This window comes from Kaistella pullorum, assembly GCF_014837035.1.
Lineage (GTDB): Bacteria > Bacteroidota > Bacteroidia > Flavobacteriales > Weeksellaceae > Kaistella > Kaistella rhinocerotis.
This window is the reverse complement of the sequence record NZ_JACSPS010000003.1, coordinates 345,802-403,472: the sequence shown is the minus strand read 5'-3', so window position 1 is coordinate 403,472 and position 57,671 is coordinate 345,802. Positions and strand designations below refer to the sequence as shown.

57 protein-coding genes, 1 tRNA gene and 1 riboswitch (2 of these 59 only partly in view) are annotated in these 57,671 nt (G+C 42.6%); of the genes, 36 read left to right on the top strand and 22 right to left on the bottom strand.

Going from position 1 to position 57,671, the window contains the following annotated elements; genetic code table 11:
* On the bottom strand, positions 1–641 hold the 5' portion of the coding sequence (tamL, locus tag H9628_RS10390) for a translocation and assembly module lipoprotein TamL (protein ID WP_251834075.1). It extends 1,702 nt beyond the left edge of the window; only the first 641 of its 2,343 coding nucleotides appear in the window; its start codon is at positions 639–641; the stop codon falls past the left edge of the window.
* Positions 634–5,637, bottom strand: coding sequence for a translocation/assembly module TamB domain-containing protein (locus tag H9628_RS10385; protein WP_251834074.1), 5,004 nt, complete (start codon positions 5,635–5,637; stop codon positions 634–636). The genes tamL and H9628_RS10385 overlap by 8 nt, the downstream gene beginning before the upstream one ends.
* Positions 5,638–5,818: 181 nt before the next feature.
* On the opposite strand from H9628_RS10385, the gene aroQ reads away from it, so the two are divergent.
* Positions 5,819–6,235 (top strand): type II 3-dehydroquinate dehydratase, encoded by a 417-nt coding sequence (gene aroQ, locus H9628_RS10380; protein ID WP_251834073.1) that lies wholly within the window; start codon positions 5,819–5,821, stop codon positions 6,233–6,235.
* 32 nt (positions 6,236–6,267) lie between these two features.
* Complete coding sequence (locus H9628_RS10375; RefSeq protein WP_251834072.1) at positions 6,268–7,419, top strand: hypothetical protein; 1,152 nt, start codon at positions 6,268–6,270, stop codon at positions 7,417–7,419.
* Positions 7,420–7,425: 6 nt separating this feature from the next.
* On the opposite strand, the gene recJ is transcribed toward H9628_RS10375, so the two are convergent.
* The gene (gene recJ, locus H9628_RS10370) at positions 7,426–9,138 is read right to left on the bottom strand and encodes a single-stranded-DNA-specific exonuclease RecJ (RefSeq protein ID WP_251834071.1); all 1,713 of its coding nucleotides are present in this window, start codon (positions 9,136–9,138) and stop codon (positions 7,426–7,428) included.
* 85 nt (positions 9,139–9,223) lie between these two features.
* Positions 9,224–10,846, bottom strand: coding sequence for an ABC-F family ATP-binding cassette domain-containing protein (locus H9628_RS10365; protein ID WP_251834070.1), 1,623 nt, complete (start codon positions 10,844–10,846; stop codon positions 9,224–9,226).
* 160 nt (positions 10,847–11,006) lie between these two features.
* Between H9628_RS10365 and smpB the strand changes: the two genes are divergently transcribed.
* The 3 genes from smpB (at position 11,007) to H9628_RS10350 (ending at position 13,808) form a co-directional block, all read left to right on the top strand.
* Positions 11,007–11,465 carry an SsrA-binding protein SmpB gene (smpB, locus tag H9628_RS10360; protein ID WP_251834069.1) on the top strand — a complete coding sequence of 153 codons (459 nt, stop codon included), beginning with the start codon at positions 11,007–11,009 and terminating at the stop codon, positions 11,463–11,465.
* Between the two features lie 78 nt (positions 11,466–11,543).
* Entirely contained in the window at positions 11,544–12,968 is a 1,425-nt protein-coding gene (locus H9628_RS10355) for an OmpA family protein (RefSeq protein WP_251834068.1), read from the top strand.
* 99 nt (positions 12,969–13,067) lie between these two features.
* Positions 13,068–13,808: a YebC/PmpR family DNA-binding transcriptional regulator gene (locus H9628_RS10350; RefSeq protein WP_251834067.1), complete on the top strand. Its 741-nt coding sequence runs from the start codon at positions 13,068–13,070 to the stop codon at positions 13,806–13,808.
* A 26-nt stretch (positions 13,809–13,834) separates the two neighbouring features.
* On the opposite strand, the gene H9628_RS10345 is transcribed toward H9628_RS10350, so the two are convergent.
* Positions 13,835–14,125, bottom strand: coding sequence for a GNAT family N-acetyltransferase (locus H9628_RS10345; protein WP_251834066.1), 291 nt, complete (start codon positions 14,123–14,125; stop codon positions 13,835–13,837).
* Positions 14,126–14,184: 59 nt separating this feature from the next.
* Here H9628_RS10345 and H9628_RS10340 point away from each other — a divergent pair, with 59 nt between their 5' ends.
* The gene (locus H9628_RS10340; protein ID WP_251834065.1) at positions 14,185–14,601 is read left to right on the top strand and encodes an OsmC family protein; all 417 of its coding nucleotides are present in this window, start codon (positions 14,185–14,187) and stop codon (positions 14,599–14,601) included.
* A gap of 81 nt (positions 14,602–14,682) precedes the next feature.
* Here the strand turns inward: H9628_RS10340 and H9628_RS10335 are convergent, their stop codons facing one another.
* Positions 14,683–17,298: an MGH1-like glycoside hydrolase domain-containing protein gene (locus tag H9628_RS10335; RefSeq protein WP_251834064.1), complete on the bottom strand. Its 2,616-nt coding sequence runs from the start codon at positions 17,296–17,298 to the stop codon at positions 14,683–14,685.
* A 111-nt stretch (positions 17,299–17,409) separates the two neighbouring features.
* A riboswitch (SAM riboswitch) is annotated at positions 17,410–17,514 on the top strand.
* A gap of 59 nt (positions 17,515–17,573) precedes the next feature.
* On the opposite strand from H9628_RS10335, the gene H9628_RS10330 reads away from it, so the two are divergent.
* The 3 genes from H9628_RS10330 to metF all read left to right on the top strand — a co-directional run bounded on the left by H9628_RS10330 (position 17,574) and on the right by metF (position 22,405).
* Positions 17,574–18,596: a homocysteine S-methyltransferase family protein gene (locus H9628_RS10330; RefSeq protein ID WP_251834063.1), complete on the top strand. Its 1,023-nt coding sequence runs from the start codon at positions 17,574–17,576 to the stop codon at positions 18,594–18,596.
* Positions 18,597–18,654: 58 nt separating this feature from the next.
* On the top strand, positions 18,655–21,315 hold the full coding sequence (gene metH / locus H9628_RS10325) for a methionine synthase (RefSeq protein ID WP_251834062.1): 2,661 nt from the start codon (positions 18,655–18,657) through the stop codon (positions 21,313–21,315).
* A 133-nt stretch (positions 21,316–21,448) separates the two neighbouring features.
* Positions 21,449–22,405: a methylenetetrahydrofolate reductase [NAD(P)H] gene (gene metF, locus H9628_RS10320; protein ID WP_251834061.1), complete on the top strand. Its 957-nt coding sequence runs from the start codon at positions 21,449–21,451 to the stop codon at positions 22,403–22,405.
* 34 nt (positions 22,406–22,439) lie between these two features.
* Here the strand turns inward: metF and H9628_RS10315 are convergent, their stop codons facing one another.
* The 5 genes from H9628_RS10315 to H9628_RS10295 form a co-directional block, all read right to left on the bottom strand.
* Complete coding sequence (locus H9628_RS10315) at positions 22,440–23,117, bottom strand: hypothetical protein (protein ID WP_251834060.1); 678 nt, start codon at positions 23,115–23,117, stop codon at positions 22,440–22,442.
* A gap of 96 nt (positions 23,118–23,213) precedes the next feature.
* On the bottom strand, positions 23,214–24,008 hold the full coding sequence (locus H9628_RS10310) for an SDR family oxidoreductase (RefSeq protein WP_251834059.1): 795 nt from the start codon (positions 24,006–24,008) through the stop codon (positions 23,214–23,216).
* 12 nt (positions 24,009–24,020) lie between these two features.
* Positions 24,021–25,241: a 3-phosphoshikimate 1-carboxyvinyltransferase gene (locus tag H9628_RS10305; RefSeq protein WP_251834058.1), complete on the bottom strand. Its 1,221-nt coding sequence runs from the start codon at positions 25,239–25,241 to the stop codon at positions 24,021–24,023.
* Positions 25,242–25,310: 69 nt separating this feature from the next.
* Complete coding sequence (locus H9628_RS10300) at positions 25,311–25,637, bottom strand: nucleotide pyrophosphohydrolase (protein WP_251834057.1); 327 nt, start codon at positions 25,635–25,637, stop codon at positions 25,311–25,313.
* 16 nt (positions 25,638–25,653) lie between these two features.
* Positions 25,654–27,033, bottom strand: a complete 1,380-nt coding sequence (locus H9628_RS10295; RefSeq protein ID WP_251834056.1) for a hypothetical protein — start codon at positions 27,031–27,033, stop codon at positions 25,654–25,656.
* Between the two features lie 189 nt (positions 27,034–27,222).
* On the opposite strand from H9628_RS10295, the gene H9628_RS10290 reads away from it, so the two are divergent.
* From H9628_RS10290 to H9628_RS10265, 6 genes are all read left to right on the top strand, one after another.
* Entirely contained in the window at positions 27,223–27,474 is a 252-nt protein-coding gene (locus H9628_RS10290) for a type B 50S ribosomal protein L31 (protein ID WP_251834055.1), read from the top strand.
* 136 nt (positions 27,475–27,610) lie between these two features.
* On the top strand, positions 27,611–28,771 hold the full coding sequence (locus H9628_RS10285) for a GlmU family protein (RefSeq protein ID WP_251834054.1): 1,161 nt from the start codon (positions 27,611–27,613) through the stop codon (positions 28,769–28,771).
* 104 nt (positions 28,772–28,875) lie between these two features.
* Positions 28,876–30,231 (top strand): oxygen-dependent tRNA uridine(34) hydroxylase TrhO, encoded by a 1,356-nt coding sequence (gene trhO, locus H9628_RS10280; protein WP_251834053.1) that lies wholly within the window; start codon positions 28,876–28,878, stop codon positions 30,229–30,231.
* A 1-nt stretch (position 30,232) separates the two neighbouring features.
* A complete protein-coding gene (locus H9628_RS10275) occupies positions 30,233–31,480 on the top strand; it encodes a peptidase U32 family protein (RefSeq protein WP_251834052.1) in 1,248 nt (415 codons plus the stop codon).
* Positions 31,480–31,710, top strand: a complete 231-nt coding sequence (locus H9628_RS10270) for a ferredoxin (RefSeq protein WP_251834051.1) — start codon at positions 31,480–31,482, stop codon at positions 31,708–31,710. Before H9628_RS10275 ends, H9628_RS10270 begins: the two co-directional genes overlap by 1 nt.
* 1 nt (position 31,711) lies before the next feature.
* Positions 31,712–32,299: a 5-formyltetrahydrofolate cyclo-ligase gene (locus tag H9628_RS10265; RefSeq protein WP_251834050.1), complete on the top strand. Its 588-nt coding sequence runs from the start codon at positions 31,712–31,714 to the stop codon at positions 32,297–32,299.
* Here the strand turns inward: H9628_RS10265 and H9628_RS10260 are convergent.
* Both H9628_RS10260 and H9628_RS10255 read right to left on the bottom strand, forming a co-directional pair.
* Positions 32,236–32,820 (bottom strand): hypothetical protein, encoded by a 585-nt coding sequence (locus tag H9628_RS10260; protein WP_251834049.1) that lies wholly within the window; start codon positions 32,818–32,820, stop codon positions 32,236–32,238. The genes H9628_RS10265 and H9628_RS10260 overlap by 64 nt on opposite strands.
* Positions 32,804–33,961: a hypothetical protein gene (locus H9628_RS10255; RefSeq protein ID WP_251834048.1), complete on the bottom strand. Its 1,158-nt coding sequence runs from the start codon at positions 33,959–33,961 to the stop codon at positions 32,804–32,806. Before H9628_RS10255 ends, H9628_RS10260 begins: the two co-directional genes overlap by 17 nt.
* Positions 33,962–34,140: 179 nt before the next feature.
* Here H9628_RS10255 and H9628_RS10250 point away from each other — a divergent pair, with 179 nt between their 5' ends.
* The gene (locus tag H9628_RS10250; RefSeq protein WP_251834047.1) at positions 34,141–34,470 is read left to right on the top strand and encodes a hypothetical protein; all 330 of its coding nucleotides are present in this window, start codon (positions 34,141–34,143) and stop codon (positions 34,468–34,470) included.
* Positions 34,471–34,524: 54 nt separating this feature from the next.
* On the opposite strand, the gene H9628_RS10245 is transcribed toward H9628_RS10250, so the two are convergent.
* The 9 genes from H9628_RS10245 to H9628_RS10205 form a co-directional block, all read right to left on the bottom strand.
* Entirely contained in the window at positions 34,525–35,319 is a 795-nt protein-coding gene (locus tag H9628_RS10245) for a TrmH family RNA methyltransferase (protein ID WP_394368182.1), read from the bottom strand.
* Positions 35,291–36,796, bottom strand: a complete 1,506-nt coding sequence (rmuC, locus tag H9628_RS10240; protein ID WP_251834046.1) for a DNA recombination protein RmuC — start codon at positions 36,794–36,796, stop codon at positions 35,291–35,293. The genes H9628_RS10245 and rmuC overlap by 29 nt, the downstream gene beginning before the upstream one ends.
* 51 nt (positions 36,797–36,847) lie before the next feature.
* Complete coding sequence (locus H9628_RS10235) at positions 36,848–37,609, bottom strand: DUF5995 family protein (RefSeq protein ID WP_251834045.1); 762 nt, start codon at positions 37,607–37,609, stop codon at positions 36,848–36,850.
* Between the two features lie 341 nt (positions 37,610–37,950).
* Positions 37,951–38,032: transfer RNA gene (locus tag H9628_RS10230), tRNA-Leu, on the bottom strand.
* 52 nt (positions 38,033–38,084) lie between these two features.
* On the bottom strand, positions 38,085–38,921 hold the full coding sequence (locus tag H9628_RS10225) for a cyanophycinase (RefSeq protein ID WP_251834044.1): 837 nt from the start codon (positions 38,919–38,921) through the stop codon (positions 38,085–38,087).
* A gap of 52 nt (positions 38,922–38,973) precedes the next feature.
* On the bottom strand, positions 38,974–41,259 hold the full coding sequence (gene cphA, locus H9628_RS10220; protein WP_251834043.1) for a cyanophycin synthetase: 2,286 nt from the start codon (positions 41,257–41,259) through the stop codon (positions 38,974–38,976).
* Between the two features lie 216 nt (positions 41,260–41,475).
* Complete coding sequence (pncB, locus tag H9628_RS10215; RefSeq protein WP_251834042.1) at positions 41,476–42,654, bottom strand: nicotinate phosphoribosyltransferase; 1,179 nt, start codon at positions 42,652–42,654, stop codon at positions 41,476–41,478.
* Between the two features lie 92 nt (positions 42,655–42,746).
* On the bottom strand, positions 42,747–43,223 hold the full coding sequence (locus H9628_RS10210) for a Dps family protein (RefSeq protein ID WP_251834041.1): 477 nt from the start codon (positions 43,221–43,223) through the stop codon (positions 42,747–42,749).
* A gap of 84 nt (positions 43,224–43,307) precedes the next feature.
* The gene (locus H9628_RS10205) at positions 43,308–44,936 is read right to left on the bottom strand and encodes a leucine-rich repeat domain-containing protein (protein ID WP_251834040.1); all 1,629 of its coding nucleotides are present in this window, start codon (positions 44,934–44,936) and stop codon (positions 43,308–43,310) included.
* 74 nt (positions 44,937–45,010) lie between these two features.
* Between H9628_RS10205 and H9628_RS10200 the strand changes: the two genes are divergently transcribed.
* The 20 genes from H9628_RS10200 to rpsN form a co-directional block, all read left to right on the top strand.
* Positions 45,011–46,621 (top strand): ArnT family glycosyltransferase, encoded by a 1,611-nt coding sequence (locus tag H9628_RS10200; protein WP_251834039.1) that lies wholly within the window; start codon positions 45,011–45,013, stop codon positions 46,619–46,621.
* 90 nt (positions 46,622–46,711) lie between these two features.
* Positions 46,712–47,125 (top strand): 30S ribosomal protein S12, encoded by a 414-nt coding sequence (rpsL, locus tag H9628_RS10195; protein WP_031503575.1) that lies wholly within the window; start codon positions 46,712–46,714, stop codon positions 47,123–47,125.
* Positions 47,126–47,151: 26 nt separating this feature from the next.
* Positions 47,152–47,628, top strand: a complete 477-nt coding sequence (rpsG, locus tag H9628_RS10190; protein ID WP_122027051.1) for a 30S ribosomal protein S7 — start codon at positions 47,152–47,154, stop codon at positions 47,626–47,628.
* A 6-nt stretch (positions 47,629–47,634) separates the two neighbouring features.
* Positions 47,635–49,752, top strand: a complete 2,118-nt coding sequence (gene fusA, locus H9628_RS10185; RefSeq protein WP_251834038.1) for an elongation factor G — start codon at positions 47,635–47,637, stop codon at positions 49,750–49,752.
* A gap of 19 nt (positions 49,753–49,771) precedes the next feature.
* The gene (rpsJ, locus tag H9628_RS10180; RefSeq protein ID WP_015806753.1) at positions 49,772–50,077 is read left to right on the top strand and encodes a 30S ribosomal protein S10; all 306 of its coding nucleotides are present in this window, start codon (positions 49,772–49,774) and stop codon (positions 50,075–50,077) included.
* Positions 50,078–50,374: 297 nt separating this feature from the next.
* On the top strand, positions 50,375–51,223 hold the full coding sequence (locus H9628_RS10175) for a GLPGLI family protein (protein WP_251834037.1): 849 nt from the start codon (positions 50,375–50,377) through the stop codon (positions 51,221–51,223).
* 254 nt (positions 51,224–51,477) lie between these two features.
* The gene (rplC, locus tag H9628_RS10170) at positions 51,478–52,104 is read left to right on the top strand and encodes a 50S ribosomal protein L3 (protein WP_251834036.1); all 627 of its coding nucleotides are present in this window, start codon (positions 51,478–51,480) and stop codon (positions 52,102–52,104) included.
* Positions 52,095–52,724, top strand: coding sequence for a 50S ribosomal protein L4 (gene rplD, locus H9628_RS10165; protein WP_251834035.1), 630 nt, complete (start codon positions 52,095–52,097; stop codon positions 52,722–52,724). The genes rplC and rplD overlap by 10 nt, the downstream gene beginning before the upstream one ends.
* Positions 52,725–52,727: 3 nt before the next feature.
* Entirely contained in the window at positions 52,728–53,015 is a 288-nt protein-coding gene (gene rplW / locus H9628_RS10160; protein ID WP_251834034.1) for a 50S ribosomal protein L23, read from the top strand.
* Positions 53,016–53,101: 86 nt separating this feature from the next.
* The gene (gene rplB, locus H9628_RS10155; protein ID WP_251834033.1) at positions 53,102–53,923 is read left to right on the top strand and encodes a 50S ribosomal protein L2; all 822 of its coding nucleotides are present in this window, start codon (positions 53,102–53,104) and stop codon (positions 53,921–53,923) included.
* Positions 53,924–53,925: 2 nt separating this feature from the next.
* Positions 53,926–54,204 carry a 30S ribosomal protein S19 gene (gene rpsS / locus H9628_RS10150; protein ID WP_088358800.1) on the top strand — a complete coding sequence of 93 codons (279 nt, stop codon included), beginning with the start codon at positions 53,926–53,928 and terminating at the stop codon, positions 54,202–54,204.
* A gap of 2 nt (positions 54,205–54,206) precedes the next feature.
* Complete coding sequence (rplV, locus tag H9628_RS10145) at positions 54,207–54,608, top strand: 50S ribosomal protein L22 (RefSeq protein ID WP_251834032.1); 402 nt, start codon at positions 54,207–54,209, stop codon at positions 54,606–54,608.
* 7 nt (positions 54,609–54,615) lie between these two features.
* Positions 54,616–55,371, top strand: a complete 756-nt coding sequence (gene rpsC / locus H9628_RS10140; protein WP_251834031.1) for a 30S ribosomal protein S3 — start codon at positions 54,616–54,618, stop codon at positions 55,369–55,371.
* 93 nt (positions 55,372–55,464) lie between these two features.
* On the top strand, positions 55,465–55,890 hold the full coding sequence (gene rplP, locus H9628_RS10135) for a 50S ribosomal protein L16 (protein WP_015806740.1): 426 nt from the start codon (positions 55,465–55,467) through the stop codon (positions 55,888–55,890).
* A 12-nt stretch (positions 55,891–55,902) separates the two neighbouring features.
* Positions 55,903–56,091, top strand: a complete 189-nt coding sequence (gene rpmC, locus H9628_RS10130; protein ID WP_251834030.1) for a 50S ribosomal protein L29 — start codon at positions 55,903–55,905, stop codon at positions 56,089–56,091.
* Positions 56,092–56,103: 12 nt separating this feature from the next.
* Complete coding sequence (gene rpsQ, locus H9628_RS10125; RefSeq protein WP_088263399.1) at positions 56,104–56,361, top strand: 30S ribosomal protein S17; 258 nt, start codon at positions 56,104–56,106, stop codon at positions 56,359–56,361.
* Complete coding sequence (gene rplN, locus H9628_RS10120; RefSeq protein WP_251834029.1) at positions 56,361–56,729, top strand: 50S ribosomal protein L14; 369 nt, start codon at positions 56,361–56,363, stop codon at positions 56,727–56,729. Before rpsQ ends, rplN begins: the two co-directional genes overlap by 1 nt.
* 17 nt (positions 56,730–56,746) lie before the next feature.
* Positions 56,747–57,073: a 50S ribosomal protein L24 gene (gene rplX / locus H9628_RS10115; protein WP_251834028.1), complete on the top strand. Its 327-nt coding sequence runs from the start codon at positions 56,747–56,749 to the stop codon at positions 57,071–57,073.
* 10 nt (positions 57,074–57,083) lie between these two features.
* Complete coding sequence (gene rplE, locus H9628_RS10110) at positions 57,084–57,635, top strand: 50S ribosomal protein L5 (RefSeq protein ID WP_251834027.1); 552 nt, start codon at positions 57,084–57,086, stop codon at positions 57,633–57,635.
* Positions 57,636–57,637: 2 nt separating this feature from the next.
* On the top strand, positions 57,638–57,671 hold the start of the coding sequence (gene rpsN / locus H9628_RS10105; protein ID WP_122027063.1) for a 30S ribosomal protein S14. 236 nt of this gene lie beyond the right edge of the window; 34 of the gene's 270 nt are visible here — the first part of the coding sequence; it begins with the start codon at positions 57,638–57,640; the stop codon falls past the right edge of the window.

Here is a 57,671-nt window from a genome sequence, read left to right as displayed (position 1 = left end):
TAATAAAACCCACGGTTTTTAAGATGCTCATCAATTCGTTCACGTTCGGCTTTTATAACGTCTAAATCAAATGGGTTACCCGCTTTTAAAAGACTTTCCGATTTGATGGACTGAATTTCGCTGTTGATCACCGTAGAATCTACCGGGAAATTTACATTACTGATCAGGTAACGTGCACCCGGCGTAAGTGTGTATATTACTTTTGCTTTTTTGTTTTTAGAAATCGTGTCTGATGTTGCGCGCGCATTGAAGAAGCCTTTGTTTTCCGAATAGTTTACGATAATGTCTTCATTAAATTTACGGTCAACATCGCCCAGCAGAACGGGTTTTTCGCCAATTCTGTATTTCAGCCAATGTCTTAGACCTTTATCCTTTTTAGGTTCTTTCGTAATATTATAGATGTAAAGCTGCGGCCGCAGACCTAAAAAAGAGGAATTCGGTTTTGGTCTCAACTGATCTTCAAGCGCTTCTGCAAGATTTGATTTTTCTTTTTTGCTAAGCGTATCATTTTTAATGTTTACTTCCGCTCCTGTGTACAAAAGCTGGCCTTCCTGTAAAAACTTTGTGTTACTGCACGAATTCAGGACCAACATCGCAGCCATGGAAGCGCCGAAATAATGTTTCAGTTTTAATTTAGTCATTTTTTTCAAGGCGTTTTTGATTTTTGATCTCACGGTTTCGTTTCATCTGGTCGAAAATATCGCGGAATTTGTCATAATCGAGTGTTATGATGAAGCCTACACCGGTTTCTATCACTTGTCCCTGCAATGCGACCTGGTAATCATTTTTCCGGTATGCGCGCAGCATATATCGGCCATCGCGCGACAGTTTATAATCGAGTGTTACGTCTCCGGCGATATTGGTCATCTGCTCATTTGCACGTGCATCTCCTTCAAGTCCGAAATTGTTTCCAACCGTAACCGTCAGTCGGTCATCAAGCAATGTTTTGCTCAATGCAACATTAAGGTCAGTGCGTTCGTTCCGGTTTCCGGAAGAATAATCTTCTGTGGATTCAAGGTCAAAATTCAGTTCTACACCACCAATAAGGTCCTTCGCCAGATTATTTAGCTGTTCAGAAAGGATGCGGCTGACACTTTGTTTAGCCAAAGTAGTGGCAGAAATACCCGTATCGCTCTGGAAAGGGTTTTCACCGATGAACCTGTTCAGCAGGAGCAGCGCAAAAACCTGCTTGTTGAGTTCTGCCTCTTCACGGCGGAGCTGCTCAAGTTTGGTTTTTGTATTATCAAGTACAGTCGCTGAAACCGAACTGTTCTGTTCATCAGTAGTAATGTCGAATGTAATAATTGGCTTCATCAGTTCACCTTTCATGATGAGCAGGGTGTTAAACGGGATGCGCTGTTTGTACTGGTTCAGTTCGGAACCGGACGCGCCCGTTAGCTGTTGCTGCAAAAGGTCAAGCGGCGCCGCATTGGTTTTGTAGACAGCGGTGATGTCCAGATTTGCACTCGTAGGTTCGCCGGTCCACGTGATCGTGCTGCCTTTTTGTATCTCAAACTTGCGGCGAAGAAGGCTTACAGACATTTCGTATGCGCCCTGATCTACTTCGTAAACGCCTACAAGCGTTGTCTTACCCGAAGGATCAATGCCTCCCGTAAGTTCTGCGTCACCTTGAAGTTTCACGAAATCACCATTTGCCTTATCGATCAGGAGTGAGATTTTCGCTTCTTTAGTGACTGAAATATTTACATTCACGTCCAAACCTTTGATGTCACTTTGGTTGGTAAGTGAATCGGCTTTAATGGTTTCCTGCAGTGCAATCAAATCCTGGTCGATAAATTCTACAATTCCTTCACGGTCCTGAAGCTGTGGAGAAGAAGTTGGTAGCACAAAAGTAAAATCGGTAACGTCGGTTACGCTAAGGTTTCCGTCCACCTGCGGCAGATCAAGGTTTCCGCGCACTGCCAGATCAGCATTTACGGCCAGAACACCATACATGATCTGATCGTTATTTTTTTCAGAATCGACAACTTTGAAATCCGTCGCATTCAGATCCAAATTAAATGCGAAGTCCCTGTAGGTCTGCGTCAATATCGCACCATCGATTATAAAGTCGTTCCCCGAGTCATCTTTGATGGTAAAATTATTAAAGTCGATTCCGCGGCTGGTGAAACTTATTTCGTCATTGATGTTTCTAAACTTACTGCCAAGCTGCGTGATACCCAAGCCGACATCATTGAACTTAATTCCTCCAAGTATTTTTGGTGCTGAAGTAGTTCCGTTTATGCGGAGATTTCCCGAAAGGTAGCCTTCAGCATCTTCCATCGCGTTCATCGAAAGTCCCTGTACCGTTTTCATCTGCATCCGGTTCAGATCAAGATTCATGTCAATATTGCCCGTCGAAGAATTGAAAGTTCCGGTAATCCGCGCATCATTGTCGAAGCCGGACAGGGCGGCGTCTGCCCTGATAATATTGGTTCCCGCACTGTTTGCTTTTAAATCAAGGTTTCCGACAGGATTTCCATACACAAAGAGATCGGTCACATCAATATCCGCGTCAAACGTCATGTTTTTCTGTAGGTTGCGGAGTTGCGCAGTACCGTTGATATTTCCTTTGGCTAATAGCGAATCTTTCCTTACTAGTTCTGTGATAGTCTCTATTTTAAAGTCTGTGATGTTAACATTCAGCGGGCTGTTTGGAGAATTGGTTTGAGACTGTAGCAGGATTTGGCTGCCCTCATTGGAAATGCCGAAATTATTCGCTACAATGCCACCACGGCCAATCTGCAGATAATTGTTTGGCGTAACCTGCCAGTTTGTATAGTTCAAAGTCAAACCGTCGGGATTGAGGTGAATACGCGTCAGCTCACCCATTTTTTCAACATTTCCCGCAATAAGAAACTTGTTCTGATCTTTTTCGTCCTTCGTGGAGGCAGTGTAGGTAATCACATTATCGCGGACATCACCTGTGAGACCTACTTTTTTTAAGGCGATACTTTCATTGTTAAATTCGGCAAGGTGAACATCATACACCAGCGCGTCGCCCTGATTGTTCACATTTAAAATTCCGTCCCGAATTACATTTTCACCATAAGTGACTTGCGGAATTTGGCCGTTCAGCTGAATTTGCCTTGTATCTGCATCATAATTTCCCGTAATGGTAATAGGCTCAAAAGCAGTGAGTTCGGGCACGAACCGTCGCAGCAGATTATCGTCTTTTACTTTTGCGTTAAAATTAAAATATTGGTTCGGATCTATTCGGGCTGTGTTAGATCCGGGCTTTTGAAACTCATAATACTGATTGATCGTTTGCTGCAGCGAGCCGAAAATCTGCGTCAGTTTGTATTTACCCGTGAGTTCCACATCCGCCACCTGGGAAAGCAGTTCAATCCGGTTGCTGTCTGCTGTAGATACCGCTGTGAGCATCACTTCTTCAATTGGGAATACATCCTTTGTATCTGAAATCGCGAAATTCTTCAGATGAAGAAATCCATTCGGCGCATCCGGATTCAAGCTTGTAAAATCAGCATCCAGGTTTCCTGCCAGGATCATTTGATCACTGTAGAACCCTAATTTATTAAGATCAAGTTTCTGGATGGAACCATTCACCTTCACGGTTGGATTTTTTTCATTGTAAACACCGGAAGCGAGCAGTTTCAGATTGGCGTTCGGATCTTTTGAATCCAGATTTAGCCTGTATGCCCCGCGGTTTATTTTTCCAGCTAACGCCATATTACAGTAGGTGTAACCGTTATAATACACAGATCCGATGTTACCTTTAATGTCGGCTATCGCAGATTTTGGTTCAAAACCCTGTCCTTTCACCGAAATTTGTCCTGTAATTCCCTGTAAATCTTTATTCTGGATTATTCTACCGATCTGCAGATTCTGCAGGTTAGCCAAAACATCGTACCGCTCCTGATTTTTACGCCGCATGTCCACTGAGCCGCGCACCGCGGCATTTCCAAGTGTAGACGTTAGCCGCAGATTTGTATTGAGAAGCTGCGTGGTTCCTTTTGCGGTACCGGCGATCTTAAATTGCGATGGCAGCGAAATATTTGAAGGAATCGTGTTTTTCGGAACAAGATTGAAAACGGTTTTAGCAGATGACGAAAAATCACGGATATTAAGGTCGTAAGCCAAATTTTCCGGTGACATCGCATTCCTGATGGTTCCTGAAGCATTAATGCGCAACTGGTCCAGTCCCGAAAGTTGCAGCGTTTGAATGTTCAGATCATTGATGGTTCCGCGCAGCCTTGTATTTAAATTTAATGTAGCATTCGGATATTTATTGAAAGGCGCGGTATTTCTAAGCTGAGGAGCGAAAAGTAAGACATCGGCGAAACCTATTTTAGAGTTCTCAATATCCGCGGCTATCTTCACCGAGCCCGGATTTGCAGAAAGTTGCTGTATAGAATTATAGTTCAGCACAATTTCATCCCGAAGCGTCGTGCGGGGAGTCTGCAGATAGAGATCTTTCAGATACGCCTGTTCGTTATTATAGACAAAATCTGTATTGAATTTTTGAATGTGGAGCCCGCGGCTTTCTTTAATCTCAGCTGAATTTACGGTGCCGGCGAACGTTTCGTCCAACATTTTAAAGTTTCTGAGTTCAAGATTCAGTTTGGAGAAATTGAGATGATTAAAATCCATTCCGCTTCGCGTACGTGCTGCAGCGGTATTGTCGTACGCCAGTTTCACATCATCAAACTGCAGTTTCCCGAGCTGCAACGCAAGTGGCTTTTGGGATTCTGAAGTTTTAGTTTGATTGTTTGTGGAAGAACTGTTCGCGGGCGAAAATAGTTTCGCGTCAATGTTGGCACCACGAAGTAGGATATTATCAATTCCGAAACGGTTATTTTCAAGGTCCAGTTGGTTAATTTTGGTATCAAGCTCCTTGAAGATAATTTTCGCGAAGGTCCTGGAGTTGTCATCGCCGTAATCAATATTGAAATTGGTGAATTTAATTCGGTTCAGACCGATTTTCATCGGCTTTTGCTGATTCAGAGAATCTACTTTTTCCTCTACTTTCCCCGCCACTTCTTCGAGCAAATCCTGCTTAAGTTTAAGCCGTAAACCATCCATCACAATATTATTGGCGGCGTAAGAATTATTCTGCAGGTCAAAAGTGCGAATTCTGGTATCGAATGATTTGAAATAGAGCGCAATGTCGTTTCGTGCCTGATTGTCTATGAAAGTGACCCGGATATCGCGAAGTTTGATCTTATCTAGCGAGATGATGAATGGTTTCGATTCACTTTCTTCTGAATCTTTCGTGGCGAAAGCATCGATGATATAGTCGAAATTAAAGCGACCGTCTTTTTCGCGCACCACATTTGCCGTTACACCTTCGAGATCTATTGAGGTAAGGTCTGCAGTGCTTTTCAGAAGTTTCGGAATATTAAGACCCACATCCAGCTTCCGTGCGAAAAGCAGCGTATCTACAGTCTGGCCCTGCAGATAAAGATTTTCCATCACCAAACTGTTCGGAAAACCCACGTGTACGCGATCCAGAGTGACTTTTGTATGGATTTTTTCTTCGAGGTAATTTACCAGTTTTCCTTTAGCAAAATTTTGAACACCCGGCAACTGTAAACTCAGAATGAGCAGAATGACGAGCATCAGCAGTGATCCGAGGAAAATGCCGGTATATTTAAGCGTTTTTTTTAAAACTTTCATGGATATTGGTATTGGACGCCTTACAAAAATACATTTTCTTAAAAAATAAGCAGTTACGGATCTGTTAAATGGCAGTTTTCAGCCAAATCCGGGTCTTTATACCAAATTTTTATATTAGTTTTTTATTCATAAAATAAAATTTTCCCATTCTAAACCTATTATATTTGTAAAAAAAGTACGGATGAATATTTTAATCGTAAACGGTCCAAACCTTAATCTTTTAGGCACCCGAGAGCCTGAAATATATGGCAGCGAACCGATGGACAGCTATCTGCAAAATCTTCGCCAAGAGTACGGCGACACTCAAATTTATTTCTTTCAGAGCAACATTGAGGGTGAGATTATAAACAGGATTCAGCTCGACGATTTTGATGCACTGATCATCAATCCGGGTGCGTACACCCACTATTCCTATGCTATTGCAGACTGTTTAAAGAACATTTCGAAACCCGTGATCGAGGTGCACATCAGCAATATCTACAAACGGGAAGAATTCCGGCAAAAGTCTGTCACAGCCGCGCATTCTCTCGGAGTTATCAGCGGTTTCGGACTTTCGGGCTACCGTTTGGCACTGATAAGTCTTAGAGCAATTCATTAAAAAAGCATTTACAAATTGAAAGCTACAAAAATATGAGGGCTCAAAAAGTCGAATCTGCCGCGCAAATCTCCGAATTCCTTTCTTTTCCGGCGAAGCTTTACAAAGATGATCCCCACTATATCCAACCGTTAAATAACGATGTTGAAGCGGTTTTTGATTCTAAAAAGAACAAATTTTTCCGCTTCGGTGAGTGCGAACGCTTTCTTTTTCTTAATGATAACAATGAAACTGTGGGCCGTGTAGCGGTTTTCGTCAACCGAAAATACCGCAATGAGCAGCCGACCGGTGGTTTTGGTTTTTTTGATTGTATCAATGATCAGCAAACTGCCGATTTTATATTTGATTTTTGCCGGAATTGGCACCAGCAACGTGGCATGGAAGCGATGGATGGCCCGATAAACTTTGGCGAACGCGATAAATTCTGGGGTTTACTTATCGAGGGATTCAGTGAACCGCTTTATGGGATGAACTATAACGCGCCTTATTATCAGCAGCTTTTTGAGAATTTTGGCTTTCAGATTTACTTCAATCAACTCTGTTTTGGGCGCAAAGTGCACGATCCTGTTGCGCAGAATTTCCTGGAAATGCACGCGCGCGTGAAACGAAACCCTGCAATCTCCGCCCAGCGGATGAAAGTCCGCAACCTCGAAAAGTATGCGGCGGATTTCACTGAAGTTTACAACCGCGCCTGGGCGCAACATGGAGGAGGAAAGGAGATTTCAAAAACGCAGACGCTGAAACTTTTCAATACTTTAAAGCCCGTTATCAACGAGCATATCTCGTGGTTTGTGTACGAAAATGAAAAGCCAATCGCAATGTGGATGAATATTCCGGACCTGAATCAATGGTTTAAATACACCGGTTCAGAATTCGGTATTTGGCAAAAAATCAAGTTTCTTGTCGTTAAAAAATTTAAAAAGAACACGAAAATGGTCGGGCTCGTTTTTGGTATTGTACCCGAGTGGCAGCGCAAAGGAATTGACGGTTTCATGATTTGGGAAGGAACAAAACATTTTCGCCGCACCACAGATTTTGAAGATTATGAGATGCAGTGGATAGGCGACTTCAATCCCAAAATGATCAAGATTGCCGAAAATCTCGAAACTATGGTTACGCGAAAACTCGCGACTTACCGCTATCTTTTTGACCGGACGAAACCTTTCGAACGTCACCGGAGGCTTTAAAGCAGATTATTCCGCAAATTTCACGTCACGAATGTTGAGATAATAAGTAACGTTTCCTTTCCAGTGATTTTCTTCTGCCGTGAAGGCAATATCAAATGTTTTGGTGCGGAAGTCATCTGCAAATTTGCCCAGCTTGAAACCTACACATTCGATGTTTCGGCCTGTTGACTCCTGTCTAATATAGAATTTCAGGTGACAGTTGTCTTTGCCCATTGTTTTCACGTATCCCGCGACGCGCTGGTTTTTCAGTGCTAAAATGGGTTTCATGTTATTCGGGCCGAAAGGGGCAAGTTTACGGTGAAAATTAAAGAAGTCTTTGTTCAGATCGTCCACGTGAACGTCAGAATCGATGGTCAGGCAAGGCTCTTTTTGATGTTCCTGAATTTTTTGTGAGACTACTTCTTCAAACTTCTGCCGGAAGAGATCAAATTTATCCTTTTCCATCGAAAGTCCTGCTGCCGCGGGATGTCCACCGAATTTAAGGAAGAACTCCGAACAGTTTTCGAGCGCATCATGCACGTCAAAATCGGCCACTGAACGCGCGGAGGCTACCATTTCGCCATTGTTGCCGTCTGTGAAAACCAACGTCGGTTTATAATAAGTTTCGGTAAGGCGTGAAGCCACAATTCCGATCACACCTTTATTCCATCCGGCGCCATAAACGACGGTGGTGTAATTTTTTTCCTGCTGTGTCTCTTCAATCTGGAGCAAAGCTTCAGTGGTACTGCTCATATCCATCTCGCGGCGAGAGTCATTCAGCGTGACGATGTCGTTTACTATTTGGTGTGCCTGTTTAAGGTTATCGGAAACCATCAGTTCCACGGCTGCCTTTCCATGCGAAATTCGGCCGGCGGCATTTATTTTCGGTGCAATTTCAAATACGATGTTCGAGATTTCGAACGTAGCCAGTTTTTCTTCGGGGATGAGCAACCTTAGACCTAAATTCCTGGCTTTCCTTAAGATTTTTAAACCTTGCTTGGCCAAAACGCGGTTCTCGCCGGTCATTGAAACGATGTCTGCAGCGATAGATATGGCTAGTAGATCGGTGAGTTCGAAGAGTTCAGCTTCCGGGAGTTTATAAATGGTATTAAGTCCCTGGCACAGTTTGAAACCCACGCCACAACCGGAAAGTTCTTTAAAAGGGTAGCGGCAGTCTTTGCGTTTGGGATCAAGAACTGCCACGGCATCCGGAATTTCTTCGCCGGGCAAGTGATGGTCACAAATGATGAAATCTACATCCTGCGTTTTGGCATATTCTATTTTATCAATCGCCTTGATGCCACAATCCAGTGCGATTATCAGCGAGAACCCATTGTTTTTGGCATAATCTATTCCTTCCAGTGAGATTCCGTAGCCTTCGATATTACGGTCCGGAATATAAAAATCGAGATATTTTTTGTCGACAATCTTACTTAAATACAAATACATGAGCGCCACAGCAGTGGTTCCGTCTACATCATAATCTCCGTAAACCATTATCTTTTCGCCATTTTCAATAGCGGTTGCCACACGGTCTACAGCGAGTTGCATATCCTTCATCAAAAAAGGATTGTGGATGTCGTTTAAATTGGGCTTGAAGAATTCTCTGGCTTTCTGGTAATTGTCTATACCACGGATTACGAGGATTTTGGATTCGAAGCTTCCAAATCCCAGTGATGAGCTGATTGCATCTACAATTTCTTCATCTGGCTCCTGCTTGTAAATCCATTTTTGACTCATAGTTACAAAAATACAAAAAGTTTGGTAGAGAAATTTTTATGTTTAAACATAAAAAAACCGCTCGGGTAATGAGCGGTCTTCATTTTTAAGAATAATACTGTTCCTGTAATTCTTTTACTTTCTTGTCTGCCAGATATTCATCGTAAGACATTTCGCGGTCAATGATTCCTTTTGGTGTAAGTTCCACGATCCTGTTACAAACGGTCTGCAGCATTTCGTGGTCATGTGACGCGAGAAGGATGTTACCTTTAAAGTTTGTCAAAGAGTTGTTTAGTGTAGTAATACTTTCAAGATCCAGGTGGTTCGTCGGTTCATCAAGCACAAGTACATTGGCCTTCTGAAGCATCATGCGGGAAAACATGCAACGCATCTTTTCGCCTCCGGACAGCACTTTGCAGGATTTCAGTGCTTCATCACCGGAGAAAAGCATCTTTCCGAGGAAGCCGCGCATGTATTCTTCGTGTCTTTCCTCGTCGTTTTTGGTGTACTGTCTCAGCCAATCAACAAGATTTATGTCTTCCTGGAAAAAGGTAGTGTTATCGAGCGGCATGTAAGATTGCGTGGTAGTGATGCCCCACGTGAAGTTGCCTTTATCTGCAGCAGATTTGCCCATCAGTACTTCAAAGAATTCGCTGATTGCCAAACTGTTTTTAGACAATATGGCCACCTTGTCATTTTTCTTAAGATTAAGGTCAATGTTTGAGAACAATAACTCGCCGTCCTTTGTTTTCTCTAAACCTTTAACCTCCAGAATTTGATCTCCCGCTTCACGTTCGGTATCAAAAATAATAGCCGGATAACGTCTGGACGTTGGTTTGATGTCTTCAATATTAAGTTTGTCGATCATTTTCTTACGTGCGGTAGCCTGCTTAGCTTTTGCAACGTTGGATGAAAACCGCGCGATAAAGTCCTGAAGTTCCTTCTTCTTTTCTTCCGCTTTCTTATTTGCCTGCTGACGCTGGCGTGTAGCGAGTTGCGATGCCTGGTACCAGAAAGAATAGTTACCGGTATAAAGGTTCAGTTTAGAATAATCGAGGTCAGCGATATGTGTACAAACCGTGTCGAGGAAGTGTCTGTCGTGCGATACCACGATGACGGTATTCTCATAATCTGCCAGGAAGTCTTCAAGCCATGAGATTGTTTCGATATCCAAGTCGTTGGTAGGTTCGTCGAGAATCAGTACATCCGGTGTACCGAAAAGAGCCTGTGCGAGCAAAACTTTTACTTTATTTTGGTTTTCAAGCTCACCCATCAACTGGTAGTGCATCTCGTCTTTGATCCCAACGTTTGAAAGCATGGTCATCGCATCGGATTCCGAGTTCCAACCGCCCATCTCATCATATATTACACCGAGTTCTCCTGCTTTGATGCCATCTGCATCGGAGAAATCTTCCTTGGCGTAAAGAGCATCCATCTCCTCCTTTATATCAAATAGTTTTTGGTTTCCACGAAGCACAGTTTCAAGAACGGTGAATTTATCATACGCGAAGTGGTCCTGCTCCAGGACAGACATTCTTTTTCCGGGCTCAAGGCTTACGCTTCCGGTGGTAGGATCCTGTTCGCCGGTAAGGATTTTGAGAAATGTAGATTTTCCGGCACCATTTGCACCAATTATACCGTAGCAGTTACCTTTTGTAAACATGATGTTTACGTCGTCAAAAAGTACCCGTTTGCCAAATTGCAATGATAGGTTAGATACTGTTAGCATATACTTTTGTAAATTTGGTGCAAAATTACGAAAACTTATCGGCTTAAGCAGGCTGTTTTAGAAAGGTCTGCTAGAATTGGTTTTCAGATGAAATGTTAAGAAAAATTCAGTTAAAATATTATAACATTAACATTTTGTCAAATCATGTTTAAATATTGAGATGAAAATAGAAAAATCAGTTACCATATTAAACCGGCGTGCCAGATTTGAGTATGAGATTTTGGAAGAAATCGAAGCAGGGATGGTACTTACGGGCACCGAAATAAAATCCCTGAGGTCATCGAAAGCAAGCATCACAGAGTCATTTTGTCAGTTTATTGAAGGTGAACTCTATATCATTAATATGATGATTGATGAGTACAAATTAGGCACATTTTATAACCACAAAACAAAAAGGGAACGGAAGTTGCTGTTGCACAAAACAGAATTGAAAAAATTCGAAAAGAAGTTAAAAGATGTTGGTAACACCATTATTCCTTTAAAACTCTACATAAATAACAGCGGAAAAGCTAAGGTTCTGATAGCGCTCGCACGGGGTAAAAAACTCTTCGACAAACGGGAGACTATAAAAGACAGAGAAAACAAACGTAATCTGGACAGGATATTAAAGAAAAGTTAAAATTTCGCTGTAATAACTTGGACTATACGGAAAATTTATATTTAATTTGCAATATCAATTATTTAATCATTTAATTCTATGAAAAATCTAAAATTAGGAATTTCAGCATTGGCACTTACTGTGGCCACTACTGTATTCGCTCAGACGACCAGTAACCCGTGGCTTATCGGTGTTGGTGCTCACGGAGTAAATCATGCTGCAGCGGGTGGAAACGCGGGTGATGTATTTGCTACAGCATTTGGTGGCGGAGACGGGGGAGAATTGTACAATATCAACAATTTTACTATCGTTCCACCATTGTCTAAACTTACTGTGGCAAGAAACATTAACAGACTTCTTGTTGTAGATTGGCAGACTTCTGTTGGTAATGTTGATAACAAGAAAATTGGCATGGGGAAAGAATTTTTCCTAATGACAGGTCTTGGTCTTCAATTTAAATTTAACGGTCTTTGGGATGAAGAATCTTGGTTTGACCCTTACTTAAGAGTTGGTGCTAATTACTTGAGACATGACTATACAGGTGTAAACTTCCCGCTTACTGATACAAACGGTCAGGTAGTCAACGGATTCTCTGATAATGATCCAAGTTCAATGAGAAGAGCTGATCATTTTGCTCTTGCTACAGGTATCGGATCAAACTTCTGGATTACTAAGAACTTCGGTTTAGGTGTTCAGGGAGATTATGTTTCTACACCAGTAGATAATTCTGCTCTTGCAAACTTCTGGCAAGCTTCTGCATCATTGTTATTCCGTTTTGGTAACACAGACAGAGACAAAGATGGTATTTTAGATAAGGATGATTTATGTCCAGATACTCCAGGTTTAGCTGAATTCCAAGGTTGCCCAGATACAGACGGTGATGGAGTTCCAGATAAAGACGATCAGTGCCCAGATGTTGCTGGTCCGGTTGAGAACAACGGATGCCCTTGGCCAGATACTGACGGTGACGGTGTAGTAGACAAAGATGATGCTTGTCCTGAAGTTGCAGGTCCAGCTGAAAACAATGGATGCCCTTGGCCAGATACTGACGGTGACGGAATCCTTGACAAAGATGATGCTTGTCCTACCGTTCCTGGTCTAGCTCAGTACAACGGTTGCCCTAAACCTCAAGAAGCTTGGGCTGATGATGCAACTAAAGCACTTGATAATATTCTTTTCAACTTTGACAAAGCTACGATTAGACCAGAGTCTAAAGAAAAACTTGACAATGCTGCTCAAATCATCAAAGACTCTCAGGGTAGATTCATGATCATCGGTCATACAGACAAAAAAGGTTCAGATTCTTATAACTTGAAACTTTCTCAAAGAAGAGCTGCAGCTGTAGTAGATGCACTTGAAGCAAGAGGAGTAAGCAACACATCACTGAAATCTATCGGTGTAGGTGAGCAAGATGCTACAGTTCCTGAAACTGCTTCTAACGCTGAGAGATTGAAAGATAGAAAAGTGGTTGTTAAGCCTGCTGACGAAGCGACTTGGGAATCAATGAAAAAGAGAGATTACTAAGAAGTAACTTTCATCTATAAAAATGCACCTCCGAATTTTCGGAGGTGTTTTTTTTATGTCTGAATTTATTTACTTTTGCATCCAACTTTAAACAAAACTATGGGACGCGCATTCGAATATAGAAAAGCCTCAAAAATGGCCCGTTGGGACAAAATGGCAAAGACGTTTTCTAAAATAGGTAAGGATATCGCACTTGCGGTGAAAGCCGGTGGTCCCGACCCGGAAGCAAATCCCGCTCTGCGCCGCTGCATTCAGAATGCAAAAGGGGCAAACATGCCCAAAGACAATGTAGAGCGCGCTATAAAGAAGGCAAGTGGAGCAGAGGCAGAAAACTATGAGGAAGTAACTTATGAAGGTTACGGACAGGGCGGCGTGGCTTTTTTTGTAGAATGTACTACAAACAACACCACGCGTACCGTTGCAAACGTTCGTGCGATTTTCAATAAGTTTGACGGTAATCTCGGTAAAAATGGTGAACTGACCTTTATATTCGATCGCAAAGGTATTTTCACAATTGATCGCAGCCTCATCAAAATGGAGTGGGATGAGTTCGAAATGGAAATGATCGACGGCGGAGCCGAAGACATTGAAAGTGATGAAGAAGAAGTAATGATCACCTCAGCCTATGAAGATTTCGGAGCCGTGGCGCATAAGCTTGAAGAACTCGGAATCGAAGCGAAATCTGCCGAACTGCAGCGAATTGCCAACATCACCAAAGAAGTCTCACAAGACCAGTTTAAAGCCAACATGAAGATGCTGGAGCGCTTTGAGGACGATGACGATGTGCAGAACGTCTATCACAATATGGAAATCACAGACGAATTGCTGGAATCACTTTAAATTTTTAGTTTTTACAAAAACTGGCTTTATCGGTGAAGCAGAATATCTTCTACGTCATTCATACGGTTCATCACGCTTCGGGCGTATGAGCAGTGCGGATAAACTTTCCAGTTGTTGTCTCTTGCATACTTCAGCGCCTCCTCGATGAGATATTTCCCCATTCCACGGCCTTCGAACTGGCGGTGAACCAATACGTAAGAAATTACCATTCTGTCCTGCTCAGGAAAAATTGTGTAGGTCAATCTTCCAACCTCTTCCGCGTCGTTGCTAAGCGTGATTACTCCGCCATTGCCTGACTTTTCATTGTGATAATTCATATATTTATTCTTTAGAAACTTAAAGGTAAAGATTTTTTTTAAACTTAAATTCAGCCCAAATGAAAGTCACGCTAAAGCGCATCAACAACGATTATCTGTTTGAAGGATCCAATGCTGCCGGTGCAAAAATTTTACTTGATAACACTTCAGAACCCAATTCCAATGGCGTTTCTCCGATGGAATCTGTGCTGATGGCAGTGGCAGCGTGCAGCGGAATTGATATCGTATCTATACTGAAAAAGCAGCGTCAGACCATTACCTCATTTTCGGCAGAAATTGAAGGTGAACGCATAGTTCTAGATGAAGCTAAACCGTTTAAAAAGATAGAAGTTCGTTTCCATCTCGAAGGCGAAATAGATCTAAATAAAGCCCGCCGCGCTGCGCAGCTTTCTTTTGACAAATACTGCTCCGTATCGAAGACATTCGAGCCTAATGTGGAGGTCACGTATCATATTTCGGTAAATGAGCAAAGCTAAAAAAAGCCAGACATTATTTTTAAAACAGGCAGTTTGAATAATGTTTGGCTCTGATTTATAAACGCTTTATAAAGTTAAAAGCTACGAGGCTTTGGGTTTTAAAAGTTTAGCTACGGTTGCGGTCCAGCCTGTTTGGTGTGACGCCCCGATTCCCTTGCCGTTGTCTCCGTTAAAATATTCGTGAAACATGATGTAATCTTTGAAATTTTCATCATGATTGAGTAAATTATTTCCGCCATTGAAGGGTCGCTCGCCCTTTCCGTCCCGAAGGAAAATCGAACATAGGCGCTTGCTGATGTTATCGGACACAAATTCAAGATTTCTCATTTCGCCACTGTTGGCCGGAAATTCTATCTGCAGACTTTCCTGGTAGTAATAGTGGTAGCGCTGCAAACTCTCAACAATCAGAAAATTAATCGGGAACCAAATCGGCCCACGCCAGTTGCTGTTACCGCCAAACATCCGGCTGTCGCTTTCCGCAGGCGTATATTTCACCACGAAATCTTTGCCGTCTACTGTAAAGTTGTACGGATTTTCTTCGTAAACTTTAGACATCGAACGAATTCCGAAGTCGGACAGAAACTCATTTTCGTCCACCATTCTCGAAAGTACGCGTTTCAGCCGTGTTTTGCGCAGGATGCTCATCAGATGTTTTCCTCCACGGCCTTCTACTTCCCAGTGCGAAACAAGGTTCGCCAGTTCGGGTTTGTTCTTTAGGATCCAATCCATGCGCGTGCGGAAATTGGGCAGCTTCTCGAGCGTTTCGTGGTCTATGATTTCTACTGCGAACATCGGGATAAGACCAACGATGCTCCGCAGTTTTAATGAAACAGAATCGCCGTCATTCAGCTGCAGCACGTCATAGAAAAAGCCGTCTTCCTCATTCCATAAACCACCTTTTTTTCCGCCGATATTTTCCATGGCCTTGGCGATGTACAGATAATGTTCGAAAAATTTGATCGCCATATCCTCGTAAACCGGATTGTAAAGGGCAAGCTCCATCGAAATCCGCATCATATTCAGCGCAAACATCGCCATCCAGCTAGTGCCGTCAGCCTGCTCCAGGTGATCGCCGTTCTTGAACTGCATATTTCGGTCAAAAGCGCCGATATTATCAAGACCTAAAAAGCCGCCGCCGAAGACATTGTTCCCGTTTTTATCCTTGCGGTTCACCCACCACGTAAAGTTGAGCAGCAACTTTTGAAAAACGCTTTCTAGAAACTGAATGTCAGGTTTGCCGTTATATTTTTCGTCTATTTTATACACGCGGAAAGTTGACCACGCGTGAACAGGCGGGTTTACGTCGCTGAAATCCCATTCATACGCCGGTAGCTGCCCGTTTGGGTGCATGTACCATTCTTTGGTGAGCAGTTTCAGCTGATCTTTGGAGAAGGCTGGATCTATGATGGCAAACGGAACGCAGTGAAATGCCAAATCCCACGTAGCAAACCACGGATATTCCCATTTATCAGGCATCGAGATGATGTCTTTGTTCTGCATATGCTCCCAGCCGGTATTTCTTACAAAATGGTCGAAATCACGCGGCGCGGGATATTTTGGGTCGCCCTTGAGCCATTTAGAAACATTGTAATTATAGAATTGCTTGTTCCAAAGCAGTCCGGCAAGTGCCTGACGCTGGATATTCCTTTCTTCGGCCGATTCTATGTCACATTGTACGTAAGCATAATATTCGTCTGCATCTGCTTTTTTTGACTTGAAAACGTCGTCGAAATTAAAGAATGCCTCTTCCATATCATGCGGGCTCAGCCGAAAATCAAACGTCCTGCTCTCACCCGCATCCAGCTCTGCATTGATGACGAAAGCTGCTTTCGTTCCTGTTTTTTCAGGATTTACTGCAACTGCATTTCGATGAATTAAATATTCATTAATTCCGTCTTTGAAATATTGGGCTTCAGACATGTGGTGTTCTGAGAACTTGTGCGGATTGGTTTCATTATCGCAGAAGACGTCTTCAACACCGATATCTTTTGAATAGAAGAATTTAAAATCAACTGATTCATGTTGAATTTCAACTTTCCCGTCAGTATCTGCTTTAAACTGAGGTTTGTAAGTGTCGTTGCCCCAAGCCCAGTTATTTCTGAACCAAACAGTGGGGATCACTGTCAGCGGCGCGCGTCTGTTGCTGCGGTTTACCGCCGTAAGCCGGATGGCGATATCATCATGATTAATTTTGGCGTATTCTATAAACAGGTCAAAATATTCATTATTCTGAAAAATCCCTGTGTCGGTAATCTCAAATTCCGGCTCCCGTTTAGACCTGCTTGCATTCACGGAGACCAGCTGTTCATACGGAAATCTGTTAATCGGATATTTATATACCATTTTCATGTAGCAATGCGAGGGTGTATTATCGAGATAATAGAATATTTCCTTCACATCTTCGCCGTGGTTCCCTTCGTAGTTGCTCAATCCGAAAAACCTTTCTTTCAGTATTTCATCGGCACCGTTCCAAAACGAAAAGGCGAAGCAAAGCAACTGTTTGTCATCGCAGATACCCGCAATCCCATCCTCATTCCAGCGGTAGGCGCGGCTCATCGCATCGCGGTAAGTGGTGTAACCCCAGGCATCACCGTTACTGCTGTAGTCTTCGCGCACCGTACCCCATTGTCTGTTACTTACGTATGGCCCCCATTTTTTCCAGCTGTCATCGGCCATTCGCTTCTGTATTGCGGTCATAAAACTGTTTTTTGAGCTGCGAAATTAGCAATTTTTAAATTTGGCCACCGCTTGTACATTCGGAAAAATCATCTACTTTTGCAGCAGACTTCGTTCATTTACATATTGAAAATGTTATCAAGAAAGGTGGAGAGATTAGACTCTGTGAAGCCTTGGCAACCCTTCGTACGCGAAGAAGGTGCTACATTCTATCCCACAGCCGGGTACAGATAACGCGAATACATTTTACCTTTTCTGGTAGCATTTTCAGTTTTATTATTTTAAAAAAATTGAAAATGCGTTCAAATAATAAGCTTTTTTCCGAACTCAGTAATAGAATCCTTGTCCTTGATGGCGCGATGGGAACTATGCTTCAGCGTTATAATTTTACCGATGAAGATTATCGTGGCGAAAGGTTCAAAGAGTGGCCGCATTCATTAAAAGGAAATAATGACCTTTTGTCCCTTACGCAGCCGCAGGCCATAGAAGCGGTTCACCGCCAATATCTTGAGGCAGGCGCAGATATCATTGAGACCAATACATTTTCAGGTACCACCATAGCCATGGCCGATTATCACATGGAAGACCTAGTCTATGAACTGAATTATGAGTCCGCAAGAATTGCCAGAAAAGTTTGCGACGAATTTTCCCAAAAAACTCCTTCTCAGCCGCGTTTTGTGGCAGGTTCTATTGGACCAACAAATAAAACCGCGAGTTTAAGTCCTGATGTGGATGATCCCGGTTTTCGCGCGGTAACCTTCGATGAACTTCGTGTGGCGTACAAACAACAGGCGGAAGCACTATTAGACGGCGGTGCTGATATCTTACTTGTCGAAACTGTTTTTGATACATTAAACGCAAAGGCCGCGCTGTTCGCAATCGCCGAAATTAAAGAAGAACGTGGCGTCGAAATTCCCGTGATGCTTTCGGGCACAATAACAGATGCTTCGGGCCGCACCCTTAGTGGACAAACTGCTGAAGCTTTTTTAATTTCGGTTTCGCACAGCGATCTTCTCAGTGTGGGCTTTAATTGTGCACTTGGCGCAAAACAACTCACGCCTTACCTTGAATCGCTGGCTGCAAATTCAGATTTCTGTATTTCGGCTTATCCGAACGCCGGCCTGCCGAATGCCTTTGGGCAATATGACGAATCGCCTGAGGATATGGCTGCACAAATCAGGGAATATCTCGAAAAAGGTCTCGTCAACATCATCGGGGGCTGCTGCGGAACCACGCCCGAACATATTGCCGCTATCGCTGATCTGGCGAGAAATTATCAGCCGAGAAAAATTGAATTATCCACTGAACTGTATAAGTAATTTGTTATCAATTTCTTACAATAATGTTTTTAGCAGCTATGCTGCATTTAAATATAAAATGAAACATCTTAAACTTTCTGGGCTCGAGCCATTAAATATAAATTCAGAATCCAATTTTATCAATGTGGGCGAACGAACCAATGTTGCAGGTTCGAAGAAATTTCTTAGGCTGATCAAGGATGGTAATTTTTCCGAAGCGCTTGAAATTGCACGACATCAAGTAGAAAATGGAGCACAGATCCTTGATGTGAATTTTGATGACGGACTTCTCGATGGTAAATACTGTATGGTAAAATTCCTGAATTTGATTGCTGCCGAGCCCGATATTGCCCGAGTCCCGATCATGATAGATTCTTCTAAGTGGGAAATCCTTGAAGCCGGTCTTCAGGTTGTTCAGGGCAAGTCGGTGGTCAATTCGATCAGTCTGAAAGAAGGTGCGGAAGAATTTAAAAGGCAGGCGAGGTCGGTGCGGAGATACGGTGCGGCCGTGGTGGTGATGGCTTTCGATGAGGTTGGTCAGGCAGACAACTTTTCGCGAAGAATTGAGATTGCTAAGCGTTCCTATGATATTTTGGTGAAAGAAGTGGGTTTCCCGGCTGAAGATATCATCTTCGACCTTAATATTTTCCCTGTCGCGACCGGCATGCAGGAGCACCGCCGTAATGCGCTTGATTTCATCGGGGCTTCCAAATGGGTACGTGAAAATCTGCCATACGTCTCGGTTTCTGGCGGTGTTTCAAATGTGTCGTTTTCATTCCGTGGAAACAATGCAGTGCGCGAGGCAATGCACACGGTTTTTCTCTATCACGCCATACAGGCCGGTATGAATATCGGTATTGTGAATCCGGCGATGTTGGACGTATATGACGAAATTCCGAAAAATTTACTTGAATTGGTGGAAGATGTTATTTTAGACAGGCGGCCAGATGCAACCGAAAGACTTTTGGAATATTCGGAAAAGAACAGATCGGGCAAAAAAGAAATCGCCGAAGATCTCTCGTGGCGAAATGCGCCGCTGCAAGACCGGATCACCCACGCATTGGTAAAAGGAATAGACCGATTCATCATAGAAGATGTAGAACAGGCGCGGAGGCAGACCGCTCGGCCACTTGATGTGATTGAGATCAACCTGATGACAGGAATGGGCGTGGTAGGCGACCTCTTCGGCAGCGGAAAAATGTTTCTGCCACAAGTGGTGAAATCTGCACGCGTAATGAAAAAAGCGGTGGCGTACCTGCAGCCATTTATCGAAGCGCAAAAAGACATTTCGAAGCCCGCCAACGGAAAAATTGTGATGGCTACTGTGAAAGGCGATGTGCATGATATCGGTAAAAATATAGTTTCCGTCGTACTTGCGTGTAACAACTATGAAATTATCGATTTGGGCGTAATGGTGCCAGCCCAGAAAATTATTCAAACTGCAGTTGACCTGAAAGCCGATGCAATAGGACTTAGCGGTCTCATCACGCCGAGTTTGGATGAGATGGTACATATCGCTGCTGAACTTCACCGGCAGAACCTCGATATTCCATTACTAATTGGTGGCGCTACCACTTCTAAGGCACACACCGCGGTAAAAATCGACCCAAAATGTGAGAGTGCCGTGATACATGTTAATGATGCCTCGCGCGCAGTTGGCGTAGTGAGTACTTTGCTTAGCGACAAAAGTGGCCAGTACAAAATTGACCTAAAGACCGAGTACGCAGATTTCCGGGAAAAGTTTCTGGAAAGGCAGGTGGAAAAAGCGTATGTATCTCTGGATGAAGCACGTAAAAATAAATTTAAAATTGACTGGAAACTTGAAAGTATTCATCCGCCGCGAAAATTGGGCGTTCAGGTGATTGACGACCAGGTTTTAAGTGAGATTGCCGAATTCATAGATTGGTCACCGTTTTTCCGGAGTTGGGAATTACACGGCAAATATCCGGAAATTTTGGATGATGAGGTCGTTGGTCGGGAAGCTACAGAAGTGTTTCAGGACGCGCAGCAAATGCTCCGGCAGATTATTACTGAAAAGTCGCTAAAAGCCAAAGGTGTCATCGGTATCTTTAAAGCAAACGCGGTGCACGATGACGACATTGCTGTGTACGATAAAAATGGAAGTCAAATTTCAACTTTTCATACACTCCGTCAGCAAGTAAAGCGTTCTGCGGGTAAAGAATATTATGCACTTGCCGATTTCATCGCGCCCGAAACATCTGGTGTACAGGATTATATCGGATGCTTTGCCGTAACGACGGGTTTCGGGACCGAAGAGTTGGTGCAGAAATATAAGAACAGTCACGATGATTATAATGCGATCATGGCGAAGGCATTATCTGACCGGTTGGCTGAAGCATTTGCAGAGTTTCTTCATCAAAAAGTTCGCACTGAAATCTGGGGTTACGCTTCTGACGAATATCTCCGGAATGAGGATCTGATTGCCGAAAAATATCGTGGCATTCGGCCTGCACCCGGTTATCCGGCCTGTCCCGATCATCTCGAAAAACTCACCATCTGGCAGTTGCTTAATGTAAAAGAAAATATTGGTCTTGAACTGACCGAAAGTCTCGCAATGTTTCCTACGGCGGCTGTTTCAGGGTATTATTTGGCAAACCCGCACGCGAAATATTTCGGTGTCGGGAAAATTACCGAAGACCAACTCGCCGATTATGCGAAACGTAAGAATGTAGATATTGATTTTGCCCGGAAATGGCTTCGTCCGAACCTGAATGAGTAGATGCCGGAAATCCTGCGTGAGCGATTGCAGTGGAAATCCCGCAGGCACCGCCGAGGAATTGAAACGGAAAGCGCGGTTCTGAGCGAGGGCGCAGGCCCGAGCGAAGAACACGCCTAAATAATCAAAATAATTAATGAAAATAACCGAACACATAGAAAAAGCGCAGGGCAAAACCTTGTTTTCACTCGAGATTGTACCGCCGCCAAAGGGCACCGGCATTGAAGATCTTTATAAAAACATAGATCCGCTGATGGAATTCAAGCCGCAATTCATCGATGTGACGACTTCCCGTGAAGAATATATTTATCTCGATAAAGGAAACGGACTGATGGAACGGAAAATCACGCGTATGCGGCCGGGCACACTGGGGATTTGCGCTTCCATACAACACAAATACAGTGTAGATACCGTTCCGCACGTGCTTTGTGGCGGTTTTTCGCAGGAAGAAACCGAGTATTTACTTGTTGACTGTATGTATCTTGGCCTTGAGAATGTGATGGCATTGCGCGGCGATGCGATGAAAGGCGAGAACCACTTTGTACCAACTGCGGGCGGCCACCGGAATTCGGTGGATCTTGTGCGGCAGATTGATAATTTAGGAAGAGGGAAGTTTCTGCATGATGAAAGTGCCTGCAGCGAAAGGAGTAAATTCTGCATCGGTGTGGCCGGATATCCCGAAAAACACATTGAAGCGCCATCGATGAAAAATGATCTGAAATGGCTGAAGCAGAAGGTGGATGCGGGTGCAGATTACGTGGTGACGCAGATGTTTTTCGACAATAAAAAGTATTTCGAATTTGTGCGTCAGGCGCGTGAAATGGGAATCAGCGTTCCTATAATTCCCGGCATCAAGCCGATCGCGACGAAATCTCACCTGCAGATGCTGCCGAAAGTTTTCAAAATTGATTTGCCGGAAGATTTGATTTCGCAGGTTGAAAATGCTAAAAACAATGCGGCTGTGCAACAGATCGGTATTGAATGGACGGTGAACCAATGCCGTGAACTTCGCGAGTTCGGCGTGCCGGTGCTGCATTTTTATTCGATGGGAAAAAGCGATAATATCAAAAAAATCGCGGCTGAGCTGTTCTAATAAAAAAGCGAAGATCATTTCTTCGCTTTTATATTTAATTATTTAAAAAGTTGTTCAGTTTTATCAGATCCGCCTCTGAAGTAAGCTTGATTTTATTCGTTTTGATGAAATTTGAAAGTTCGGCTTCACGTTCCGGAAAACTCGGTATCAGGTCTTTTGTATTTTTAGGAATTCTAATCAAACCTGTTTCGGTTTTGATAAAATAGGCCGGCTTCAGTAACTCGAATCTCGCGGGAGTTCCGGGAATCATAGAGTTAGGTGCAGGAACAGCATCGTGGAACTTTGTTATCACCTTTTTGAGCAGACGGTTTTTTCCGCCTGAAAGTTCGAAAAAGTAACCTGCATTCTCATCATGTGTATTGACCAAAACCAGTTTTTCGCCGCTGTTTTCGAAAATGAATTTAGGATAAGATTCTTCGCGCGGAATTTCAAAAACATCTGTATTAACCAATATTTCTACCGTATCCAAAAAACTGTTGTAGCGAATCGGCACAGAGGCTGAGGTGTCGCCTACACGAGCAGGCAGAAATGTTCTGTTGTAATACGGTATGCCCTCAATATCGCTATACTTTATCTTTTGTTTACCGTTGTTTACTTCGTCGATTAGTTTAGTCCACTTGGCTTGTCTGGCGACCTCGCCAACGGTAATTTGTTGTGCCTGAAGGGATACGGACACCGCAAAAAGACTGATTATTGTGTAAATTGTTTTCATCTTTTTTAAAAAATCGGTATTAAAGGTATTGCAAATATACATTATGTGTGAATATGATAAATGTCTTTGCAGATATTATTATTAAAAATGCAAAATTTATGCTTTGTCTAAACTGTTATACTTGCGCATCAGGTTTTCATACATATTTTGCGGAAGCATCCATTTAAGCGGAACACCTATTTTTTGACCGAATTTCCCAAAATAGAAATGTGCTTTCCAACGGTTTGAAGCCAGCAATTTCTCAATATAACGGGCTACTTCCAATGGTTCTGTGCCTTGGTCAACGTGCGAATTCATCAACGCGTAAACTTTATCGAAAGTCGTGCGGTAGGGTTCGCTGACATTTGTTTTGACGCGGTTTTCGGCAATGTTGGTTTTAATGTCACCCAAATGCAGCGTGCAGGCATCGATATTCCAAGGCGAAATTTCGTAGCGGATCGCCTCGGTGACCTTATCGAGGGCAGATTTAGAAGCTGAATAGAATCCGCGGAAAGGCAAGCCCATCTCAGAACCGATGCTTGAAATGTTAATTATTTTACCGCTTCGCTGCCCACGCATTATCGGCAGTACCGCACTCATCATCTGCACAGCGCCAACCAGATTCAGGTTGAACAGTTTCAGGATTTCTTCTTTCGACGAATCTTCTACCGGACCTACCATTCCCATTCCGGCATTGTTGATCAGTACATCAATGCGCCCCGATTTGCTTAAGACTTCCTGAACTGCCTTTTCTACCGCTTCGGCCATGGTGATGTCTGTCGGAATTGTAGTGAAGTAGGGAGATTCTACATTTTTTCGGCTCAAACCAAAAACCTGATGCCCATTTTTGCCAAAGTATTCAGCAAGTACGAAACCGATTCCGGAAGATGTTCCGGTGATTACAATTGTCATCTTATTTAAATATTACTCAGTTAGATACGAGAAATCCTTCCAAAAATCAGGATATGATTTCTCTACCACCTCAGGATTTTCGATTGTTAACGGCTTTAATAGACTGAACGGCGCGAAACTCATGGCCATCCGGTGATCATTGTATGTTTTAATGGAAATCGGCTCGGCGGGACTGAAGAAATGTACAGAGCAGATTTCCGCATCAGTAATCTCAGTTGCACAGCCAATTTTAAATAGTTCATTCTGAAGCGCGACAAGCCTGTCTGTTTCTTTTATTTTTAAGGTTGAAAGACCACAGATCTCAAATGGAATCTGAAGCGCGGCAGCTGTGACACAGATCGTTTGCGCAATGTCTGGCGCGTCGCGCAGATCCAGTTTTATCTTTTTAGGCAATTCAAATGAAGTTTCCGGATAAAGTGAAATCTTCGATTCTGCACCTTCCGAAATGGTGTTAACACCAAAACATTCCCAGTAGATTTCGCGCAGAACGGAGTCGCCCTGTAATGAAAACGGCTTGAAACAGCGTAGATTAAGGCTTTCTCGTGAGATTGCCGCCACAGAATAAAAGTACGATGCAGAGCTCCAATCACTTTCCACCACGAATGGTGCGGACGAGAGATTGGCGGGATCAAACCCCGCAAAAATCTTTATCGTATCGCCTTCCCATTCATTTGGAATCTCAAGTGTTCTGAGGATTTTCAAAGTCATTTCAAGATAAGGTCTGGAAGTGACTTCGCCCTGGAGTTTTATTTGCAAACCGTTGTGAAGTTTTGCACCGATGAGCATCAGTGAGGTGATAAACTGGCTGGATACGTTTGCGGGAATAGAAACGGTGCTTTTGGTAAGCTTTTTTCCGGTTATTTTTAATGGCGGAAAGCCTTCATTTTCCAGATACTGAATTTCCGCTCCCAATGTTCGAAGCGCATCGACAAGAAATTTTATGGGACGCTGCTTCATGCGCTCAGAGCCGGTCAGCGTAACGGTTCTGCCTTCAGCAATTGCGAAATACGAGGTGAGGAAGCGCATCGCCGTGCCGGCATGATGCACATCGATGATTTCAGAATCGCTTTCCAGCGCTTTTTGTAGCAACTGTGTGTCTTCAGAATTCGAAAGGTTCTGGATCCGGAGATTTCCGAAGAGCTTCTGCAAAATGAACAAACGATTCGAAATGCTTTTCGAACCGCTTATTTCAATGGTTTTATTGGCTGCAATTGTGGTTTTGTCTAAAAACATTTAATTATAAATATGAACGCATTCCTAAAGTTCAGCATCTGGTATTTCTCCGAAAAGTCTGCGAATCAGCTACTTTAGTTTGTCGTTGTTCTGATGACGGTCGAAATCTCGTTCGGTTTTTTTCTTCATCTTATTGTCGAAAGCCTGCTGCAGGTCGGTGCCGGTTTGGTTTGCCAGACATAAAGTGACGAACAGCACATCTGCGAGTTCTTCACCTAGATCTTTGGTTCTGTCGCTGTCTTTTTCGCTTTGTTCGCCATATTTACGGGCGATGATCCGGGCCACTTCGCCTACTTCCTCAGTCAGCATGGCCATATTGGTGAGCTCGTTAAAGTAACGGACACCGATAGTTTTAATCCATTCGTCTACCTGTTGCTGAAGATTGGTGATTTCCATTGTTCGGTAAACTTGGTTATTCGTAAGCGCCTATCGTAGGAGGATTCTTTCTGGCAACTCCGGCGATATCTGTCGGAAAACCGGCGAGATTCGCACCTTTACCTTTTGCCGGTGAATCGTCTTTTACCCTTAAATTCATTTTGTGGGTGAAATAATTCTGGAATTTCGGGTCTTCATTTTTAATGTTGGTCCCGTCAACAGTATAACCTGCGTCATTACCGTATTTGAGAAGGTTGTTTTGGAAAACCATCGCGAAAGTCTGTCCCGACGTCTGTTTGAACACGATCGCGTTTTCTTTTTCCGTGTAAATGATTGAATTCCGGATATTCAGCGTCAGCGGCCCGTTCTCGAGCGTCGCTCCGTTTTGGTATTCATTCGTGGCATAGATGCCAAGCGCCGGCATGGCGGAGTTCAGATTCCAGTAATTGGCGATGGTCGCGTGCGTGATGTTGTACGTTCCGCCTTTAAAAATACCTATCGCTGCTTCACCAAAATTGTTCATTACCAGATTCGATGTACTGATGTTCGACTTTACCGCGAAAATACCGTACTCCTCGAAAGTATGGATGATCGTATTGCTGATGTTTGCCTGGGTTTCCGTCATTTCGAGTCCGCGTATTCCGCCAAAAAGCTTCGCATAGTTCATGTTGAGTTTAGCTCCGCTCCCGAACTGGATTCCTTTCCAGTTTTTCGGAATGGTATCGTAGCGCGTGTCATTGCGGTCACCACGGAAGATCACTTCACTGTTGAGCTGGCCATTCACATTGAGTGTTGCGTTTTCAGAAATCTTTAATCCACCGTTCTTAAAGAAATAGACTTTCGTGCCCTGTTCTATGTTTAATGTTTTGCCGTCTCCGAGCGTCAGGTCACCAAAGATGATTTTAGCTTTTTCGTTATTCCAGGTGGTATTTTGCGTCAGAATATTTGGGTTCGTTTCATTTTGAATGAAAAATTCAGCATCCTGAACAACCGAAAAGAGGGTAACATGCTGATTTCCTGCCGGCGACTGTATTTGGATACGGTCTTCCGCGATCGCTTCAGTTGCATTGGCAACGGGCGCAATTTCTACGAAAACATACAAACTGTCTTTTTTTCTTAAAGCCACATTGTTGAATTCAGTGCCTGATTTTCCGTCAAGATTGATCCGATAAGGAGATGTGGCGCCGGTTTCAAGACTGATTTTAGGAATCATAACGTCTTTGTCTTCATCATTATAGATTTTCACGGCATAGGTTTCCGATCTCACCTGATTGTAAACTGTATCAAGAAAGAGCGTATCGGCCGAAAAACGCAGCAGTTGGGAAGGGTTTTCGAAGCTAATATCGTCGCGGTTACAGGCTGTGGCAGTGAGCATCAGCCAAAAAGCACCGGCAAAAAGAAATAGGAATTTATTCATCGAAATTTGTACGTTGTATTGTTTTCAAATTTAACTAAAATTGTGGAACGGAAAAATAGCGAAAAATTCCGTAGGAGTTTTTGCGAATTACGAAAATATTTGTACTTTTGCGGTCTAAAAAATTAGCGGAGGAAAATCCATTACTACTTCTGAAGCAAAACTTTAATTTTTACTTTAAAATTTTTAATTATGAAAAACGGAATCCACCCGGAAAATTATAGACTTGTTGTTTTCAAAGATATGAGTAATGACGAGATGTTCCTTTGCAAATCTACAGCTGATACGAGAGACACCATCGAGTATGAAGGACAGGAATACCCTTTGATCAAGATGGAAATCTCTTCTACATCTCACCCTTTCTACACTGGAAAAGTGAAATTGGTAGATACCGCAGGTAGAGTAGATAAATTCATGAGCAAATACAAAAAATTCTCAAAATAATCTTTGAGGATACAGAGAATACAAAGTCTTTCAGGTTGCTGAAGGACTTTTTTTTATTGTAAATTTGGGATGCGATGGTGAAAATCATTCCACTTTCTTAACACTTAACTTCAATTCAAAATCTAAAATCGTACGTATGCAGCTTGTTTTTTCTGATGCCCAGTTTTGGGGAGATTTTTTACCGCTAACATTCACAAGACCTGTTGCAGAGATGCGTTGCGGGATCCTCACATTTTCCGAGAGGTGGCAAAAACTGTTGGATTCAGCCCAAATTTCTTACATCACGGAAGACTTTCTTCAGGAAAAATTTCAAAAACCCGAAAAAGTAGAAAGCCTGTTTCTTGTTCCAAATTTTCTTCCTACCGAAAAGGTTTTAGGTCAGATAAAGGATTTGAAAACGGGCGAAGCGCTGGTATACGATAATGAACTGCTGGCTGTAAGAATCAATATGGACAATTTTTCGTTGAACCAAATTGAAAAAATGACCGATATCGAGGAAAAACTCACGTTCTTCAAACAGCCCACCGATTTATTCTCTTTCAATGAGGAAGCGATAAATTTTGATTTTGACTTGCTCACAAAAGGCCGAAAATCTGCGGAACTTTCCGAAACGAATGGTTTTTTAGGGAATAAACAGGATTTATTCATCGAAGAAAGCGCGGCTGTGGAGTTTTCAACCTTAAATACAAAAACCGGAAAAATCTATATCGGTAAAGATGCTGAAGTGATGGAAGGCTGCAACCTACGCGGCCCGATTGCACTTTGTGAAGGTTCGAAATTCAATTTAGGTTCTAAAATTTACGGTGCAACTACCGTCGGACCGCATTCTAAAGTAGGCGGTGAGGTGACTAACATTGTGATTTTTGGATATTCAAACAAGGGTCATGACGGTTTCGTGGGCAATTCTGTGATCGGCGAGTGGTGTAATCTGGGCGCTGATACCAATTCATCCAACCTTAAGAACAATTATGCAGAAGTAAAACTTTGGAATTACAGAACTAAAAGATTTGCAAACACCGGGCTACAGTTCGCCGGACTGATAATGGGCGATCATTCAAAATCCGCGATCAACACTCAGTTTAATACCGGAACTGTGGTTGGTGTTGCGGCGAATATTTTCAAAAGCGGCTTCCCGCCAAACCTGATCGACAGTTTTTCTTGGGGCGGAATGAAAGGTGATGAAAAATTCAAATTAGAAAAAGCGTATGAAGTTGCGGAACTGGCGATGGCACGCAGAAAAGTTCCATTTACAGAAGAAGACAGAGAGATTCTGAAACATATTTACATTAATTTCTGATTTGTCTTTTCGCTGAATTTTACATTATCAAATTTTTAAATTCCCACATTTTCAAATTTCTTATCTTTGCACCTTCAATTTTTCTCACTTAAACCGTTTATAGCATGCAACTGTACAACACTTTAAGCGCAGAAGAAAGAGCCCGTCTTATTGATGAAGCCGGTAAGCAACGCCTTACTTTGTCTTTCTATGCGTACGCCAAAATCTCAGATCCCAAAAAGTTTCGCGACGAACTCTTTATAGCCTGGAATGCACTTGATGCGCTCGGCCGTATTTACGTTGCTCACGAAGGAATTAATGCTCAGATGAGTATTCCTGCCGAAAACCTCGAAGCTTTCCGCGAAACTTTGGAAGTGTACGATTTCATGAAAGGCATCCGGCTGAATGAAGCTGTAGAGCACGATGACCACTCGTTTTTAAAACTTACGATAAAGGTTCGTAACAAGATTGTTGCAGACGGTTTGAATGATGAGACTTTCGATGTGACCAACAAAGGAATTCACTTGAAGGCCAAGGAATTCAATACTTTACTCGAAGATCCGAACACAATTGTGGTTGATTTCCGCAATCATTATGAAAGTGAAGTAGGGCATTTCAAAGGCGCGATAACGCCTGATGTAGAGACGTTCCGGGAAAGTTTACCAATCATCAATGATAAACTGCAGGATTTCAAAGAAGATAAAAACCTGCTGATGTACTGTACGGGCGGGATCCGCTGCGAAAAAGCCAGTGCGTATTTCAAACATCAGGGTTTTAAAAATGTCTTTCAGCTTGAAGGCGGCATCATCGAATATGCGAGACAGGTAAAAGAAGAAAATATAGAAAGTAAATTCATCGGTAAAAATTTCGTTTTTGATCACAGGTTGGGCGAAAGGATTACGGATGATATCGTTTCACAGTGCCACCAGTGCGGAAAACCGTGCGATAATCATACAAATTGCTTCAATGACGCGTGTCATTTGCTCTTTATTCAGTGTGACGAATGCAAAGCTGCGATGGAAAACTGCTGTTCTCCAAAATGTCTTGAAACCATTCATTTGCCGCTCGAGGAACAGGCAAAACTTCGAAAAGGTCTGCAGGTAGGTAATAAGATTTTCCGCAAAGGTAAATCTGATGACTTGAAGTTCAAGAAATCTGGTGAACTGCTAGATAAACCTTTAGCAAAGGCGGTTACAAAGAATATCCGGCAAAAAATTTCGGTGAAAAAAATGCTGATTGGCAAAGCTGAACATTATTATCCTAAGTCGAAAGTCGCTCAGTTTCTGCTTGGAGACGGCGAAGTTTCTGTAGGTGATAAAATTTTAATTTCCGGACCCACAACCGGTGAGCAGGAGATGGTTTTAAATGAACTTTTTGCGAACGGAAACGCTTGCGAAACAGCGAAAGCAGGCGATCAAATAACGTTTCCTTTGCCATTCAGAGTTCGTCTTTCCGATAAGTTGTTAAAGATTTTAAATTAAAATGACGGCTTCAGGAAAAATGGAGTTGATGTCACCAGCCGGTGATTTCACTTCGATGCAGGCTGCTTTGGACAACGGTGCAGATTCCGTTTATTTCGGTGTAGAACAGCTGAACATGCGCGCACGGGCGTCGATGAATTTTACAATCGATGACTTACCGGAAATTGCCAGAAGATGTTCGGAGAAAGGAGTTCGAACGTATCTAACTTTAAATACGATCATCTACGATCACGATTTATCTTTAATCAAAACACTTTTAGATAAAGCAAAGGCCGCCAACCTTACGGCTGTAATTGCCATGGATCAAGCTGTAATTTCGTACGCTCGACAGATTGGGATGGAGGTTCACATTTCCACCCAGATCAACGTCACCAACATCGAAACCGTGAAATTTTATGCGCTGTTTGCTGATACGATTGTGATGAGCCGCGAGCTCAGCATTACTCAAATAAAAAAAATCTGCGACCAAATCGTTAAAGATGATGTACGCGGACCTTCCGGAAACCTTGTTGAGGTGGAAATTTTTGGTCACGGTGCCTTATGCATGGCGGTTTCGGGGAAATGTTATTTAAGTTTACATTCTCATAATTCATCGGCGAACAGAGGCGCCTGCAAACAGAACTGCCGAAAAAAGTACACAGTTATCGATCAGGAGACGGGTTTTGAGATAGAACTCGACAACGAATATATGATGTCGCCGAAAGACCTGTGTACCATCAGTTTCCTCGATCAGGTGGTTGAATCAGGAGTAAAAGTTCTGAAAATTGAAGGTCGCGGCCGCGCACCGGAATACGTAGCGACTGTTACCAAAAGTTACCGAGAAGCGATCGACGCCATCTTCGACGGAACCTACTCTCCCGAAAAAGTGGCTGACTGGATGGCTAGGCTTGAAATCGTGTACAACCGTGGTTTCTGGTCTGGTTATTATTTAGGTCAGGAACTCGGCGAATGGTCTGAAACCTCGGGTTCAAGTGCGACGCCGAAGAAAGTGTACATCGGAAAAGGCCGCCACTTTTATCCAAAATCAAATGTGGCTGAATTCTTAATTGAAGCGTACGACCTCGCGGTAGGCGACAGAGTTTTAATCCAGGGACCGACTACGGGTTCGCAGGAAATGCTACTTGAATCAATGATCGTCGATCAAAAACCTGCCGCAGAAAAAGCTTCAAAGACTGATGTCATCACTTTCAAAACAGATTTTCGTGTGCGACCTTCGGACAAACTCTACAAAATTGTAGAGAATAACTGATGGTGATCGTGACCTTGCAGCGCGAAAAGTGCATTGGCTGTAACTACTGCGCAGAATTTGCGCCGGAATTCTTCCGGATGTCCAAAAAAGACGGTAAATCTGTGTTGCTGAAAACACTCGATAAAAAGGGTTTTTATACGTTCAAAACGCCTAATCATGAAGCTTTTGACCCCTGTGAAAAGGCTGCAAAAGCCTGTCCGGTGAAAATAATTTCGGTAAAAGCGATATAAAATGACCAAAGCTTACATCAGAATAAAATACCGACAAAAGCGTGCGATGCTCTCGCAGCAGGACGTAGCGGAATTGTCCCGGAAGATTTTTGAAAATTTCAGTAAGTACTTTGAGCTAACTGAAGGTCAGAATATTCACTGTTTTCTTACAGCATACTCTAAGGAGGAAGTACAGACTGAACTTTTCATTGAATATTTCAGGACCTCTAACTGTAGGATTTTCGTTCCGAAAGTCGTGGGTGAGAAGATGATCGCGGTAGAACTGTTAGCGCAAACCCTGTTAGTTCCGAATAAATGGGGGATTCCTGAACCGGAAACTAACACTGAAATTAAAGGTGTAGAATATGATCTCGTAATCGTTCCTTTAATGTACGCAGACCGGTTTGGCAACCGGGTGGGTTACGGCAAAGGATTTTATGATCATTTTTTTGCCGATATTAATCCGCAAGCCAAGAAAGTGGGAGTCAATTTCTTTCCGCCGGATGAAATTATCGATGATGTATGGCATGAAGATATCCCGCTGGATTATCTTGTGACGCCTACCGCGGTGCTGTCATTTGGCACCGGTGCATCAAAGTTTACAAAGTAAAACTTGAATTCTTTTTTGAATTTTACAGGCGAAGGACGAAGGATATATTCCGCATTTTTAGAGAAAATTCCAAGCTTTCGGTTGCTGTCATCAAAATATTCGACATCAAACTTCGCAAAATCCAGTGTGTCAGAACCCACGATACGCTTATTCACAGCTAAATTGCCCACTTTGGCTGATGCTACATTCAGGCTGTCGAGTTCTGCGAGCAAAGGTGCGAGCTTGGTAGAGTCAGGATTTGCAAAATATCTCTGCATCTGTGCGTAGATCACTGAATCTATCTCTGTATCACGGTTTCCCGAGGTGTAGAGCGTGGAAAGATCAAGCAATTCCTGAATTTTCTGCTTTGTGATAAAAGAAATCGCCTGAGCGCTGTCCATCTTATTTGCCGGATAAGAGACTTTGTTGGTGTTGTTCCGGATTTTTTCCAGGTCAGACGGACCTTTAGTTTCCTTATTACATGAATAAAGTGTCGCGAGCAACAGAATAAGGCTGTAAAATAATCTATTTGTTTTCTTCATTGGTGCCGATTTTAAATTTAATCATCACTATTTTCCCGGATTGATTGGTCTGTGTATCAATCACTTCAAGGTTTTCCAGGGAGGTTGACGGTAATGTTACGAGATTGATGTACCGCTGTTTATCCATTGTTTCGACGCCATAAAACTGATTGTCGAAAACCTGATAAATCAGCGCATTGTCGCTGATCAAATAGTTCAAACTTACCCGTTTCTTTTTCAAGTCTGTTATAGATTTCGAATAATAAAAGAGCATGATCGCGTAGTCGTTGGGCTTCAATTCGATGTTTTCCGCTTCCGGCGCCGTTTCCAGATTACGCTGTATGGTGTCCGTTCGGTAATAAGGAGACGAAACAACCATCGTAAGGTCCTTTGATTTTGTGGTGTACACAAAAGGTTCATTCGGTTTCGCGGAATAGAGGATTGGTGATTCATTTTCTTTCAGGATCTGCACCTGTAGTTCCGCATTGATTTTCGAATTGCGGTCAGCATCGATGAAGCTGTAATAATATTTTTTACTGAACAATTCGTCTTTAAATATAAGAAGACCTACAGCCACCGCAAGCAATACTGAAATGCCAAGCCAAACGTACTTTTTGATCACCGTAAAAGCAGACTTGGAATCCTGCGTGTCGTAAGTTTCGAGCGAAGAGGTATTTTGTTTAATTACTTGATTATCAGTATTTGATTTTTGTAAAATATCGTTTTCATCAGTTTCTGAACTGCTGGTGGGCAGTCTTTTTTCCTCATTTGTCTGCGCGATGCGGGAATCAGAACTTGCTTCAGGAATTAAATCTCCAGTAGAACTATTTTCTACTGCTTCTTCTCTTTCCTGTAACACTTCGTCTGCGAAAAGATGATTCTTTTTAAAGTCGTACCACGAGGCGTATCCTGCATAAACAGAGAGCAAATTGAGCATATCGATACGCGGAAGCTTAGTTACAGGTGAGGTTTTGAAATAGGTATAGAAAGTCTTCTCACTGATGTTTCCTTTCGCGATTTTACGCAGATCCTCCTGAAAATAAATAATGTCAATCCCTTTCCACTTAGAAATTTCTTCAAAGGACGGGCTGTGATTTTCCAAATATCGGCTTTCAACCTCCTTTTTGAGTTGTTCAAAATGTAAAATATCTAAATGGCTCAATGTAGTCGTTTTATTTAATGTCCTGATTTACAGGTGTTGTATTTTGTAAAACAGCTTTACAAAGGTATTACAATTAATTTGCGCATACAAATTTATTATCCGTTCTACCTTTGTCCTGTTCAAATAGAGATACTTGAACGGATTTTTAAAAGAAACAAAAACAATTAAATTTATTTATTATGAAAAAGTCATTCTTCGTAGCTGCTATCGCTGCTGTTGCTCTTGTAGCTTGTAACAAATCTGAAACTGTAGAAACTGCTAACGGTGTTGATTCAGCTGCTGCTGCTGCTGTAGATTCTTCAGCTGTTGTTGCTGATTCTGCTGCTTCTGTAGTTGATTCTGCTGCTGCTGTAACTGTTGACGCTGCTGCTGATGCTGCTTCTGCAACTACTGCTGCTGGTGCTGATGCTGCTAAAGATGCTGCTAAAGCTGCTGGAGATGCTGCAACTGGTGCTGCTGACGCTGCTAAAGATGCTGCTAAAGAAGCTAAAGATGCTGTAAACAAATAATCAGCATTATTTACACAAACAAACCGCTCGTGCTTTCAGCATGAGCGGTTTTTTTTATGGCCTCACCTGAAGTTTTTGTCTGCTGATCTCATAGGCCGTGATTGCTACGGCATTGCTGAGATTCAACGAATCGATACTGCCGGACATCGGTATCAATGTATTCCTCCCGATTTTTTCCCAAAATTCGCTCAAGCCCGAATGTTCTGTACCGAAAACCATTGCGCAGCGTGCTGTCAACTCTTCTGCAAAGAGATCGCCCGCGTCTGCTGACATCATCGTGGTGTAAATATTAAACTTATTCCGCTCTAAAAACTGAACAGCACTTTCGTTTGTTGCAGCAAAAACATTCATCCCAAACAGACAGCCAACGCTGGACCTGATCACATTGGGATTGTAGAAATCTACTTTCGGATCTGTAATCACGAGTCCATCAATTCCGAAAGCTTCACAGCTTCGCAATATCGCACCGAGATTTCCTGGTTTTTCTATTCCTTCCAAAATAATGACGGCTGAATCCGGTTTGGGTTGGAAATCCTCAAGCAAAGCATTCTTTGTCTGATAAATGCCGATGATTCCTTCGGATGTCCCGCGGTAGGCGAGTTTTTCGTAAACTTTTTCGGACACGAAATGTACTTTTCCCTGCGGTATCGCGGCTTTGAAAATACCTTCGCAGATATAGAACTCCTCACTTTCAAAACCAAACTGCTGCGCTCTCGTATTTTCCTGCTGGCCTTCCACAGCAAACAACCCCGATTTTTTGCGGAAACGGTTATCACTCAAAAGCCGTGTAACGTGCTTGATTTTCTCATTTTGCAGACTCTCAATCATTGGTAGGTTGGCTTTCATCATTTTGATAATCGATTTCTTCTACGTTTGCACGTTCAAGTAGCGCTCCGGGCAAATTTTTCTTTGGTTTTATGCCCAGTTGACGCAGTTTTTCGGCGGAACGTACCAGGTTTCCGTTGCCCGAAGCCAGTTTTTTCATCGCATTTTCATAATCTACCTTCGCACCGTCCATTTTTTTGCCGATGCTCAGTAAATCAGATACGAATCCTTCAAATTTATCATAAAGCGCTGCGGCCTGCCGTGCGATCTCTTCTGCATTTTGGCTTTGGTCTGCACGTTTCCAAACATCAGAAATAAGTTTAAGGTAGGCAATCAAGTTCGTCGGACTTAGCAGAATCACGTGTTTATGGTAGGCGTAATTCCAAAGTTGCTGATCATATTGCACAGCGGTAAGGAAGGCCGGCTCCACGGGGATGAACATGATGGTGAAATCTAATGCTTCCTTCAGATTATCATACCGCTTCAGCGCCAGCGTATCAATATGTTTTTTGATGGCGGCTACGTGAAGATTGAGATTTTGCTTCCGTTCTTCTTCGGTTTCCGCAGAACACATCCTTTCGTAAGCGTTCAGCGAGACTTTAGAGTCGATGATAACGATTTGGTTTCCGGGAAGTTTCAGCACAAAATCGGGTCTTTGGTTTTCGCCGGTTTCAGTCTTAATATTGTATTGGGAGAAATATTCACGGTCTTTGCAAAGTCCTGAATCTTCCAGAATTCTTTCGAGAATCATCTCGCCCCAGTTGCCCTGCGTTTTAGTCTGACCTTTCAATGCCGTTGCCAGATTATTGGCTTCCTGGCTTACTTTCGTAGTCTGCTCCATCATCATTTTGATGGTGCTATTTAACGAGTGACGCTCGCGGGCTTCGTTATCATAGACTTCATTGACGCGTTTTTTAAAAGTTTCCAGATTTTCACCTAACGGTTTCAGCAGCGTGTCAAGGTTTTCCTTGTTGGCTTCGGTGAATCTTTTTGATTTCTCTTCAAGAATCTCATTGGCTAAATTTTTAAATTCACTCTTCGCCATTTCCTGAATTTTCACAATCTCGGATTTCTGATTGTCCAAAAGTTGTTGCAAACTTTCATTTTGGGCAGAAAGTTGGGATTTTATCGAAATCAGGTTTTGTTTTTCATCAAGCAAACTGCGGATTTCTGTGCTTTGTTTTTGGTTAAGTTCCTGCTGTTCGGCAATCTTCTGATTCTGAGAATTGTTTTCTGCCGAAATTTTCGCTATCTCATTCTTCAGCTGATTCAGGATTTCCGTCTGTTCGCTGTTGGTTTTCTTTTCTGATTGGTACTGGTTTTCCAACACGCTGATTTTCATTGCCGAATTTTGGAAATCGGAACTGGTTCTGATAAAGTTATTGTTTAGTTCATCGAACATTTTTCGCGGAACATGGGCAGATTTCAGAATAAAATATAAAATAACAGTGCCCAGAATTGCACCCACGACCAGTCCGATAAGCAGAGATGTAGTTTCCATGTTTCAAAAATAGGAAGAAAAAAAGTGATTTGAAGCATCCTTTTCAAAGTCTCAGACTATTGTGGCAGACAGTATTTCGATATTTTTATGAACGTCACTGCTTTCGCAGGATTTTAATTTTTTCAGGATGTTTTCAGGTGTTTTTTCGGAAACGATAATGTTTCTGGCTACCAAAGTCGCTGCGTTGTCGATCATCCTAATTAATGAAGGCCGAATTATCTGAATGGAATTCGAAAGAATAAAAGCGCTTGCCCACGACGTGTCGCGCGCTTTCGAAATCGCAAAATCGAGCATCACATTGTCCTGCCCATTTGAAAGTTCATCGATTATGCTAACCGGATAACAGATTTTGTTCAGCGAATCCTGAACATTTTGGCTAATGGCTGCAATCACGTTATTGATAGTGTTGAAGTCATTTTTCAGCGGCGTGATCCTACGGTAAGGCATTACAGAAGCCGCCGAAACTCCCAGATCCAGATTGATATGCGCATTGATGCCAAGAAGAATGTGCTGCATGATCAGCAGGTCCTTATTTTTAGCTGCTTCGAACGCGGTGAACCACGCGTTGGTGCATTTTCTTCCGTGACGGTAATTTTCAAAAGCCTCCAGGTAGCGGCTGGCAAAAGCAACATCCAGCCGCTCCATCCGCGGCCCGTCTTCGAATTTATTCTTTTTAATGCCGTGCGCTACGGCTGCAGTCATACATTTGTAAGTGGAGGCGAAATAGCCCGCAGGGTTTTTTGTCACTTTGCTCCAGGCAATAATATCGTCGAGTCGCTGCAGGACTTCGTCAATGTTGGTCGGGGTTTTCATCAGTTTGTGTTTGAAGGTAAAATTAAAGTTTTTCCGCACATGAAACAGCTTTAAATTTAATTTAAAGATTCCGCACATTGTCATTATGAATAGTTCTGAAAAATAAGTCAAGTATTTAATACTGAAGAAGATTTAATAAAATATGGCCGGATCTTCATACAGAAGATTCTTTTCTGATCGGGGGTGGAGGGACGTTTAGTAAGTGCTTAGTTCTGTCAGAAAACGGGCGCGAAATATGAAAAACAATTTGTTTGTCAAATGAATTATCAGAAGTGATCTGCAGTTTATTTGCCCTTAACATAACCAAAAAAAACGCTCCCAAATCTGGGAGCGCTGTCTTGTGCCCGGAACAGGACTCGAACCTGCAAGCTTGTGGGCACCCGCACCTGAAACGAGCGTGTCTACCAATTTCACCATCCGGGCTAAAGGAGTGCAAATATAATTTTTTTAGTTCAACACAAGGTGATATTTCTGCTTATTTTTCAGCGTCCGGCGGATTAATGATTTTCAGACGCATCTCCTTTAGGTCAAAGATGTCATGTTCGCTCATCAGATGGATGGTCATATTTTCAAATGACAAAGGTGCGCCATCCACAACCTCAAGAAGGTTGCTGCCACTGATCTTTCTACCGTCGAGCAGAATTGCCATGCCGGAACCTACTGCTTCCATTTTATCGCGGTGAATCAGCAACGCTGTATTTTCTTCGAGGCCCACGCCCAAGATCGTGGGGTTACTCACCACAATCTCAAAAAGCCGTGCTATTCGACCACGTTCGATGAAATGTGTGTCAAATATAATATTGTTGACCAAACCGAGTCCGGTGGCGGTCTGCACTTCACCTTTGTACGCGGCATCATCGCTGTTTCCCTCAATGATCATACTGTTTGATGCAGCGGCAGCGCCTGCGGAAGTTCCTGCATACATGAAATCAGGATCTTTGAGTTTTTCCAGCAGCATTGTGTAGAATTCGGTGCCGCCCAGGATGGAGGTAAGCGCAAGCTGGGTTCCGCCGGTCACAAAAATAGCGTCAGCTTCTTTCAGACGACGCAGGCTGGTGGGCTTTTCCGCGTCTTCTCTGGTGCGGATCATCAGCACGCCGCAATTATCAGCTCCGGCTTTGTGGAATGTCTTCAGATATTCCTTCCCCATTTCTTCCGGAATGGTAGATGCAGATGTAATGATCTCAATCCGCGACCGCTTTTTGTGCTTTGTTTCATCTACAAAACGCTGCAAAATGCTGAGGTCTGAAAAAGGATCCGTATTTCCGTTTTTGTCTTCGGCGCCGCCAATCACCAGAATTTTTCCTTTCATATTGAACTTTATTTTATTCTTTATCTAGTCGATTCTTTAAAATAAATTGTTGCTAAAATTCCTGTACAATCTTGGTCACATTTTGATAGTTGTCGCTTAAGGCTACCACCAGATCGCTGGTTCTTGCAATGGAAAGTGCATGTCTTATTGCGTCTTCCTCATCCGGAATCAGTTCATAGCCAGCGCAGCGCTTTCCTTTTTTCATTCCCTCAATCATTAATGAATTCATTTCTGCGAGTTCGCGGCCACGAAGACTGTGTTCCTGTCTTACGATGATATGGTCGAACATATTAGCAGCTATCCGTGCAAGCTCGATTATATCCTCATTACGCCGGTCACCGACTGCCGCGACAATGCCAATTTTCCTTCGCTGCGAGCTGTGGCAGAAATAATCCTGAAGAGCTGTTAACCCGTGTGGATTGTGTGCGTAATCTACCAACACCTCAAAATCCCGCACTTTGAAAAAGTTCATTCGGCCGGGTGTAAGTTCGGGACAGGGCGAGAAATTCCGTAGCGCGGAACTGATCTGTTTGGCTGTAAAACCGTAAGCGAAAGCACCAGCGGCCGCAGCCAAAATATTAGCTGTCATGCACCGGGAGGTTCCATTGAGTGTCAATGGAAATTCACTGAGCGTTCCCAGCACATTTTCTTCATCATCTTTTTGTATAATAATCCTGTCATCAGAAACGAATGCGGCCAGACCACCATTCGCAAGGTGTTTCAGTATTTCGGAATGATCTGCGTCTAAGGAAAAATAGGCGATGTTGCACGAAAGTGTTTTTGAAATATTGAGACAGTGAATATCTTCTGCATTTATGACCGCCCAGCCCTCGGGTTTTACATTGCGTACGACGGTAGCCTTTACTTCCGCAAGTTCTTCGAGTGTATTGATGTTTTTAAGACCTAAATGATCCGCTGCAATGTTGGTCAGAATGCCTACATCGCAAAAATCAAACGCTAACCCCGAACGCAATAAGCCACCACGGGCCGTTTCGAGCACGGCAAAGTCGACCATGGGGTCGCTTAGAACCAGTGAAGCGCTGGTTGGACCAGAACAGTCGCCGGCCGCAATTTGAAAATCACCGATGTAAATGCCGTCTGTTGTTGTATACCCCACCATGTGTCCACAACTTTTGGCGATATACCTGAGAAGTCGGGTAGTGGTAGTTTTACCGTTGGTTCCTGTGACAGCGAAAACCGGAATACGTCCGTTTGATTCACCGGGAAAAAGCATGTCGACAATTGCCGCGGCTACTTTCCCGGGATTTTCATTGGAAGGGGAAAGATGCATCCGCAGGCCCGGCGCCGCATTCACTTCTATTACCGCACCACCGTTTTCTGTAAGTGGAGTGTGTAGGTCTTTTGCGACCAAATCAATACCGCAGATATCAAGTCCAATGATGGCAGCGATGCGTTCCGCCATAAAAACATTAGCGGGATGCACTTCTGCAGTCACATCTGTCGCTGTACCTCCGGTACTCAGGTTTGCAGTGGATTTTAGAACCAGGGTCTCGCCCGGTAGCAGTACGGTTTCAAGCGATAAATTATTTTTTTTAAGCAGATTCTCTGTATCACAATCGAGGGTGATTTTGGTCAGCAGTGCTTCGTGGCCATCTCCGCGTCCGGGTTCTTTGTTTATTTCTTCGATAAGTTCGGAAATGGTATTCGTTCCGTTACCAACCACGTGCGCAGGTTGCCTCATGGACGCCGCGACGAGTTTACCACCGATGACAAGCAAACGGTGATCGTGACCCACGATGTAATTTTCAACCAAAACTTCACTACTGAATTTCTGTGCATGTTGAAATGCTTCCTCTGCCATTTCAATACTCTCAATTGCTACGGTGACACCTTTTCCCTGGTTTGCATCAAGCGGTTTGATGACAATTGGGAAACCTATTTCTTTAGCGGCGTCCTGCAATTCGGGAAATGATTTGCAAACAATCCCGCGTGGAACGGGAATCTGCGCTTTTTGCAACAAAATTTTAGTCTCAAACTTGTCATCCGCTGTTTCGGTGGCGATACATCCTGTGTCACCAGTAATGGTCGCACGGATGATTTTCTGCTTCTTACCGAATCCAAGTCTGATCTTTGAACGTTCATTCAGCCGTTGCCAGGGAATTCCGCGCCGTTCAGCCTCTTCAATAATGCTTAGTGTACTTGGGCCCAGGCCAGTCTTATGTTTTGCCTGTTCATAAAAATTCGGAGAAGGTACCAGTGGACTTTCAGTCTGCAAACCTTCGGTATCCGGGACCGAAAAATCTTCATCAGAATTTATATTTTCTAAGGCAGCTTCGTACTCGCTTAGATCAGGCGGTTGCCTGTTTTTGCCATTCATAGTTTATTGTTTTTAATGTGTTGCAGCAGGCTTTTTTGTCGATATCCTGAAATTGCCCGCATCAAAACAAATGCCATGAAATCACTCGTAATCAAGTCAAAAGTTTTACTTAAAGTGCTCAACTGCTGATTAAAAGAATTCAAAAACATAAAAAGAAAGCGCAAATACCCGGAGGCATCTGCGCTTATAAGTTTGTAAATGTACATTGAAGAATGATCAGTTTTTTATCCTTAAAAATTCTTTAGCCAATTCAATCATCTTTGGCTCGCCAGTGTACTTTCCGTGCTCGTCTGAAAGCTTGACAGTAGGAATCCAGTCGCCGGTTACAGATTTTGCGGCGGTAAGTTTCATCACGATATTCATCGGCTTCAAACCGACATCATTGGTCAAATTGGTTCCAATCCCAAATGAGATTCCGATTTTTCCGCGGCAGGCTGCTGTGATTTCGGAGACTTTTTCAAGGTTCAACCCATCTGAAAATATGATGAATTTAAATAATGGATCTATCCCATGTTTCCGGTAGTGGGCAATTGTCTTGTTTGCAAATTCAATCGGGTCACCGCTGTCATGTCGAACCCCGTCGAAAAGCTTCGCGAATTTTTTGTCGAACTGTTCGAAGAAGACGTCCGTGGTGTACGTATCAGACAGGGCTACACCTAAATCTCCCCGGTAAACATCCACCCAATGCTCCAGTGAGATTGCGTTCGCCATCTTGAAACCATATTCAGCGGCGTGGAACATAAACCATTCATGTGCATGGGTTCCGATGGGTTTTACGCCATATTTCATCGCAAAGTGAACGTTCGATGAACCGATGAAACCCGATGTTTTATCTCGCGTAAGAACGTCCATTACAAGATTGTGTACCTGATAAGAATGTCTGCGGCGCGTGCCAAATTCAGCAAAACTGACACCTAGACCTTCGAGTTTCCGTGCTTTTTCTAATGTCTTGGCGATCACGGCGTCATCGTTTTCGCGTTCGAGGGCATTCATTACATAATGAAGTTCCGAGATCAAAGCCAGTAGTGGCACTTCCCAAAGAATGGCGCGGTACCATTCTCCTTCAACCGTCACCTCAATGTCATTGCCGTCTTGTGAGATCTGAACTTCGCGCGGATCGTAATGGTAGCCACCAAGGAAATCGAGGTAGGGCAGATCGAGATACGGACATGTGACGCGCAGATATTCTTTTTCTTCTTTCGAAAGTTTCAGTTCGGCCATGGCATCTACCGATTTGCGGAGTTCCTGAGCAAAATTTTCGGGGAAGTAGTGCTTTCCACGGTTGATGAACCGGTATTGCACGCGTTCATTCGGGAAGAGTTTCACGACCGCATTCTGCATCGTGAATTTGTAAAAATCGTTGTCTAGGATTGATTTCAGGGTGCTAAGGCTCATGTCAGGCTTCTTTAGTAACAAATTTAAGACTTTAGACAGTAAAAAATCGCCCTTGTAGCAAAGGCGATTTTATGCTGTGATTTATTGATCTTTTATTTACCAAGGTAAGAGTTGTACATCCAAACCTCTTTTTCCTGCTCTGTGATGTAGTCGCTCATTTGTGAATTGGTACCTTCGTCACCTGCTTTTTCGGTGTAATCGAGGATGTCACGCTGTCGGTCAATAATTATCTTGAATGAGGCGAGAATGTTTTCGACACATTTGGCTGCATCTGAAACTTCGCGACTTTCTTTGATTGTTGACATCGCAAGATAATCACTGTAATTGTGGTTTGGAGTTGCGCCAAGCGTAAGGATTCTTTCTGCAATCTCGTCGATCTTCAACACTAAGTTGTTATAAAGTTCCTCAAATTTTGGATGAAGTGTGAAAAACTGGTTTCCTTTGATGTTCCAATGGGCTCCGCGGGTATTCTGGTAAAACACCGAATATTCTGCGAGCAACACATTTAATTTTTCCGCGATTTGTTGGGCATCATTTTCATTAAGCCCAATGATTTTAGTATTATTCATAATATTTACTATTTATTTCAAAGGTACAAGTTGCCGAAAGTCGTTCAAAAGCTGTGCCTTTTCTGCTAAATGCAAATAACTGCGTTAGTGTTTGATGAATTTAAATGATTTCAGTGCGTCCGCAGTTTTTATGGAGATTACGTAAGTTGCTGACGGCAGCGCCCGTACATCAATCTGTTTCGATTTTGTAGTGAGGAGTAGCTTGCCGCTGAGGTCGAAAATATAGATGTTTTCGATCTGTATCTGGCTGGTTTTGATGTTCAGATAATCGCTGGTAGGATTTGGGTAGATGATGAGGTCCTTCAGCACTTCCTCTGTTGCTAGCTGTTTCATAAGGGTGACCGGCTCGCGGAAGAAAGAAATTTCGAGGATTTCCTTAGGCAGTTTTTCGAAATAGTAGGCCTCGCAAGTGTACTTCGTATAATCTGATTCTTCTGTTTTACTGATAAAATAGCTTTGCGTGGTTTGTGGCGTTTTTTCTTCTAAATTCTTATACCACGAAAACTGATATTCAGGACCTGAAAGCGATTGCGGAATAGACGCGCTTCCTCCAAGTGGCGCGGCCAGGGTTTGAGCTTCGTCGTACCGCTGAGGCGAATAGGTGAAATCTGTCACCGGATTTTCCTTTAAAACAAAATCTTTGATTTCCTGCTTGCTGAATCTGTTGTTTTCAAGGAATGTAAGTGCAGGAATTCCGTCCGGAATAGTGCCGGAAAGCTGATTTCCGGTAAGGGAAAGCATCTGCAGGCTTTTATTTTGGAGCAAAACCGCCGGGAAAGTTCCCTCGATAAGGTTGTTGTCCAGATAGAGTTGGGTAAGTTTTTTTAATGGTGTCAGCGATGCAAAATCACCGGAAAGTTTATTGGAAGAGAGATTAAGATGGATTAGATTCGTAAGCTGCGCCAATTCGGCCGGGAAGGTTTCAATCTGGTTATTGGAGAGTGAAAGCCACTCAAGACTTTTCAGGGATGTAAGCGTGGTGGCATAATTTGAACTGAAGAGATTCGCGGAAACATCCAGTGATGTAAGCGGCAAAGTGGAAATTTCCGTGGGAATTCTGGTGAGTTTGTTGCCTGAAAGATTCAGTTCTGTGACATTATTCAATGAAGACAATGCTGAAAAGTTCTGCGAAATACTGTTGTTGCTGAGATTTAAGGATTTTAAAGCTGTCAGTGCAGTGATTTTGAAGGGAACTGCCGTGAGACCAACGGCGGAGAGATCCAAGACTTCAAGCTTTTTAAAATTTTCAATAAAACTGCCGACATCATTAAAGACAAAGAAATTGTTGCCCAAAGAAATTTCGGTAAGATTCAAAAGTGGAGTAATGGCCGCAGAAGGATCGCCGGTGAGGCGGTTATTGCTGATGTCAAGACGTGTCAGATTGCCCAGCCCGGAAATAGAATTCGAAACTTCGCCGGTGAGTTGGTTTGAACTCAAATCGAGCCGTTCCAGCTTGGAAAACGTGCTGAAGTAAATGGGAAAAGCGCCTTTCAGTGCGTTACCGCGAAGGTTGATCTCAATCACGTTCCCGTTGCGGATTTTGATGCCGTACCAGTAACGCGGGTCTTTTTCAAGGTCCCAGGTTTGGCTCCATCCTGAGCCGGAAGTGCTGTTGTAGATGTTTACCAGCGCGGTTCGTTCGGCAAATGAGATACTGTATTTTTGGGCAAAAAAGAGCTGAGAAAAGAATAAAAGGAGTAAAATTTTCTTCACCGGATTCGTGTTTTGTAAGATTGCAAATATAAACATAAGTTGATTTCAATGACGGAAATTTGCATATTTGCCTAATGACGAAGTATTTATATATACTAATGCTGTGTTTTACGGCAATCACCGGGTTTTATTTTTTTTTGAGTTGGGCGCAACTGCCACCGGGACAACGGTATATTTACCCGATTGATGATGTTTATATCCACTTGGCTTTGGCCAGAAATTTCGCTGAACTCGGCGTTTGGAGCGTGAATATTTCTGGGTTCGACAGTGCTTCGTCATCTATATTATATACGCTGCTGCTTGCGGGTCTCATCAGGCTGTTCGGAGACTGGGAATATTATCCGTTATTGCTGAATGTTGTATTCGGATATCTCACGGTCTATTCTGTTTACAGATATTACAAAGATTTCTACGGTTCTACGGAACTGAAGTGGGCTGCCGCATTAATTTTGTTCTTTCCTTTGTTATATGTCATGGTTTTGATCGGGATGGAGCATACGATACATATGTTTCTGATGGTTTTGGCTGTGTATTTCATTCACCGGAATGTAAAGTCAGATTTTAGATGCAAAGATTTCTTGCTGCTGCTTACCGTAACTTTTTTTCTGTCGATGGTCAGGTTCGAAAGTATGTTCTTTACTGTTTCACTGGCATTCGCGCTTTTTCTGAGGAAAAATTATTTAAAGGGAACATTGATTTTGGTTGCAGGGTTTATTGCCATCGTGGTTTTCGGAATTATTTCTGTGCAAAACGGGGGTTTCTTTTTTCCGAATTCGGTGATGGTAAAAGGGAGTTATCCGGCCGAAGACCATATTTTCATGAGCATGTGGCAACTATTCGAAAACGGAATTTTACTTAATGTCAGCTTCTATAAATGTCTCTTCTTTCCATTAGTGATTATAGCGGTTTATCTTTTTGAAAAATACCGCGCAGCGCGATTAAAAAATCTGTTAAACGAAACGCTGCTCATCGTGGTGGTTCTTACAAGTGTTCTGCATGCGTTATTCGCGGTGCTGATGTATCGGTATGAGAATTATTTAATGATTTCACTGCTGCTGATTTGTATCCCAATTATCACACATTTGCATGAAAAATACAGGAAAACAGAACTGAACAAAAGCCTTTTAAAAATACTGACGCTGGGTAGTATTACTGCAATTGTACTCATATCTATATATCGTTTTGGCTATCATCATTTGCCGTTAACCTATATGAGTAAAGGTATAAACAGCCAGCAGGTGGAAATGTCGAGATTTTTGGGTAAATATTATAAAGGAGAAAAAATAGTGGCCAATGACATAGGCGCCATTTCGTACTTCAGTGGTGTGCAGTTGCTGGATATTGTGGGGCTTGGAAGCACCGATATTGCAGAGGAAATCGTACGGAATAAACATCTTTCTGCAGAAGAAAATGCATTTAAAAACAAAAAATTCATCGTGGAATACGCAGCAAAAAACAAATTTAAGGTAGCAGTGATCTACCCTGAATGGTTTCCCGGCGGTGTGCCCGATGAATGGATCCCGGTAGCAACTTGGAAAATCCCCGAACCTTATGGGCCCGCGCGGCAACGCATTGTCTTTTACGCATTAAGGTCCGAAGAAGAAGCATCGCTGAGGAAAAACCTGATGGAATTTGATAGGAATCCGAACGTTAAACAGGAGTTTTTGAATAAAGTGACAAAATAAGTGGCATATATTGCATAAATAATTATAAATCAGTGTTTGCAGGTTTAAAATTATTCCCTACTTTTGCACCCTAAAATAAAAAGCAATTAAATGCCTACTATTCAACAATTAGTTAGAAAAGGAAGAGTCGCACTTACCAAGAAGAGTAAATCGGCTGCCCTTGATTCCTGTCCACAAAGACGAGGTGTATGTACCAGAGTATATACTACCACCCCGAAGAAACCTAACTCTGCACTTAGAAAAGTTGCAAGGGTAAGACTTTCTAACGGGAAAGAAGTCAACGCTTATATCCCGGGCGAAGGACATAATCTTCAAGAGCACTCGATAGTATTGGTACGCGGAGGAAGGGTGAAAGACCTACCGGGAGTACGTTATCACATTGTTCGTGGAGCTTTGGATACCGCAGGAGTAAACGGAAGAACTCAGAGAAGATCCAAGTACGGAGCTAAGAGACCAAAACCAGGTCAGGCAGCTGCAGCACCTGCTAAAGGCAAGAAAAAGTAATCATTAAATTTTAAAGAAACGAAACAATGAGAAAGACGAAAGCGAAAAAAAGACCGTTGTTACCGGATCCTAAGTTTAATGATCAGCTGGTAACAAGATTCGTAAATAACCTGATGCTTGACGGTAAGAAGTCAATCGCATTCAAAATTTTCTATGATGCATTAGATATCGTAGAAAGCAAAAAAGGAGAGAACGAAAAAACTTCTCTTGAAATCTGGAAAGATGCCCTTACCAACGTAATGCCACACGTAGAAGTACGTTCACGCAGAATCGGTGGTGCAAACTTCCAGATCCCAATGCCAATTCGTGCTGACAGAAAAATCTCTATGGCGATGAAGTGGTTAATCAAATATTCTAAAGCTAGAAACGATAAATCAATGGCTCAGAAATTGGCTGCTGAAGTTATCGCTGCTGCAAAAGAAGAAGGTGCTGCTTACAAAAAGAAAACAGACACTCACAGAATGGCTGAAGCAAACAAAGCATTTTCACACTTTAAATTCTAATCTGAAATGGCAAGAGATCTTACCCTTACAAGAAATATTGGTATCGCTGCTCACATTGATGCAGGGAAAACCACCACGACAGAAAGAATTCTATTTTATTCCGGAAAAAACCACAAAATCGGTGAAACTCACGAAGGCGGTGCTACAACTGACTGGATGGAGCAGGAAGCTGAAAGAGGGATTACCATTACATCTGCAGCAGTAACTGTAGACTGGAAATTCCCTACCGAGCAAGGTAAAGCACTTCCGGATGCGAAAAACTATCACTTCAACATCATCGATACACCGGGACACGTTGACTTTACCGTAGAGGTAAACCGTTCTCTTCGTGTACTGGATGGTCTTGTATTCCTTTTCTCTGCAGTAGACGGGGTAGAACCTCAGTCTGAAACCAACTGGAGACTTGCGGACAACTATAAAGTTGCACGTATGGGCTTTGTAAACAAGATGGACCGTCAGGGAGCTGACTTCCTGAACGTTTGTAAGCAGGTGAAAGAAATGCTTGGATCCAATGCAGTTCCAATCGTATTGCCAATTGGTGATGAAGCAGACTTCAAAGGAGTTGTAGACTTGGTGAAAAACCGTGCTATTGTATGGCATGATGAGAACCACGGTTCTACTTTTGATATTGTGGAAATCCCGGCTAACATGGCTGACGAAGTGAAGCAGTTCAGAGCACAGTTGATCGAAGAGATCGCGGCGTATGATGAGAACCTTCTTGAGAAATTCATGGAAGATGAAAACTCTATCACTGAAGAAGAAATTCACGCTGCACTTAGAGCTGCAACTTTGGATATGAGTATCATTCCAATGACTTGTGGTTCTTCATTCAAAAACAAAGGTGTACAGTTCATGCTTGACGCTGTTTGCCGTTACCTTCCTTCACCAATGGATAAGGAGGCAATCGACGGAACAGACCCAAGAACAGACGAGCCTATCTCTAGAAAGCCATCAGTGGCTGAGCCTTTCGCGGCACTAGCGTTTAAGATTGCAACCGATCCTTTCGTAGGTAGACTTGCATTCTTCAGAGCTTATTCAGGAAGACTTGATGCAGGTTCTTATGTATTGAACACAAGATCAAACAGCAAAGAAAGAATCTCACGTATCTTCCAGATGCATGCGAACAAGCAAGAGCCAATCGAGTACATCGAGGCTGGAGATATCGGTGCGGCTGTTGGATTTAAGTCTATCAAGACTGGTGATACACTTTGTGACGAAAAACACCCAATCGTACTTGAATCTATGGTTTTCCCGGATCCGGTAATCGGTATCGCGGTAGAGCCTAAGACGAAAGCTGACCAGGATAAAATGGGTAACGCTTTGGCTAAATTGGCTGAAGAAGATCCTACTTTCCAGGTTAAGACTGACGAAGCTTCAGGACAGACCATCATCTCAGGTATGGGTGAACTTCACCTCGACATCATTGTTGACCGTATGAGAAGAGAGTTCAAGGTTGAAGTAAACCAGGGACAACCTCAGGTAGAGTACAAAGAAAACCTTACAATGTCTGCAAACCACAGAGAAGTTTACAAAAAACAATCAGGTGGACGTGGTAAATTTGCTGATATCGTGTTCGAATTGGCTCCGGCTGATGACAACAAGCCAGGTCTTGAATTCATCAATGAGATCAAAGGTGGTAACATTCCGAAAGAATTTATTCCAGCTGTAGAAAAAGGTTTCAAAGAAGCGATGAAGAACGGTCCTTTGGCAGGTTTCGAAATCGAAGGTATCAAAGTGACATTGAAAGACGGATCTTTCCACCCGGTGGATTCAGATGCACTTTCATTCGAACTTGCTGCTAAGATGGGCTTCAAGGAAGCTGGTAAGAAAGCCAAGCCGGTGATCATGGAACCGATCATGAAAATCGAAGTGGTAACGCCGGAAGAATACATGGGAGATATCGTAGGTGACCTTAACAAACGTAGAGGAACCATCAACGGTATGGACGATAGAAACAACGCGAAAGTAATTAAAGGATTCGTTCCACTTTCAGAGATGTTCGGATATGTAACTACACTTAGAACACTTTCTTCTGGTAGAGCTACATCTTCTATGGAATTCGAGAAATACGAAGCAGCTCCTTCTAACGTTGCTGAATCTGTAATCGAAAAATCAAGAGGGTAATCTTTAAATCTAAATTAAAATGTCACAAAGAATCAGAATAAAATTAAAATCTTACGATTACAGTTTAGTAGACAAGTCTGCTGAGAAAATCGTAAGAACGGTAAAAGCAACCGGTGCGGTAGTAAACGGCCCGATTCCTTTGCCAACGAACAAAAGAATCTTCACAGTTCTTCGTTCACCTCACGTAAACAAGAAGGCAAGAGAGCAGTTCCAGCTTTCAGCTCACAAGAGGCTGATGGATATCTACTCTTCATCTTCTAAAACTGTAGATGCCCTAATGAAATTAGAGCTTCCTTCAGGAGTTGATGTAGAAATTAAAGTGTGATTTTGGCGGCTTGCTTTTAGGCAATCGCTATTAGCTATCAGCCAGAAGCCACTTTGCTATGATAGAAATCCCTTTTCGAAAGAAGAGGGATTTTTTTTGGCTTAGGAGCAACAAGATATTTGCTGTTTGCGAAATCCCGTCCCGCTTTGCACTGCAATCTTTTTTGGGCGCGGCGCCAGCCGCGCCCAAAAAAGGATTTCCGTTGCAATCGGGGCTAAAAGTCAGGTATCTCTTCTTTTCGTAAGTAGGTGAAATTATTTATGGATTTTAAATAACTTTATTCTAAAATTTAAAACCATGAAACCATTCAAACTGCTTATTCCCATATTGCTCACATTTTCTTTCTTGGCTACAGCACAAACGCACAGATTCATTTACGCATTTCAGTTTAAAAGCGATTCTCTGGCAAAAGAGTTCCGCGAAGAGAATATGGTGCTAGATGTAAACCCACAGGACGTGAAATTCTATCCGTACATGTATGCCGAAAACGATTCCCTGAACAAAGTGCGCGACTATAAGAATATCATTTGGGATGACAGTGTTCCCACGCTCTCGCGCAAACGAAACTCGAACGAGAACGTAAGTTATTTTTTCAGCGGCGATTATTTCAGTATTACCACAGCAGATCCGGTCATCTGGCGGCTTACTGAAGAGACAAAGAGATCGGCCGACTATACCTTGCAAAAAGCCACAACCAAATTTGGCGGCAGAAACTGGACGGCCTGGTTCAGCAAGGATGTTGTAGTGCCCGAAGGTCCGTATAAATTCCGTGGTTTGCCCGGACTTATCTTTGAGTTGTATGATGACCGTGATCAGTTTAGGTTTTCACTGGTTAAAAGTCAGAAGTTCAAAGACACCTATGATACTTCAGGCTTTCTGGAGTCGTTTGCCGGCAAGAAGCCTTTGGCAATTAGCGAAAAAGTCTGGGTAGCCAAGCAACTGGAGCAGTACAATAATCCCCTGCGGCAGTTTAAGGAGGCCTTTAAAAACAATACCGATCCAAGCGCGAAGTTTATGTATGGCGGCACGCAGGTGACCAGTCTGGACCAGTTCAAAACCATGTCGGATGATGCGCAGGCAAGGATGCGGCGGGAGAATAATCCGATAGAGCTCAGTAAGGCAATCCGTTACCCGCAACCTAAGTGATTATGCTCCAAAATGGCGCGTGAAAGCGGACGGAATTTCAGATTTCGTAAAGATTGATAGCAGTACCTCAGGATTTTTCTGAGGTATTTTCATACTGTGCTGATTTTCAAAATATTTTTGCCACAGTGTTTGTCATTTCAGAAAATCTTCATACATTTGCACACTCAATTTAGGGAAGAAGTATGCCTATTTCAAACGTAGAAATCACCTCGCCCTGTGTTGAATACAGAGAACACATATAATATATATAAATAATGTCAGGTATTATTGGTAAAAAAATCGGGATGACTTCCCTGTTCGACGAGAACGGCAAAAATATGCCGTGCACCGTTATTCAGGCTGGTCCTTGCTCGGTTTTACAGGTCAGAACCTTAGAAAAAGATGGGTACAAATCTGCTCAGCTTGGTTTCGATGACAAGAGTGAAAAGAACGTTGGTAAAGCGTTAGCCGGCCATTTCAAAAAGGCTGGTTCTGCTCCTAAAGCTAAATTGGTAGAATTCTATCATGAATTCGTAGACAAATTAAGCGTAGGAGATGAAGTGAAAGTTGATCTGTTCGCAGAAGGCGAATATGTAGACGTAACAGGAACTTCAAAAGGTAAAGGTTTCCAGGGGGTTGTGAAAAGACACAACTTCGGTGGGGTAATGCAGGCAACCCATGGTCAGCACAACAGATTGAGAGCCCCAGGTTCCATCGGTGCAGGATCAGACCCGTCAAGAGTATTCAAAGGGATGCGTATGGCAGGTAGAATGGGTGGTAAGCAGGTTACTGTACAAAACCTTCAGGTGTTAAAAGTAGATCAAGAGCAAAATCTTTTAGTAGTAAAAGGTGCTGTTCCGGGAGCGAAAAATTCTTATGTAATTATCAGAAAATGGAACTAACAGTATTTAATACATCAGGAAAAGAAACCGGAAGAACAGTTGAGCTAGACGAAGCAATCTTCGGCATTGAGCCTAACCAGCATGCGGTTTACTTAGAAGTGAAGCAATATCTTGCCGCTCAGCGTCAGGGGACACATAAATCTAAAGAAAGAAGCGAGATTACAGCTTCTACGAGAAAGCTTAAAAAACAGAAAGGATCCGGATCTGCGAGATATGGTGACATCAAGTCCCCAACTTTCAAAGGTGGAGGTAGAGTTTTTGGTCCAAAACCAAGAGACTACAGATTCAAACTGAACAAAGCTTTGAAGAGACTGGCTAAGAAGTCTGTTCTTTCTCAGAAAATGAGAGATAATTCTATCAAAGTTCTGGACGCGATCAACTTCGATGCGCCTAAGACTAAAGAATTTATCAACTTGAACAATGCATTAGGTTTCGAAGGTAAAAAATCTCTGTATATTTTGCCTGAAGCTAACAAAAATGTATACTTATCATCACGTAACTTGCCTAAGACTAAGGTGTTGACTTACAACGAGATCAGCTCTTACGATTTGGTACACGCAGGTGAGATTGTATTTTTGGAAGGTGCTATCGAAAAATTTCAGGAAAACTTAAGAAAATAAATCATGTCTATTATCATTAAACCTATCATTTCAGAAAAAGCAAACTACCTTACGGATTTGAGAGGCGCTTATTCTTTCTTCGTAGACACGAAGGCGAATAAAATCCAGATCAAGAAGGCGGTAGAAGCTGCTTACGGTGTGAAAGTGGCAGACGTAAGAACCATGATTTACGCTCCGAAAGTTTCAGCTAAGCACACCAAGAAAGGCTTGCAGATTGGTAAGACCAACAAATTGAAGAAAGCCGTTGTTTCCCTTGCAGAAGGTGAAGTGATCGATATCTTCGCAGTATAAATAAAGCATAAGCTTAAAGCTTTGCAAAGAGCTTCCCGGCTTACCGCATACAGCTTAAAGCAATTTAATAATTATAATCAATAGTAATGTCTGTTAGAAAATTAAAACCTATCACCCCGGGACAGAGATTCAGAGTTGTAAATAACTTTGAGGAAATTACTACCAACAAGCCAGAGAAATCTCTAACAGTTGGTATTAGTAAGTCAGGTGGTCGTAACAATACTGGTAAAATGACCATGCGTTACACCGGAGGTGGACACAAACAAAAATACAGAATTATCGACTTCAAGAGAAATAAATTCGATGTTGAGGCAACGGTAAAATCTGTAGAATACGATCCGAACAGAACTGCTTTCATCGCACTTTTAGAGTACGCAGACGGAGAGAAGAGATACATCATCGCTCCGAACGGTATCAAAGTAGACCAGAAAGTAATCTCTGCGGAAACAGCGGAACCTAATGTAGGTAACGCAATGAAGTTGAAGAACATCCCATTGGGTACTGTAGTATCTTGCATCGAGCTTCGTCCAGGTCAGGGTGCGGTAATGGCAAGAAGCGCAGGATCTTCAGCTCAGTTAACTTCAAGAGACGGTAAATATGCAATCGTGAAATTGCCTTCAGGAGAATCAAGAATGATCCTTACTGAGTGTATGGCTATGATTGGATCTGTATCTAACGGCGATCACCAGCTTACAGTTTCTGGTAAAGCAGGTAGAAGCAGATGGTTAGGCAGAAGACCTAGAACAAGACCGGTAGTAATGAACCCAGTAGATCACCCAATGGGAGGTGGTGAAGGACGTTCATCTGGTGGTCACCCAAGATCTAGAAACGGTATGCCATCGAAAGGTTACAAAACAAGAAAGAAAAACAAAGCGTCTAACCGATTTATCGTATCTAAAAGAAAATAATCATGGCAAGATCACTTAAGAAAGGACCTTTCATTCATCATACTTTAGATAAGAAGGTTCAGGCAAATATAGAAGCCAATAAAAAGACAGTAATTAAAACTTGGTCCAGAGCATCAATGATCTCCCCGGACTTCGTAGGACAAACCATCGCAGTACACAACGGTAAATCTTTTATCCCTGTATACGTTACTGAAAACATGGTAGGTCACAAGTTAGGCGAATTTTCTCCGACAAGATCTTTCAGAGGTCACGGTGGTAACAAAAATAAAGGAGGTAGATAATCATGGGATCAAGAAAAAGAGAAAGTGCATTAGCACGTAAAATAGCAAACCAGGATGTGGCAAAATCGTTACATAATGATTGCCCGTCTTCTCCGAGAAAAATGAGATTGGTAGCTGATATCATCCGTGGTGTAGAGGTAGAAAAAGCTTTATCCATCCTGAAGTACTCTAAGAAAGACGCTTCAAACAAGTTGGAAAAAGTACTTCTTTCTGCAATGGCCAACTGGCAGACCAAAAACGAAGGTGCAGATATCGAAGAAGCTAACCTGATCGTGAAAGAAGTTTTCGTGGACAGCGCAAGACAGCTGAAAAGACTGAGACCGGCACCACAGGGTAGAGGTCACAGAATCCGCAAGAGATCAAACCACATCACGCTAATTTTAGGTACTAAAGACAACAAATAATCAAGGTATGGGACAGAAGACAAATCCAATTGGTAACAGATTAGGTATCATCAGAGGATGGGATTCGAACTGGTTTGGTGGCAAAAACTACGGCGACAGAATCGCTGAAGACTACAAGATCAGAAGATACCTTGAAGCAAGATTATCTAAAGGTGGTATTTCAAGAATCTATATTGAAAGAACCCTGAAATTAGTTACAGTGACAATCACTACTGCAAGACCGGGACTTATCATCGGGAAAGGCGGCCAGGAGGTTGACAAACTGAAAGAAGAGTTGAAAAAGATCACTGATAAAGACATCCAGATCAACATTTTCGAAATCAAAAGACCAGAGCTTGACGCAGTATTGGTTGCAGACAGCATCGCAAAACAGATAGAAAACCGTATTTCCTACAGAAGAGCTGTGAAAATGGCAATTCAGTCTACCATGAGAATGGGTGCAGAAGGAATCAAAGTAATGATCAGCGGCCGTCTGAACGGAGCTGAGATGGCAAGAAGCGAGTCTTTCAAAGACGGAAGAATCCCATTGTCAACTTTCCGTGCAGATATCGATTATCATATCGGTGAAGCACTTACACAGTACGGTAAACTTGGTGTAAAAGTTTGGATCATGAAAGGTGAGGTTTATGGTAAAAGAGACCTTAGCCCACTGGTAGGACAACAGAAAAAAGGAGCACCTTCAGGAAGAGGCGACAGAAATGATCGTAATGACAGAGGAGACAGAGGTGGCGACAGAAGACCAAGAAGAAACAACAACAACTAAAATTTTAGATATAAATTTTGAATTTTAAATCACCGTTACTTTTTTAAAATCTGAAATCTAAAATCTGAAATCTAAAATCTAAAATTTAAGACAATGTTACAACCAAGAAGAACCAAATTCCGTAAAGTTCACAAGATGAAGATGAAGGGAGTGGCCCAAAGAGGGAACCAACTCGCTTACGGAACTTTTGGGATCAAAGCAACAGAAGGTGCTTGGATCACTGCAAGACAAATTGAAGCAGCGCGTATTGCTGCTACAAGATATATGAAAAGAGAAGGTCAGCTATGGATCAAAATCTTCCCGGATAAGCCTATTACCAAGAAACCAGCCGAAGTACGTATGGGTAAAGGTAAAGGTGCTGTGGAATATTGGGTATCTGTAGTGAAGCCAGGTAAGATAATGTTCGAAGTTGGAGGGGTTCCTTATGAAGTAGCAAAAGAAGCATTGCGTCTTGCTGCACAGAAGTTACCGGTAGTTACCAAGTTTGTAGTCGCTAACGATTTTGTTCAACCTCAATAATTTTTTAAAGAAATGAAAAAAGCTGACATCAAAAATCTAAGCGCTGAGGATATTCAGAACAAATTGACTGAAGTAAAGGCAGATTTTAACAAAATGAAATTAGCCCACGCTATCAGCCCGATTGAAAATCCTATCCAGATCCGTGATATGAGAAAGACAATCGCAAGACTGGAAACTGAACTAACACTAAAACAACAATAAGAATTTCATTTTATCATGGATAGAAATCTAAGAAAAGAAAGAATCGGAATTGTTTCCAGCAATAAAATGGAAAAGACCATTGTTGTAAGTGAAACTACCAGAGTAAAACACCCAATGTACGGTAAATTCGTCCTTAAGACGAAAAAATATACCGCTCATGACGAGAACAATGAGTGTACTGAAGGCGATACAGTATTGATTACTGAAACAAGACCTTTAAGTAAAAGTAAGAGATGGAGATTAGTAAGAATCATTGAAAAAGCTAAGTAATGTTACAAACCGAATCAAGATTAAAAGTTGCTGATAACACAGGTGCCAAAGAAGTACTGGTTATCAGAGTTCTGGGAGGAACCAGAAGAAGATATGCTTCAGTTGGTGATAAGATCGTAGTTACTATCAAAGATTCTACACCACAGGGTAACGCAAAGAAAGGAACAGTTTCCAAAGCTGTTGTAGTAAGAACGAAAAAAGCAGTAAGAAGAAAAGATGGTTCATACATCAAGTTCGACGACAATGCTTGCGTACTTCTGAACGCAACCGGCGAAATGAGAGGAACACGTGTTTTCGGACCTGTTGCCCGTGAACTGAGAGATAAAGAATACATGAAAGTCATTTCATTAGCTCCTGAAGTACTTTAATTTTAAAATTTACAAAAATGACAAAGTTAAAAATCAGAAGAGGAGATAACGTAATCATCACTACCGGTAAGAAAGAAATTAAAGGTAAGACGGGTGAAGTTATTGAAGTGATCCGTAAGGAAGGCAAAGACGCCAGAGTGATCGTTGCAGGTTTGAATATCGTTAAAAAACATACTAAACCTTCAGCTGGTAACCCACAGGGCGGAATTGTAGAGAAAGAAGCATCGATCCATATTTCCAACGTAATGCTTGTTGACAAAAATGGTAAAGCTACCAAAACTGGAAGCAAAGTAGAAGGTGATAAGAAAGTGAGAGTGGCTAAGTCAACCGGTGAAACTTTATAAATAAACAACGATGGAATATACAGTAAGACCAAAGAAAAACTATAAAGAGAAGATCGTTCCGGCAATGATGGAAGAATTTGGGTACAAATCTGTGATGCAGGTACCTAAATTAGAGAAGATCGTTATTTCACAAGGTTTGGGTGCAGCTACTGCTGACAAGAAAATTGTGGATTATGCAGTAGAAGAACTTACCGCAATCACTGGCCAAAAAGCTGTTGGTACTATCTCTAAGAAAGATGAGGCAGCTTTCAAACTTAGAAAAGGTATGCCGGTAGGAGCAAGAGTTACTCTTAGAGCTGATAAAATGTATGAGTTCTTAGACAGACTTACTTCTTCAGCTTTGCCGCGAATCAGAGATTTCTCTGGTATCAAGGCAGAAGGTTTTGACGGTAGAGGAAATTACAACTTAGGAATCACTGAGCAGATCATTTTCCCAGAGATCGTAATCGACAAGGTAAAGAAAATCCAGGGGATGGACATTACTTTCGTTACTACAGCAAAAACCGACAAAGAAGCAAAAGCATTATTAACGCATTTTGGTATGCCTTTTAAAAAGAACTAAAAATGGCTAAAGAATCAATGAAAGCGCGCGAGCGCA

What these genes read in the sequence shown, in the direction of transcription:
- metH (WP_251834062.1), top strand. Translation starts at nt 18,655, where the DNA reads ATGAAACATCTTAAACTTTCTGGGCTCGAGCCATTAAATATAAATTCA.
- rpsC (WP_251834031.1), top strand. Translation starts at nt 54,616, where the DNA reads ATGGGACAGAAGACAAATCCAATTGGTAACAGATTAGGTATCATCAGA.
- H9628_RS10345 (WP_251834066.1), bottom strand. Translation starts at nt 14,125, where the DNA reads ATGAATTATCACAATGAAAAGTCAGGCAATGGCGGAGTAATCACGCTT.
- rpsL (WP_031503575.1), top strand. Translation starts at nt 46,712, where the DNA reads ATGCCTACTATTCAACAATTAGTTAGAAAAGGAAGAGTCGCACTTACC.
- rpsJ (WP_015806753.1), top strand. Translation starts at nt 49,772, where the DNA reads ATGTCACAAAGAATCAGAATAAAATTAAAATCTTACGATTACAGTTTA.
- H9628_RS10270 (WP_251834051.1), top strand. Translation starts at nt 31,480, where the DNA reads ATGGTGATCGTGACCTTGCAGCGCGAAAAGTGCATTGGCTGTAACTAC.
- metF (WP_251834061.1), top strand. Translation starts at nt 21,449, where the DNA reads ATGAAAATAACCGAACACATAGAAAAAGCGCAGGGCAAAACCTTGTTT.
- rpsS (WP_088358800.1), top strand. Translation starts at nt 53,926, where the DNA reads ATGGCAAGATCACTTAAGAAAGGACCTTTCATTCATCATACTTTAGAT.
- H9628_RS10275 (WP_251834052.1), top strand. Translation starts at nt 30,233, where the DNA reads ATGACGGCTTCAGGAAAAATGGAGTTGATGTCACCAGCCGGTGATTTC.
- H9628_RS10200 (WP_251834039.1), top strand. Translation starts at nt 45,011, where the DNA reads ATGACGAAGTATTTATATATACTAATGCTGTGTTTTACGGCAATCACC.
- rpmC (WP_251834030.1), top strand. Translation starts at nt 55,903, where the DNA reads ATGAAAAAAGCTGACATCAAAAATCTAAGCGCTGAGGATATTCAGAAC.
- H9628_RS10290 (WP_251834055.1), top strand. Translation starts at nt 27,223, where the DNA reads ATGAAAAACGGAATCCACCCGGAAAATTATAGACTTGTTGTTTTCAAA.
- H9628_RS10285 (WP_251834054.1), top strand. Translation starts at nt 27,611, where the DNA reads ATGCAGCTTGTTTTTTCTGATGCCCAGTTTTGGGGAGATTTTTTACCG.
- trhO (WP_251834053.1), top strand. Translation starts at nt 28,876, where the DNA reads ATGCAACTGTACAACACTTTAAGCGCAGAAGAAAGAGCCCGTCTTATT.
- rplE (WP_251834027.1), top strand. Translation starts at nt 57,084, where the DNA reads ATGGAATATACAGTAAGACCAAAGAAAAACTATAAAGAGAAGATCGTT.
- H9628_RS10300 (WP_251834057.1), bottom strand. Translation starts at nt 25,637, where the DNA reads ATGGAAATCACCAATCTTCAGCAACAGGTAGACGAATGGATTAAAACT.
- rplB (WP_251834033.1), top strand. Translation starts at nt 53,102, where the DNA reads ATGTCTGTTAGAAAATTAAAACCTATCACCCCGGGACAGAGATTCAGA.
- H9628_RS10250 (WP_251834047.1), top strand. Translation starts at nt 34,141, where the DNA reads ATGAAAAAGTCATTCTTCGTAGCTGCTATCGCTGCTGTTGCTCTTGTA.
- aroQ (WP_251834073.1), top strand. Translation starts at nt 5,819, where the DNA reads ATGAATATTTTAATCGTAAACGGTCCAAACCTTAATCTTTTAGGCACC.
- H9628_RS10265 (WP_251834050.1), top strand. Translation starts at nt 31,712, where the DNA reads ATGACCAAAGCTTACATCAGAATAAAATACCGACAAAAGCGTGCGATG.
- rplP (WP_015806740.1), top strand. Translation starts at nt 55,465, where the DNA reads ATGTTACAACCAAGAAGAACCAAATTCCGTAAAGTTCACAAGATGAAG.
- H9628_RS10310 (WP_251834059.1), bottom strand. Translation starts at nt 24,008, where the DNA reads ATGACAATTGTAATCACCGGAACATCTTCCGGAATCGGTTTCGTACTT.
- H9628_RS10385 (WP_251834074.1), bottom strand. Translation starts at nt 5,637, where the DNA reads ATGAAAGTTTTAAAAAAAACGCTTAAATATACCGGCATTTTCCTCGGA.
- H9628_RS10335 (WP_251834064.1), bottom strand. Translation starts at nt 17,298, where the DNA reads ATGACCGCAATACAGAAGCGAATGGCCGATGACAGCTGGAAAAAATGG.
- H9628_RS10350 (WP_251834067.1), top strand. Translation starts at nt 13,068, where the DNA reads ATGGGACGCGCATTCGAATATAGAAAAGCCTCAAAAATGGCCCGTTGG.
- H9628_RS10305 (WP_251834058.1), bottom strand. Translation starts at nt 25,241, where the DNA reads ATGTTTTTAGACAAAACCACAATTGCAGCCAATAAAACCATTGAAATA.
- H9628_RS10365 (WP_251834070.1), bottom strand. Translation starts at nt 10,846, where the DNA reads ATGCTAACAGTATCTAACCTATCATTGCAATTTGGCAAACGGGTACTT.
- H9628_RS10330 (WP_251834063.1), top strand. Translation starts at nt 17,574, where the DNA reads ATGCGTTCAAATAATAAGCTTTTTTCCGAACTCAGTAATAGAATCCTT.
- H9628_RS10175 (WP_251834037.1), top strand. Translation starts at nt 50,375, where the DNA reads ATGAAACCATTCAAACTGCTTATTCCCATATTGCTCACATTTTCTTTC.
- rplW (WP_251834034.1), top strand. Translation starts at nt 52,728, where the DNA reads ATGTCTATTATCATTAAACCTATCATTTCAGAAAAAGCAAACTACCTT.
- rplX (WP_251834028.1), top strand. Translation starts at nt 56,747, where the DNA reads ATGACAAAGTTAAAAATCAGAAGAGGAGATAACGTAATCATCACTACC.
- pncB (WP_251834042.1), bottom strand. Translation starts at nt 42,654, where the DNA reads ATGAGCCTTAGCACCCTGAAATCAATCCTAGACAACGATTTTTACAAA.
- H9628_RS10245 (WP_394368182.1), bottom strand. Translation starts at nt 35,319, where the DNA reads ATGATGAAAGCCAACCTACCAATGATTGAGAGTCTGCAAAATGAGAAA.
- rplN (WP_251834029.1), top strand. Translation starts at nt 56,361, where the DNA reads ATGTTACAAACCGAATCAAGATTAAAAGTTGCTGATAACACAGGTGCC.
- H9628_RS10375 (WP_251834072.1), top strand. Translation starts at nt 6,268, where the DNA reads ATGAGGGCTCAAAAAGTCGAATCTGCCGCGCAAATCTCCGAATTCCTT.
- rplV (WP_251834032.1), top strand. Translation starts at nt 54,207, where the DNA reads ATGGGATCAAGAAAAAGAGAAAGTGCATTAGCACGTAAAATAGCAAAC.
- H9628_RS10225 (WP_251834044.1), bottom strand. Translation starts at nt 38,921, where the DNA reads ATGAAAGGAAAAATTCTGGTGATTGGCGGCGCCGAAGACAAAAACGGA.
- rplC (WP_251834036.1), top strand. Translation starts at nt 51,478, where the DNA reads ATGTCAGGTATTATTGGTAAAAAAATCGGGATGACTTCCCTGTTCGAC.
- H9628_RS10315 (WP_251834060.1), bottom strand. Translation starts at nt 23,117, where the DNA reads ATGAAAACAATTTACACAATAATCAGTCTTTTTGCGGTGTCCGTATCC.
- H9628_RS10210 (WP_251834041.1), bottom strand. Translation starts at nt 43,223, where the DNA reads ATGAATAATACTAAAATCATTGGGCTTAATGAAAATGATGCCCAACAA.
- fusA (WP_251834038.1), top strand. Translation starts at nt 47,635, where the DNA reads ATGGCAAGAGATCTTACCCTTACAAGAAATATTGGTATCGCTGCTCAC.
- H9628_RS10235 (WP_251834045.1), bottom strand. Translation starts at nt 37,609, where the DNA reads ATGAAAACCCCGACCAACATTGACGAAGTCCTGCAGCGACTCGACGAT.
- rmuC (WP_251834046.1), bottom strand. Translation starts at nt 36,796, where the DNA reads ATGGAAACTACATCTCTGCTTATCGGACTGGTCGTGGGTGCAATTCTG.
- recJ (WP_251834071.1), bottom strand. Translation starts at nt 9,138, where the DNA reads ATGAGTCAAAAATGGATTTACAAGCAGGAGCCAGATGAAGAAATTGTA.
- rplD (WP_251834035.1), top strand. Translation starts at nt 52,095, where the DNA reads ATGGAACTAACAGTATTTAATACATCAGGAAAAGAAACCGGAAGAACA.
- H9628_RS10355 (WP_251834068.1), top strand. Translation starts at nt 11,544, where the DNA reads ATGAAAAATCTAAAATTAGGAATTTCAGCATTGGCACTTACTGTGGCC.
- smpB (WP_251834069.1), top strand. Translation starts at nt 11,007, where the DNA reads ATGAAAATAGAAAAATCAGTTACCATATTAAACCGGCGTGCCAGATTT.
- rpsG (WP_122027051.1), top strand. Translation starts at nt 47,152, where the DNA reads ATGAGAAAGACGAAAGCGAAAAAAAGACCGTTGTTACCGGATCCTAAG.
- cphA (WP_251834043.1), bottom strand. Translation starts at nt 41,259, where the DNA reads ATGAATGGCAAAAACAGGCAACCGCCTGATCTAAGCGAGTACGAAGCT.
- H9628_RS10340 (WP_251834065.1), top strand. Translation starts at nt 14,185, where the DNA reads ATGAAAGTCACGCTAAAGCGCATCAACAACGATTATCTGTTTGAAGGA.
- H9628_RS10295 (WP_251834056.1), bottom strand. Translation starts at nt 27,033, where the DNA reads ATGAATAAATTCCTATTTCTTTTTGCCGGTGCTTTTTGGCTGATGCTC.
- H9628_RS10260 (WP_251834049.1), bottom strand. Translation starts at nt 32,820, where the DNA reads ATGAAGAAAACAAATAGATTATTTTACAGCCTTATTCTGTTGCTCGCG.